The 56,615-nt window shown below is 61.9% G+C and carries 54 protein-coding genes and 1 tRNA gene (1 of these 55 running past the window's edge); 31 read left to right on the top strand and 24 right to left on the bottom strand.

Annotation, left to right across the window (positions count from 1 at the left end; genetic code table 11):
• The 5 genes from BN32_RS16040 to ptsN form a co-directional block, all read left to right on the top strand.
• A protein-coding gene (locus BN32_RS16040; RefSeq protein WP_244438187.1) for an LptA/OstA family protein crosses the window boundary here: on the top strand, positions 1 to 29 show its end. Its footprint begins 688 nt before the window's first position; only the last 29 of its 717 coding nucleotides appear in the window; the start codon falls outside the window, past its left edge; it ends in the stop codon at positions 27 to 29.
• A gap of 110 nt (positions 30 to 139) precedes the next feature.
• Positions 140 to 1,249, top strand: a complete 1,110-nt coding sequence (gene lptB, locus BN32_RS16035) for an LPS export ABC transporter ATP-binding protein (RefSeq protein ID WP_019199337.1) — start codon at positions 140 to 142, stop codon at positions 1,247 to 1,249.
• A gap of 130 nt (positions 1,250 to 1,379) precedes the next feature.
• Positions 1,380 to 3,017, top strand: coding sequence for an RNA polymerase factor sigma-54 (gene rpoN / locus BN32_RS16030; RefSeq protein ID WP_019199338.1), 1,638 nt, complete (start codon positions 1,380 to 1,382; stop codon positions 3,015 to 3,017).
• A gap of 67 nt (positions 3,018 to 3,084) precedes the next feature.
• Positions 3,085 to 3,696, top strand: coding sequence for a ribosome hibernation-promoting factor, HPF/YfiA family (gene hpf / locus BN32_RS16025; RefSeq protein WP_019199339.1), 612 nt, complete (start codon positions 3,085 to 3,087; stop codon positions 3,694 to 3,696).
• A 139-nt stretch (positions 3,697 to 3,835) separates the two neighbouring features.
• Positions 3,836 to 4,297, top strand: coding sequence for a PTS IIA-like nitrogen regulatory protein PtsN (ptsN, locus tag BN32_RS16020; protein WP_006023259.1), 462 nt, complete (start codon positions 3,836 to 3,838; stop codon positions 4,295 to 4,297).
• Positions 4,298 to 4,391: 94 nt separating this feature from the next.
• Here ptsN and BN32_RS16015 read toward each other — a convergent pair whose 3' ends face one another.
• From BN32_RS16015 to BN32_RS15975, 9 genes are all read right to left on the bottom strand, one after another.
• On the bottom strand, positions 4,392 to 4,652 hold the full coding sequence (locus tag BN32_RS16015; protein ID WP_019199340.1) for a BQ00720 family protein: 261 nt from the start codon (positions 4,650 to 4,652) through the stop codon (positions 4,392 to 4,394).
• A gap of 50 nt (positions 4,653 to 4,702) precedes the next feature.
• Complete coding sequence (locus BN32_RS16010; protein WP_006023255.1) at positions 4,703 to 5,128, bottom strand: Hsp20 family protein; 426 nt, start codon at positions 5,126 to 5,128, stop codon at positions 4,703 to 4,705.
• A gap of 158 nt (positions 5,129 to 5,286) precedes the next feature.
• Positions 5,287 to 6,384 carry a sn-glycerol-3-phosphate import ATP-binding protein UgpC gene (locus BN32_RS16005; protein WP_019199342.1) on the bottom strand — a complete coding sequence of 366 codons (1,098 nt, stop codon included), beginning with the start codon at positions 6,382 to 6,384 and terminating at the stop codon, positions 5,287 to 5,289.
• 24 nt (positions 6,385 to 6,408) lie between these two features.
• The gene (ugpE, locus tag BN32_RS16000; RefSeq protein WP_019199343.1) at positions 6,409 to 7,257 is read right to left on the bottom strand and encodes a sn-glycerol-3-phosphate ABC transporter permease UgpE; all 849 of its coding nucleotides are present in this window, start codon (positions 7,255 to 7,257) and stop codon (positions 6,409 to 6,411) included.
• Positions 7,257 to 8,138: a sn-glycerol-3-phosphate ABC transporter permease UgpA gene (gene ugpA / locus BN32_RS15995; protein ID WP_019199344.1), complete on the bottom strand. Its 882-nt coding sequence runs from the start codon at positions 8,136 to 8,138 to the stop codon at positions 7,257 to 7,259. The genes ugpE and ugpA overlap by 1 nt, the downstream gene beginning before the upstream one ends.
• A gap of 80 nt (positions 8,139 to 8,218) precedes the next feature.
• Positions 8,219 to 9,532, bottom strand: coding sequence for a sn-glycerol-3-phosphate ABC transporter substrate-binding protein UgpB (gene ugpB / locus BN32_RS15990; protein WP_019199345.1), 1,314 nt, complete (start codon positions 9,530 to 9,532; stop codon positions 8,219 to 8,221).
• 230 nt (positions 9,533 to 9,762) lie between these two features.
• Positions 9,763 to 10,968, bottom strand: coding sequence for a CaiB/BaiF CoA transferase family protein (locus BN32_RS15985; RefSeq protein WP_019199346.1), 1,206 nt, complete (start codon positions 10,966 to 10,968; stop codon positions 9,763 to 9,765).
• 202 nt (positions 10,969 to 11,170) lie between these two features.
• Positions 11,171 to 11,246: transfer RNA gene (locus BN32_RS15980), tRNA-Ala, on the bottom strand.
• A 90-nt stretch (positions 11,247 to 11,336) separates the two neighbouring features.
• Entirely contained in the window at positions 11,337 to 11,753 is a 417-nt protein-coding gene (locus BN32_RS15975; protein WP_019199348.1) for a TIGR02300 family protein, read from the bottom strand.
• Between the two features lie 153 nt (positions 11,754 to 11,906).
• Here BN32_RS15975 and aroA point away from each other — a divergent pair, with 153 nt between their 5' ends.
• From aroA to rpsA, 3 genes are all read left to right on the top strand, one after another.
• Complete coding sequence (aroA, locus tag BN32_RS15970) at positions 11,907 to 13,244, top strand: 3-phosphoshikimate 1-carboxyvinyltransferase (RefSeq protein WP_019199349.1); 1,338 nt, start codon at positions 11,907 to 11,909, stop codon at positions 13,242 to 13,244.
• Complete coding sequence (gene cmk, locus BN32_RS15965) at positions 13,241 to 13,879, top strand: (d)CMP kinase (RefSeq protein WP_019199350.1); 639 nt, start codon at positions 13,241 to 13,243, stop codon at positions 13,877 to 13,879. The genes aroA and cmk overlap by 4 nt, the downstream gene beginning before the upstream one ends.
• A 249-nt stretch (positions 13,880 to 14,128) precedes the next feature.
• Entirely contained in the window at positions 14,129 to 15,829 is a 1,701-nt protein-coding gene (gene rpsA, locus BN32_RS15960) for a 30S ribosomal protein S1 (RefSeq protein ID WP_019199351.1), read from the top strand.
• A gap of 118 nt (positions 15,830 to 15,947) precedes the next feature.
• On the opposite strand, the gene BN32_RS15955 is transcribed toward rpsA, so the two are convergent.
• The gene (locus BN32_RS15955; protein ID WP_019199352.1) at positions 15,948 to 16,697 is read right to left on the bottom strand and encodes an RluA family pseudouridine synthase; all 750 of its coding nucleotides are present in this window, start codon (positions 16,695 to 16,697) and stop codon (positions 15,948 to 15,950) included.
• Between the two features lie 52 nt (positions 16,698 to 16,749).
• Here BN32_RS15955 and ftsY point away from each other — a divergent pair, with 52 nt between their 5' ends.
• Both ftsY and BN32_RS15945 read left to right on the top strand, forming a co-directional pair.
• A complete protein-coding gene (gene ftsY, locus BN32_RS15950) occupies positions 16,750 to 17,694 on the top strand; it encodes a signal recognition particle-docking protein FtsY (RefSeq protein WP_019199353.1) in 945 nt (314 codons plus the stop codon).
• Positions 17,695 to 17,696: 2 nt separating this feature from the next.
• Positions 17,697 to 18,308, top strand: coding sequence for a septation protein A (locus BN32_RS15945; protein WP_019199354.1), 612 nt, complete (start codon positions 17,697 to 17,699; stop codon positions 18,306 to 18,308).
• 61 nt (positions 18,309 to 18,369) lie between these two features.
• Here the strand turns inward: BN32_RS15945 and BN32_RS15940 are convergent, their stop codons facing one another.
• The 7 genes from BN32_RS15940 to ccmA form a co-directional block, all read right to left on the bottom strand.
• Positions 18,370 to 18,747 (bottom strand): ComEA family DNA-binding protein, encoded by a 378-nt coding sequence (locus BN32_RS15940; RefSeq protein WP_019199355.1) that lies wholly within the window; start codon positions 18,745 to 18,747, stop codon positions 18,370 to 18,372.
• A 147-nt stretch (positions 18,748 to 18,894) separates the two neighbouring features.
• Positions 18,895 to 19,896 carry an MBL fold metallo-hydrolase gene (locus BN32_RS15935; RefSeq protein ID WP_019199356.1) on the bottom strand — a complete coding sequence of 334 codons (1,002 nt, stop codon included), beginning with the start codon at positions 19,894 to 19,896 and terminating at the stop codon, positions 18,895 to 18,897.
• A 29-nt stretch (positions 19,897 to 19,925) separates the two neighbouring features.
• On the bottom strand, positions 19,926 to 20,516 hold the full coding sequence (locus BN32_RS15930) for a DsbE family thiol:disulfide interchange protein (protein ID WP_019199357.1): 591 nt from the start codon (positions 20,514 to 20,516) through the stop codon (positions 19,926 to 19,928).
• A complete protein-coding gene (gene ccmD / locus BN32_RS15925; protein ID WP_040426806.1) occupies positions 20,513 to 20,704 on the bottom strand; it encodes a heme exporter protein CcmD in 192 nt (63 codons plus the stop codon). Before ccmD ends, BN32_RS15930 begins: the two co-directional genes overlap by 4 nt.
• Before the next feature lie 5 nt (positions 20,705 to 20,709).
• Positions 20,710 to 21,441: a heme ABC transporter permease gene (locus BN32_RS15920; protein WP_019199359.1), complete on the bottom strand. Its 732-nt coding sequence runs from the start codon at positions 21,439 to 21,441 to the stop codon at positions 20,710 to 20,712.
• Positions 21,442 to 21,535: 94 nt separating this feature from the next.
• On the bottom strand, positions 21,536 to 22,204 hold the full coding sequence (gene ccmB, locus BN32_RS15915) for a heme exporter protein CcmB (protein WP_019199360.1): 669 nt from the start codon (positions 22,202 to 22,204) through the stop codon (positions 21,536 to 21,538).
• Positions 22,201 to 22,803 carry a heme ABC exporter ATP-binding protein CcmA gene (ccmA, locus tag BN32_RS15910; RefSeq protein ID WP_019199361.1) on the bottom strand — a complete coding sequence of 201 codons (603 nt, stop codon included), beginning with the start codon at positions 22,801 to 22,803 and terminating at the stop codon, positions 22,201 to 22,203. Before ccmA ends, ccmB begins: the two co-directional genes overlap by 4 nt.
• A 239-nt stretch (positions 22,804 to 23,042) precedes the next feature.
• On the opposite strand from ccmA, the gene acnA reads away from it, so the two are divergent.
• The 3 genes from acnA to BN32_RS15890 all read left to right on the top strand — a co-directional run bounded on the left by acnA (position 23,043) and on the right by BN32_RS15890 (position 27,590).
• Positions 23,043 to 25,760, top strand: a complete 2,718-nt coding sequence (gene acnA / locus BN32_RS15905) for an aconitate hydratase AcnA (RefSeq protein ID WP_019199362.1) — start codon at positions 23,043 to 23,045, stop codon at positions 25,758 to 25,760.
• A 272-nt stretch (positions 25,761 to 26,032) separates the two neighbouring features.
• Positions 26,033 to 26,806 (top strand): DUF1223 domain-containing protein, encoded by a 774-nt coding sequence (locus BN32_RS15900; protein ID WP_019199363.1) that lies wholly within the window; start codon positions 26,033 to 26,035, stop codon positions 26,804 to 26,806.
• Between the two features lie 415 nt (positions 26,807 to 27,221).
• Positions 27,222 to 27,590, top strand: coding sequence for a DUF2794 domain-containing protein (locus BN32_RS15890; protein WP_019199365.1), 369 nt, complete (start codon positions 27,222 to 27,224; stop codon positions 27,588 to 27,590).
• 34 nt (positions 27,591 to 27,624) lie between these two features.
• On the opposite strand, the gene BN32_RS15885 is transcribed toward BN32_RS15890, so the two are convergent.
• The 4 genes from BN32_RS15885 to BN32_RS15870 form a co-directional block, all read right to left on the bottom strand.
• The gene (locus tag BN32_RS15885; RefSeq protein WP_040426597.1) at positions 27,625 to 28,155 is read right to left on the bottom strand and encodes a GNAT family N-acetyltransferase; all 531 of its coding nucleotides are present in this window, start codon (positions 28,153 to 28,155) and stop codon (positions 27,625 to 27,627) included.
• Positions 28,156 to 28,245: 90 nt separating this feature from the next.
• Positions 28,246 to 29,037, bottom strand: a complete 792-nt coding sequence (locus BN32_RS15880; protein ID WP_019199367.1) for a Bax inhibitor-1/YccA family protein — start codon at positions 29,035 to 29,037, stop codon at positions 28,246 to 28,248.
• A gap of 206 nt (positions 29,038 to 29,243) precedes the next feature.
• Positions 29,244 to 31,820 carry an ABC transporter permease gene (locus BN32_RS15875; protein WP_019199368.1) on the bottom strand — a complete coding sequence of 859 codons (2,577 nt, stop codon included), beginning with the start codon at positions 31,818 to 31,820 and terminating at the stop codon, positions 29,244 to 29,246.
• Positions 31,817 to 32,563, bottom strand: coding sequence for an ABC transporter ATP-binding protein (locus BN32_RS15870; protein WP_019199369.1), 747 nt, complete (start codon positions 32,561 to 32,563; stop codon positions 31,817 to 31,819). Before BN32_RS15870 ends, BN32_RS15875 begins: the two co-directional genes overlap by 4 nt.
• On the opposite strand from BN32_RS15870, the gene BN32_RS15865 reads away from it, so the two are divergent.
• The 11 genes from BN32_RS15865 (at position 32,562) to BN32_RS15815 (ending at position 45,690) form a co-directional block, all read left to right on the top strand.
• Positions 32,562 to 33,269, top strand: a complete 708-nt coding sequence (locus tag BN32_RS15865; protein WP_019199370.1) for an arylesterase — start codon at positions 32,562 to 32,564, stop codon at positions 33,267 to 33,269. The genes BN32_RS15870 and BN32_RS15865 overlap by 2 nt on opposite strands.
• Positions 33,270 to 33,376: 107 nt before the next feature.
• Positions 33,377 to 33,913: an RNA 2',3'-cyclic phosphodiesterase gene (gene thpR, locus BN32_RS15860; RefSeq protein WP_019199371.1), complete on the top strand. Its 537-nt coding sequence runs from the start codon at positions 33,377 to 33,379 to the stop codon at positions 33,911 to 33,913.
• A gap of 61 nt (positions 33,914 to 33,974) precedes the next feature.
• Entirely contained in the window at positions 33,975 to 35,156 is a 1,182-nt protein-coding gene (gene zapE / locus BN32_RS15855; RefSeq protein ID WP_019199372.1) for a cell division protein ZapE, read from the top strand.
• Positions 35,157 to 35,345: 189 nt separating this feature from the next.
• Entirely contained in the window at positions 35,346 to 36,314 is a 969-nt protein-coding gene (gene mdh, locus BN32_RS15850) for a malate dehydrogenase (RefSeq protein WP_019199373.1), read from the top strand.
• Between the two features lie 105 nt (positions 36,315 to 36,419).
• Entirely contained in the window at positions 36,420 to 37,616 is a 1,197-nt protein-coding gene (sucC, locus tag BN32_RS15845) for an ADP-forming succinate--CoA ligase subunit beta (RefSeq protein WP_019199374.1), read from the top strand.
• A 4-nt stretch (positions 37,617 to 37,620) separates the two neighbouring features.
• A complete protein-coding gene (gene sucD / locus BN32_RS15840) occupies positions 37,621 to 38,505 on the top strand; it encodes a succinate--CoA ligase subunit alpha (protein ID WP_019199375.1) in 885 nt (294 codons plus the stop codon).
• 136 nt (positions 38,506 to 38,641) lie between these two features.
• A complete protein-coding gene (locus tag BN32_RS15835; protein ID WP_040426804.1) occupies positions 38,642 to 41,593 on the top strand; it encodes a 2-oxoglutarate dehydrogenase E1 component in 2,952 nt (983 codons plus the stop codon).
• A gap of 100 nt (positions 41,594 to 41,693) precedes the next feature.
• On the top strand, positions 41,694 to 42,935 hold the full coding sequence (gene odhB / locus BN32_RS15830; protein WP_019199377.1) for a 2-oxoglutarate dehydrogenase complex dihydrolipoyllysine-residue succinyltransferase: 1,242 nt from the start codon (positions 41,694 to 41,696) through the stop codon (positions 42,933 to 42,935).
• Between the two features lie 13 nt (positions 42,936 to 42,948).
• The gene (locus tag BN32_RS15825) at positions 42,949 to 43,692 is read left to right on the top strand and encodes an SDR family oxidoreductase (RefSeq protein ID WP_019199378.1); all 744 of its coding nucleotides are present in this window, start codon (positions 42,949 to 42,951) and stop codon (positions 43,690 to 43,692) included.
• Positions 43,693 to 43,725: 33 nt separating this feature from the next.
• Complete coding sequence (lpdA, locus tag BN32_RS15820) at positions 43,726 to 45,129, top strand: dihydrolipoyl dehydrogenase (RefSeq protein WP_019199379.1); 1,404 nt, start codon at positions 43,726 to 43,728, stop codon at positions 45,127 to 45,129.
• A 42-nt stretch (positions 45,130 to 45,171) separates the two neighbouring features.
• Positions 45,172 to 45,690, top strand: a complete 519-nt coding sequence (locus BN32_RS15815; RefSeq protein ID WP_040426802.1) for a hypothetical protein — start codon at positions 45,172 to 45,174, stop codon at positions 45,688 to 45,690.
• Between the two features lie 15 nt (positions 45,691 to 45,705).
• Here BN32_RS15815 and BN32_RS15810 read toward each other — a convergent pair whose 3' ends face one another.
• Positions 45,706 to 46,296 carry a DUF4337 domain-containing protein gene (locus tag BN32_RS15810; RefSeq protein ID WP_019199381.1) on the bottom strand — a complete coding sequence of 197 codons (591 nt, stop codon included), beginning with the start codon at positions 46,294 to 46,296 and terminating at the stop codon, positions 45,706 to 45,708.
• Positions 46,297 to 46,424: 128 nt separating this feature from the next.
• Between BN32_RS15810 and BN32_RS15805 the strand changes: the two genes are divergently transcribed.
• Positions 46,425 to 46,979, top strand: coding sequence for a hypothetical protein (locus tag BN32_RS15805; RefSeq protein WP_019199382.1), 555 nt, complete (start codon positions 46,425 to 46,427; stop codon positions 46,977 to 46,979).
• Between the two features lie 21 nt (positions 46,980 to 47,000).
• On the opposite strand, the gene BN32_RS15800 is transcribed toward BN32_RS15805, so the two are convergent.
• A complete protein-coding gene (locus tag BN32_RS15800; RefSeq protein ID WP_019199383.1) occupies positions 47,001 to 47,987 on the bottom strand; it encodes a tyrosine recombinase XerC in 987 nt (328 codons plus the stop codon).
• Between the two features lie 86 nt (positions 47,988 to 48,073).
• Here BN32_RS15800 and BN32_RS15795 point away from each other — a divergent pair, with 86 nt between their 5' ends.
• On the top strand, positions 48,074 to 50,248 hold the full coding sequence (locus BN32_RS15795; RefSeq protein WP_040426595.1) for a primosomal protein N': 2,175 nt from the start codon (positions 48,074 to 48,076) through the stop codon (positions 50,246 to 50,248).
• 250 nt (positions 50,249 to 50,498) lie between these two features.
• On the opposite strand, the gene BN32_RS15790 is transcribed toward BN32_RS15795, so the two are convergent.
• Complete coding sequence (locus tag BN32_RS15790) at positions 50,499 to 50,936, bottom strand: septal ring lytic transglycosylase RlpA family protein (protein WP_019199385.1); 438 nt, start codon at positions 50,934 to 50,936, stop codon at positions 50,499 to 50,501.
• Positions 50,937 to 51,776: 840 nt separating this feature from the next.
• Here BN32_RS15790 and BN32_RS15785 point away from each other — a divergent pair.
• The 5 genes from BN32_RS15785 to BN32_RS15765 form a co-directional block, all read left to right on the top strand.
• Positions 51,777 to 52,337: a F0F1 ATP synthase subunit delta gene (locus BN32_RS15785; RefSeq protein ID WP_040426594.1), complete on the top strand. Its 561-nt coding sequence runs from the start codon at positions 51,777 to 51,779 to the stop codon at positions 52,335 to 52,337.
• Positions 52,337 to 53,869 (top strand): F0F1 ATP synthase subunit alpha, encoded by a 1,533-nt coding sequence (atpA, locus tag BN32_RS15780; protein ID WP_019199388.1) that lies wholly within the window; start codon positions 52,337 to 52,339, stop codon positions 53,867 to 53,869. Before BN32_RS15785 ends, atpA begins: the two co-directional genes overlap by 1 nt.
• A gap of 87 nt (positions 53,870 to 53,956) precedes the next feature.
• Complete coding sequence (locus BN32_RS15775) at positions 53,957 to 54,835, top strand: F0F1 ATP synthase subunit gamma (protein WP_040426593.1); 879 nt, start codon at positions 53,957 to 53,959, stop codon at positions 54,833 to 54,835.
• A 40-nt stretch (positions 54,836 to 54,875) separates the two neighbouring features.
• Positions 54,876 to 56,306 (top strand): F0F1 ATP synthase subunit beta, encoded by a 1,431-nt coding sequence (atpD, locus tag BN32_RS15770; RefSeq protein WP_019199390.1) that lies wholly within the window; start codon positions 54,876 to 54,878, stop codon positions 56,304 to 56,306.
• A 5-nt stretch (positions 56,307 to 56,311) separates the two neighbouring features.
• On the top strand, positions 56,312 to 56,615 hold a 304-nt coding region (locus BN32_RS15765; RefSeq protein WP_040426592.1), incomplete at its 3' end, for a F0F1 ATP synthase subunit epsilon.

Here is a 56,615-nt window from a genome sequence, read left to right as displayed (position 1 = left end):
TGTCCAACTCGCGCAAGCGCAACGGTTGAACCGGATGCGCCGAGCCTGTATCACCCAGCGCCTGAACATTTGGGGATGGGCAACGTGCCTTTGCTCCATCATGCTCAGGCAACACTCCAAGGGCTGATTTGAAGCGGGCATGGTTGATCTCCTGCGCATCTTTCGTCGTCGAGGCCCGGGGCGCGGACGGCAGGGCTTCGCGCGTTCGCGCCAGGATGACCTGCGCCGGGACATCACCTCGCTCGCGGCGCGGATGGGGGACATCTTCAAGCCGGCCGCGGGCGAGAAGCCGCTAGCTGCGCCTGAGGCGTCCCACAACAACGCGCCGGTCAGGCGCGAAGCGGTTACAGCGACTCCTCGCGAGCTACCACCGCTCGCGCCGCAGGACACATCTGCATTCACGCACAATGCGCCGCCCATCCCGCGCAACCTGCCGCGCGGGGATGCCGTGAAGGAGCAGCCGCGCGCGGGCGCGCCGCGCACCCGCGCCGCAACCAACAACGGGACAGCGCCCCGTGCGCGGCACTCGGGGTATCTCGCCGTTCACGGCGTCGAAAAGAGTTTCGGCACGCGCAAGATCGTGCACGGCGTCAGCATCTATGTCCGGCGCGGCGAGGCTGTCGGTATTCTCGGGCCGAATGGCGCTGGCAAGACCACCTGTTTCTACATGATCACCGGTCTCATCAAGCCGGATCGCGGCCGTGTCGAACTCGATGGTCACGACGTGACGCAACTGCCGATGTATCAGCGCGCTCGGCTTGGTATCGGTTATCTGCCGCAGGAAGCATCGATCTTTCGCGGGCTGTCTGTCGAGGACAACATTCGCGCGGTGCTGGAAGTGGTCGAGCCCGACAAGCGCAAGCGCGAACGCGAACTGGATTCGCTGCTCGATGAATTCAACATCACGCGTTTGCGGAAATCGCCATCCATCGCACTCTCCGGCGGCGAGCGTCGCCGCGTGGAAATCGCGCGCGCGCTGGCCTCGCGTCCCAACTACATGCTGCTCGACGAACCGTTCGCCGGCATCGATCCCATTGCGGTCGGCGATATTCAGCAACTGGTGCGCCATCTCACCGCGCGCGGCATCGGCGTTCTGATCACCGACCATAATGTCCGCGAGACGCTCGGCCTGACCGACCGCGCCTATATTGTTTATGCGGGTGAGGTGCTGACCGAGGGCAGCCCGGACGAAATCGTCAACGACCCGGATGTGCGCCGCCTCTATCTGGGTGAAGAATTCCGGCTCTGATTCACCTTGATCAGCGATCCGTGAGCGGCCGACGCAGCATCCCGAATTTTCGAAACGTCAAGCCGTGTACAAGTTTGCGAGAAACATATAAGCAAGAAACGGACCAACTTTTGGACCGGATCTGGTTTTTATGGCGCTGACGCAGAGATTAGAGTTCCGCCAGTCGCAGTCGCTGGTGATGACGCCGCAGCTGATGCAGGCGATCAAGCTGCTGCAGCTGTCGAATCTTGACCTCGTGGCGTTCGTCGAGGACGAGCTCGAGCGCAACCCGCTGCTTGAGCGGGCCAATCAGGATGGCGCCCCCGATCACGGCGAGCCCCCCGGCTCCCATGCCGAAGGCGATGGCGCGGATTTTTCCGACGGTGCGGAGTTCGCTTCCGGGGTTGACGGCGAGCGATCCGGCGACTTCGAGGCCGGCGCCGAGGAGTGGATGGCGCCCGATCTCGGGACCCGTACCGAGATCGAGCAGACCCTCGATACCGGCATGGAGAACGTGTTTCCGGAGGAGCCAGCGGACGCCGCCGCGCGGAACGCGCAGGATGCCGCGCCAACCGCCTACACCGAATGGGGCGGCGGCGCGTCGAACGACGACGACTACAATCTCGAAGCCTTTGTCGCGGCGGAAACAACGCTCGGCGGCCATCTCGCGGAGCAGTTGGCGGTCGCGTTTCCGGATCCGATGCGCCGCATGATCGGTCAGTATCTGATCGACCTCGTCGATGACGCCGGGTATGTGCCTGCCGATCTCGGTGATGCGCATGACAAACTCGGCACGTCGCATGACGAGGTCGAGGCCGTGCTTGCGGTTCTGCAGAAGTTCGATCCCCCGGGCGTCTGCGCGCGCAATCTGAGCGAATGCCTTGCGATCCAGTTGCGTGAGCGCGACCGCTACGATCCGGCGATGCAAGCGCTGATCGAAAATCTCGATTTGCTCGCGAAACGCGACATCGCTTCCTTAAGAAAAATCTGCGGCGTCGATGATGAAGACATCGCCGACATGATCGGCGAAATCCGTCACCTCAATCCAAAGCCCGGCCTGAAGTTCGGATCGGCCAAGACCCAGAGCGTGGTGCCGGATGTTTATGTCCGTCCCGGTCCCGACGGCGGCTGGCATGTCGAGCTCAACAGCGACACTTTGCCGAAAGTTTTGGTCAATCAGGTTTACTATTCGCAACTGTCCAAAACCATCCGCAAGGACGGCGACAAATCCTACTTCACCGACTGCCTGCAGAATGCGACGTGGCTGGTGCGGGCGCTCGATCAGCGGGCGCGGACGATCCTGAAGGTGGCGACCGAAATCGTTCGCCAGCAGGATGGCTTTTTCTCGCAGGGCGTAGCGCATTTGCGCCCGCTCAATCTGAAAGCCGTTGCCGACGCCATCCAGATGCATGAATCAACCGTCTCGCGGGTAACCGCGAACAAGTACATGGCGACCAATCGGGGCACGTTCGAACTCAAGTATTTCTTTACCGCTTCGATCGCCTCCGCGGACGGCGGGGACGCGCATTCCGCCGAAGCTGTGCGGCACCGCATCAAACAGCTGATCGACGCCGAAAGTCCCACGGCAATCCTCTCGGACGATACCATCGTGGAACGATTGCATGGCGACGGCATTGATATAGCCCGGCGCACGGTAGCGAAGTATCGTGAAGCCATGCGTATTCCTTCGTCCGTGCAACGTCGCCGCGACAAGCAGAGCATGCTCGGTACAGCCTTAACGTCGGCCGCTCCGGCCGTGGACAGGTCCCGCGACACAGCTACCGCTTGACTGCGACGCCAAGAAGCGGAACGCTCCCTCATCCGAACTGCAGTTGAAGAAGCAAGTGAGGAACGTCATGACACTCCGGGTCTCTGGAAAAAGCATCAGCGTCGGTGAAGCCCTTCGCGATCGCGTGAGCGAACGCACGAACGAAGTGCTGCGAAAATATTTTGATGGCAATTACTCGGGCCACATCACGCTCAGCAAGGACGGCATCGGCTTTCGCACCGATTGCTCGCTTCATCTGGATTCGGGAATCACGCTTGAAGCGGATTCGATAGCTGCCGACGCTTATGTCAGTGCGGACCAGGCATTGCTGCTGATCGAAAAACGCCTGCGCCGCTACAAGAGCCGCCTGAAGGATCGCTCCGCACGCAAGGCATATGCAGCGACCGCTGCGTTGTCCGATCTCAATGGCGCTGCGCTGGACGCGCCGAGCTATGTGATCGAAGCGCCGTCGCACGACGACGATGTCAACGAGTTCAATCCCGTCATCATCGCCGAGGCGACGACCTCGCTGAAGCGCTACTCGGTCAGCGAAGCAGTCATGGAACTCGATTTGACCGGTGCGCCGGTCATGGTGTTCCAGCACGGCGGCAGCGGGCGGGTGAACATCATCTACAGGCGGCCGGACGGGAACGTTGGCTGGGTCGATCCCCCTGTGATCAGCGAGCCGGCTCGCCATTGACGCCCTGAATAAGCCTAACTATGGTCCGCCGCCTTTCAGGGACGCGAGCCATAGTGGGCTCGAGGGCCCCTTGACGTCACCCGGTCAGAGACCGATTTAATAAGTACACCAACGGCTTAACTTATCCTCGGAACGCCCCATGACGATTACCGATCTGGTCGCACCGGAGGCGATTCTCCCTGCTTTGAAGGTCAACAGCAAGAAGCAGGCGCTTCAGGAGCTTGCGGCGCGTGCCGCTGTTCTCACCGGACAGAACGAGCGGTCGATCTTCGAAGTGCTTCTCCAGCGCGAAAAGCTGGGGACTACGGCCGTTGGTTATGGCGTGGCGATCCCTCACGGCAAGCTGCCGAAGCTCGACAAGCTGTCTGGCCTGTTCGCACGGCTGGATCGCCCGATCGACTTCGAGGCGATGGACGGTCAGCCGGTCGACCTGGTGTTTCTGCTGCTGGCCCCTGAAGGCGCGGGCGCAGACCATCTGAAGGCGCTGGCGCGCATTGCGCGGCTGCTGCGCGATCAGGACATCGCCAAGAAGCTGCGCGCCTCGAAGGACGCGCAGGCGCTGTATTCGGTGCTGGCGCTGCCGCCGGCGACTGCGGCGTAATCATCTTAGCGCTCTCATAAAACAAAAACGGCAGCGCTCGCCGCGCTGCCGCTTCGTTTCCGATCGTCGCATCACTGCGCGGCCTGTGGCCGGCTCAGTGAACGCTGACGGTCTCTAGCTCGTTGCTCCATGCATTCGCGATCGCCGCCTCGCGGCTGTCGGTCAGCATGATCGGGGTGCCGTCGGCAGCATGAAGCGCGAACAGCTTCAGGCCGGGCGCGATCTGCGGCGCCTGCGGGAAAAGTCCCGGCACGTCTTCCGAGCGAATCTGTTTCACGTAGGCGATGTGGCCTTCGCCCAGGGTTGCCAGCGCCTCAAGCGAGACGGCGGGTTCGAAGATGACATTACCAGTCATGGTCTCGACTCCTTGTAGGTGTTAAGCGGTCGAGTCCGCTACTCGTTCCATTATTCGTGTTCATTGATGGCTATCGTCTTAACGACCCGTTCAGGCTCGGGACGAGCCAGATCGATCGACAGCAGGCCGTTCTTCAGGTCTGCGCCGATGACATACATCCCGTCCGCCAGCACAAAGGTCCGCTGGAAGTGACGCGCGGCGATGCCGCGGTGGATGTACTGCCGGGTCTTGTCGTCCTGCTGGCGGCCCCGGATCACGAGCTGGTTTTCCTCAGTGGTTACATCGAGTTGGTCGCGGGTAAACCCGGCAACCGCCAGCGTGATCCGCAGGCGCTCGGGCTGGCCGTCATCACGGCCGCACCGCTCGATGTTGTAAGGAGGATAACCGTCTGCGCCTTTCACGACGCGATCGAGCGCACGCTCGATTTCGTCGAATCCCAAAAGGAACGGACTCGATAGCGAAGGAACACGAGACATTCACAAAGTCCTCTCGAAGCGACTTTGGGTCGGAGCCCTTGCGGCACTCCTTCCTGGGTTCCCGGCAGCCTAGCGGCCTGCCGGTTGAAACAAATATGGCGATGTCTCTTACGTTGTTCAAGAACCCCTAACTGCCAGTAAACAGGGGTGAATCCGGGCTAACCGGCCATCCGGCTGCGGCCGCCGGGGCTGAACAGGTGCAGCTTGTCGCGCGCGGCGGAAACCTTGATCCGCTCGCCGATGGCGGGAGCCGCCTCTCCGGGCAGCCGGACGATGATCTCGCCCGGCGGCAATTCGCCGGGCTTGGCGCTGACGGTTAGCCCGCCATCGGCACGCGGTCTGGTGCCGTAGACGTATGTTTCGGCGCCAACCCGCTCGATGGCATCGACCATGAGTTCAAGCGCGAGGCCTTGGGGGGCGGTGCCGGCCAGCACGAAGTCCTCCGGGCGGATGCCGAGGATGGCATCGCCAGGCACCTTGATCTGCAGGGTATCGAGCGGTTCGCCGAGTCCGTTTGCGGCCACCGACAGCAGGTTCATTGGCGGCGCGCCGATGAAGGAGGCGACGAAAGTCGTAGCGGGCTTCTTGTAGATGTCGAGCGGCTTGCCGATCTGCTCGACCTGTCCGCCGTTCATCACCACCAGAATGTCGGCGAGGGTCATCGCTTCCATCTGGTCGTGGGTGACGTAGATCGAGGTGGTCCTGAGGCGGCGCTGCAGCTTGCGGATTTCGACGCGCATGGCGACCCGCAACTTGGCATCGAGATTTGAAAGCGGCTCGTCGAACAGAAACACCTTCGGCTGGCGCACAATGGCGCGGCCCATGGCGACGCGCTGACGCTGGCCGCCGGATAGTTGCCGCGGCTTGCGATCCAGCAGCGGCGTGATTTCGAGAATCTGCGCGGCTTCCCGCACCCGCGTATCGATCTCTGGTTTCGGCGTGCCGCGATTGCGCAGACCGTAGGCCATGTTGTTGTAAACGCTCATGTGCGGATAGAGCGCGTAGTTCTGGAACACCATGGCGATGTCGCGATCAGCCGGTTCGATCTCATTGACCACGCGGCCGCCGATGTCGATCTCGCCGTCGGTGATGGTCTCAAGACCCGCGACCATGCGCAGCAAAGTGGATTTACCGCAGCCGCTTGGTCCGACCAGCACGCAGAACTGTCCGTCGCCGACCTCGAGGTTGATGCCTTTGATCGCATCGACCCCGCCGGGATAGGTCTTTTTCACATCGCGCAGGACGACATTCGACATGCTCGTTCCTTAAAGCTCCAGCTGCTACTTTTCAGTTTCAACGAGACCGCGCACGAACAGCCGTTGCATGAAAATGACAACCGCGACCGGGGGCAGCATCGCAAGAATCGCTGTCGCCATCGCCAACTGCCATTCCGCGAGTTCGTCGGTGGTGGTCAGCATTTTCTTGATGCCGGTCACAATGGTCTGCATCGAATCCTGTGTCGTGATCAGCAGCGGCCACAGATACTGATTCCAGCCGTAAATGAACTGGATCACGAACAATGCGGCGATGGTGGTGACGGACAGCGGCAGCAGCGTATCCTTGAAAAACCGGAATGGACCTGCGCCGTCGATCTTCGAGGCTTCCAGCAATTCTTCGGGAATGGTCATGAAGAATTGCCGGAACAGCAGTGTTCCGGTGGCCGAGGCGATCAGCGGCAGGATCAGCCCGGCATAGGTGTCGAGCATGTGCAGGTCCGCAACCACCTTGTAGGTGGGATAGATGCGGACCTCGACCGGCAGCATCAGCGTGACGAAAATGATCCAGAACGCGGTCTTCCGGAACGGAAAGCGGAAGTACACCACTGCAAACGCTGACAGGATGGAAATGAAGATCTTGCCTATTGCGATGCCGACGGCCGAGATGAACGAATTCATCAGCATGTGACCGACCGGCTCGCGGCTGGCGCGCGAGCCGCCGACGAAGATCGCCCGGTAATAGTTTTCCAGGGTGTGTCCGCCGGGCGAGAGCGGCATGTTTCCGTTGACCACTGTCGCCGCGTCGTGGGTCGACGCGATCAGTGCAAGGTAGACAGGAAACGCGACGATGAAGATGCCGAAGGTGAGGATGGCGTAGGCGACGAAATCGCGCAGGGGACGATGCTCGACCATCAGTACTGCACCTTGCGCTCGACATAGCGGAACTGGACGGCGGTTAGCGCGATGACGATGACCATCAACACCACGGATTGCGCCGCGGAGCCGCCGAGATCGCCGCCGAGCCGTCCATCTGCGTAAACCTTGTAGACCATGGTGGTTGTCGCGCCGGCCGGGCCGCCGCCGGTGACAGCGTCGATGATGCCGAACGTATCGAAGAAGACGTAGACCACGTTGACCACCAGCAGGAAGAACGTGGTGGGCGAGAGCAATGGAAAGACGATGGTCCAGAACCGGCGCAGCGGGCCCGCGCCGTCGATCGCGCTGGCTTCGAGTACACTCCTGGGGATCGATTGCAGGCCGGCGAGGAAGAACAGAAAGTTGTAGGAGATCTGCTTCCAGACGGCGGCCATCACCACCAGCGTCATGGCGTGATTGCCGTTCAGCAGGGGATTCCAGTCGAAGCCGAGAACGCGCAGCGGCCGCGCCAGCGTGCCGAGCGAGGGATGAAACATGAATATCCACAGCACACCGGCGATTGCGGGTGCGACGGCGTAAGGCCAGATCAGGAATGTCTTGAAGGCGGGCGCCGCCTTCAGGTTCTTGTCGGCCTGGGTCGCGAACAGCAGCGCGATGCTGAGCGACAGCAATGCGACCAGGGTGGAGAACACCACCGTCGTCCATATCGCCTTGTAGTATTCAGGCTGCGCGAACAGGGCCTGATAATTCTCCAGGCCGACGAATTCCGATGTGAGGCCGAAGGCGTCTTCGCGCTTGAACGACTGCAAAACCGCCTGACTGGCGGGCCAGTAGAAAAACACGAAAGTGATGACGAGCTGCGGCGCGAGCAGCAGGTACGGAAGCAGCCTGTTGTTAAAGGTGGCCGACTTTTCCATTCAACAATGCCTCCCCTCCCCGCCGCAAGGGCGGGGGGAGGGGGCAATCGCTGCTCTCAATTGCCTCAACCTTATCTCACTCACTTCGCGGTTTTTTCGAACGTCCGCAGCATGGCGTTGCCACGGCTCACAGCCGAATCGAGCGCGTCCTTGGCGGTCTTTTGGCCCGCGAGCGCGGCTTCCATTTCTTCCGCCCAGATATCGCGCATCTGCACCATGTTGCCGAAGCGCAGGCCACGTGAATTTTCCGTCGGCTCCTTGTTGGTGAGCTCCTTCAGCGGCGTTTGCAGCGTCGGGTTCTTGTCATAGAAGCCGTCGGTCTTGGTCTTTTCATACGCGGCCTTGGTGATCGGCAGGTAGCCGGATTCCTGATGCAGCCTGGCCTGGCGGTTGGTGTCGGACAGGAAGGCAAAAAACTTGGCGACGCCTTTGTATTCCTCAGGCTTTTTGCCGCCCATCACCCAGAGCGATGCGCCGCCGATGATTGAGTTCTGTGGCGCGCCGGCGGCGTCCGGATAGTACGGCATCGGCGCCGAGGTGAACTCGAACTTCGCAGTGCCCTTGGCTGTTGCGTAGTAACCTGACGAGGTCAGGAAGAGCGGGCATTCGCCGGAACTGAAGCGGCTCTCGCTCGCATTGGCGCGGCCGGAATAGTCGTAGGTCTTGTCTTTCTGCAGGTCCATCAGGTTCTGCAGGTGCTTGATGTGCAGCGGTGAGTTGAATTTCAGCACGGTGTCGAAACCGTCGAGGCCGTTCGCCTTGCTGCCGATCGCGACGTTATGCCAGGCGGAAAACTGCTCGATGTGGGCCCACGACGCCCACGCATTGGAAAAACCGCACGTGGTGTATCCGGCCGCCTTCAGCTTTTTCGCAGCATCGAAAACCTGAGGCCATGTTTTCGGGATTTCCGCGATGTTGGCCTTCTTGAGCGCATCAAGGTTGACCCACATCACCATCGACGAGGAGTTGAAGGGGAACGACAGCATGTCGCCCTTCGCCGTCGAATAATAACCGGTGATTGCAGGCAGATAGGCCTTCGGATCGAACGGCTCGTTCGCGTCCTTCATGAGCTGGTAGACCGGCTTGATCGCGCCCGTGGCGCTCATCATCGTCGCCGTGCCGACTTCGAATACCTGGATGATGTGCGGTGCGTTGCCGGCACGGAAGGCAGCGATGCCTGCGTTCATGGTGTCGGGGTAGCTGCCCTTGAAGGAGGGGACGACCTTGTAGTCGCCCTGCGAGGCGTTGAAATCCGCCGCCAGCTTGTTGACGATATCGTTGTTGCCGCCGGTCATGGCGTGCCACCACTGAATTTCGGTGACGGCCTGCGCGGGCGTTGCAAAAGCAAGAAGGGTCGAAGCAGCCAGGCCAAAGCCCATCTGGCGAATTGTCATCGATATTTTCTCCCTGAAGCCGTCATCATCGTTGCGCGGTAACAGCGCCGGATGACGTGCTGGTGACGCCGGATGGTAAGCGGGGAGGGTCGCCTGTGGGAAGCCTTAAATGGCTTCGACCTTGGGGGCATATGACCGGTCGTTGCGTCCGGAACGATTTGGCCACACACGAGCGGCGCAGGGCGACGGCATTGCCGTCGCCCTGTAGCGGAGTGCAGGAACGGCGGAGCCTAGCGCTTTCGCTCCGGCCCCGCGACAACGCCAGAGGCGCGCAGATCGGCGATCTCTTTCGCCGAGTAGCCGAACTCTGCCAGCACGGTATCGGTATGCTCGCTGAACTTCGGCGGCACGTGACGCAGCGAGGCCTTGGTGCGGTCGAAACGGATCGGGGAGGCGACGCCCTTGTACCAGTCCTTTTCGATGATATCGCCGCGATGCTTGACGTGTTCGCTCGCCAGCGCCTTGTCGATCGATTGCACCGGGCCAGCGGGCAGGCCTGCGGCCAGCAGACGCCGGCACAACGGCTCGCTGTCATGGTCTTTCAGGATATCGACGATCACGGCGCGCAGCTCGTCGCGATGCGCGATGCGATCACGATTACGCGCGAAGCGCGGATCGGTGCCCAGTTCGGGCTTGCCGAGCTCCTTCATCAGCTTGCGGAAGGTGCCGTCATTGCCCACGCCCATGAAGATGTCGCCGTCGCGCGCTGGAAACACCGCATACGGCACGAGGTTCGGATGCTCGTTGCCGGTCAGCGCCGGCGGCTTGCCGTGAAGGAAATAGTTGGCGGTGTGCGGATGCATGATCGCGAGACCGGTTTCATAGAGTGTAGTCTCGAGAAACTGTCCCTTGCCGGACCTGGCGCGTTCCGCCAGCGCCATCAAGATGCCGACTGTGGCATAAAGCCCCGTCGTCATGTCGACGAGCGCGACGCCGATTCGGGTCGGGCCGCTCTGCGGCGATCCGGTCGAGGCCATCAGGCCGACCATGGACTGAATGATCGCGTCGTAACCTGGATGTCCACCGTGGGGTCCGTCAGCGCCGAATCCGGAAATGCGGCAGTGGATCAATCGGGGAAATTTCTCGCGGAGGAAATCATTGCCGATGCCCCATTTGTCGAGTGTTCCCGGCTTGAAATTTTCGGTGAGAACGTCGGCGGTTTCGAGCATCTTCATCAGCACCGCGCGTCCGCCTTCCGACGCGAGGTCCAGGGCGATCGCGCGCTTGTTGCGATTGGTGCCGATGAAGTACGCCGCATCGTCGTCGTGGAACGGAGGGCCCCAATCGCGGGTCTCGTCACCGGCCGGCGGTTCGACCTTCACGACATCCGCGCCGTGGTCGGCGAGAATCTGTGTGCAGTAGGGACCGCCGAGCACGCGCGTCAAATCGACGACGCGCAGTCCGGCCATTGCACCGGTCGCGGTTTGAGATGTCATGGGGTCAACCTTCAATCAGCGAAAATTTTGAAGACGATGCTGCTGGAGTTGCAGCCTGCGGTCACATTGAAAGAATTCGGACAGTGCCGTCAATATCCGCGCCGGTTGGCATCCATGCGCGCGCGCATGCTGCGCTGCCGCTCTGTTCAGTGAGCGAACGCGGTTTGCAACAAAACACGAGTGCTAGTTTCGTTGAGAGGGTTGGTGGAGCCAGGCGGGATCGAACCGCCGACCTCTTGCATGCCATGCAAGCGCTCTCCCAGCTGAGCTATGGCCCCGAACACCTTGCCGCGCGATGGGACTGCGCGGGTTATCTGAATCGGCGCGCGTCGCGCGCCGGACCGAAAAATCACACTTGAGGATTTATCTCAAGTCTCTTCATCGCCCGAGACATCACCGATGATGTCAGTGACGTCTTCGTCGTCTTCCTCGTCCTCGGCGATGAAGGTCGAATCATCATCGTCGTCGTCGGTGAGGGTCTCATCGACTTCGATGTCGTCCTCGGATTCCGGCAGCACGGCCTTGACCTTGCCGCTGTTCTCTTCGGCGTCGGCCTCTTCCAGCGAGACCAATTCTTCCGCCTCGGCGGGCTCTGGCACGATGCTGGCGGCATTGGCTGCGGCAGCCCGTGCGGCAGCGTCGGCGCGTGTCCGTGGCGGCGGAACCGGTGCGATGGGCACGATCTCGCCAGTATACGGCGAAATCACCGGGTTCTTGTTGAGGTCATAGAACTTTTTGCCCGTGGTCGGGCAAATGCGCTTGGTTCCGAGATCGGCTTTGGCCACGGTTTATAGTCCTGAGGATGTCTTGAAAAAGCGGTGCTTCACTTGGCTAGTTGCGCCGCCGCTGTCAATAGCGGTTTGGGGGATAAATGACCGGCCCGTGACGTTCCGTAAAGCCCATGGTAGGAGCCCGCTCTACACAAGGAAAATGCCATCTTGACCCATTCCGACCACCCAACCCCGCTGGAATCGCGTGCGGCGGGCGCCCTCAGCGGCCGTGTTCGCGTTCCGGGCGACAAATCAATCTCCCACCGGGCCCTGATTCTGGGCGCGCTGGCGGTTGGCGAGACCCGGATTTCTGGCCTTCTGGAGGGCGAGGACGTTCTCAATACCGCCAAGGCCATGGCAGCGCTCGGTGCGCGGGTCGAGCGCACCGGTGAGGGAGCCTGGTCGGTGCGCGGCGTCGGCGTCGGCGGCTTCAAGGCGCCGGATGCCCCGCTCGATTTCGGCAACAGCGGCACTGGGTGCCGTCTTGCCATGGGTGCGGTCGCAGGATGTCCGATCGCGGCGACGTTCGATGGCGACGCCTCGCTTCGCGGTCGGCCGATGCGCCGGATTCTCGATCCATTGGAATTGATGGGCGCACGCGTCACGTTAAGCGGGGACGGCGGACGGTTGCCGATGACGCTGCAAGGCGCGCGCGATCCGCTGCCGGTGGTCTACCGCACGCCAGTGGCATCGGCGCAGATCAAGTCGGCGGTGCTATTGGCGGGATTGTCAGCGCCGGGCATCACAACGGTGATCGAGCAGGAAGCGAGCCGCGACCATACCGAACTGATGCTGATGCATTTCGGCGCGCACGTGGTCACCGTCAAAGAGGGCGCCCATGGCCGCAAGATTTCGCTGACGGGGCAACCCGAATTGCACGGCGCAAATGTCGTCGTGCCGGCAGATCCGTCGTCGGCTGCGTTTCCCATTGTCGCGGCGCTGATCGTGCCTGAATCGGATGTCACTCTCACCGACATCATGACAAACCCCTTGCGGACAGGGCTTTTCACGACATTGCGCGAAATGGGCGCCTCCATCGAGGAAAGCCATCAGCGCAATGATGCCGGCGAGCCGATGGCGCAATTCCGCGTGCGCGCGTCGCAACTGCGGGGCGTGACGGTGCCGCCGGAACGCGCGCCCTCGATGATCGACGAGTATCTTGTGCTCGCGGTGGCCGCGGCCTTCGCAGAAGGCGTCACGACGATGCGCGGCCTGCAGGAATTGCGCGTCAAGGAATCCGACCGGCTTGAAGCGACAGCTGACATGCTGCGCGTCAACGGCGTTGAGGTGCAGATTTCCGGCGATGACATGATCGTGGTGGGCAAGGGTCACGTGCCCGGCGGCGGTCTCGTCGCGACCCACATGGATCATCGCATCGCGATGTCGGCGCTGGTGATGGGCACGGCGTCGGACGCGCCGGTGAAAATCGACGACACCGGATTCATCGCAACCAGCTTCCCGGATTTCATTCCGATGATGCGTGGCCTGGGAGCGGATTTCTCATGATCATCGCCATCGACGGTCCGGCGGCTTCCGGAAAAGGTACGCTCGGCAAGCGCCTCGCCCATCATTACGGGTACCGCCATCTCGATACCGGCGTGATCTACCGTGCGGTCGCTCAGGCGCTTCTGGAAATGGGGGCCGATCTGACCAACGAGGCCCTCGCCGTCGCAGCGGCTATGGAACTCGACCCCGAAAAGTTCGGCAATCCGGTCCTGAAAACCCAGAAAGTGGGCGACGCGGCCTCGGTTGTCTCGGCAATTCCCAAGGTCAGGGAAGTACTTATCAACTTTCAGCGGCAGTTTGCAGCGGATCCGCCGGGAGCGGTTCTGGATGGCCGCGATATCGGAACCGTGATCTGCCCGGATGCCGATGTGAAGATCTTTGTCGTGGCGGACCCCCATGTCCGGGCTCGCCGCAGAACCCTGGAGGCCCGTGCCCGGGGCGAGGCGGCGGATGAGGCGGCGGTGCTGGCGGACATCCTGAAGCGCGACGAACGCGACCAGAACCGGGCTACAGCGCCTTTAAAAGCGGCTCCGGATGCATACTTGCTGGATAACTCTCAGTTGGATATAGAGAGCGGCGTCCGAGCTGCCATCGACATTGTCGAGGCCGTCCGAGCGGGCCGGCCGAGGGCATAGTCCCCGCCGTCATTGGAGGAATGCCCGCTCCCGGTTTTTGAGGTCGATTTTCGTCTCAGCTCCGGACAGCAGACCACGCGCTTCACGCGCGGCAATCCAATTTTGCACCGTATCGTTCGTGCAGGCACACGCCGGCCCGCTGTCGCAATTCCTCTTTGCGGAAGCGGTCGTCAAAGGTTGCGGACCTTTGGCACTGGATGCGCGATACGCCCTTAACCCCGCTGCCGGCATTCCGCATTTGGAGAACAAATGGCTTCGACTGCTACTTCATATAATCCTTCCCGCGACGATTTCGCCGCGATGCTCGACGAGTCCTTTGCAGGCGGCAATCTGCAGGAAAGCTCCGTCATCAAGGGCAAGGTTGTTGCAATTGAAAAAGACATGGCCGTCATCGACGTCGGCCTGAAGACCGAGGGCCGCGTGGCTCTCCGCGAATTCAACGGCCCGGGCCGTGAGAGCGACCTCAAGGTCGGCGACGAAGTCGAGGTGTTCCTCGACCGGATCGAGAACGCACTCGGCGAAGCCGTGCTGTCGCGCGACAAGGCGCGCCGCGAAGAAAGCTGGGGCAAGCTCGAGAAGGCCTTCAACAACAACGAGAAGGTTCACGGCGTTATCTTCAATCAGGTCAAGGGTGGCTTTACCGTCGATCTCGACGGCGCTGTCGCCTTCCTGCCGCGCTCGCAGGTCGACATTCGTCCGATCCGCGACGTCGCACCGCTGATGAACAACTCGCAGCCGTTCCAGATCCTCAAGATGGATCGCCGCCGGGGCAACATCGTGGTGTCGCGCCGCACGGTTCTCGAAGAGACCCGCGCCGAACAGCGTCAGGAGCTGGTGCAGAACCTCGAAGAGGGTCAGGTCATCGACGGCGTCGTCAAGAACATCACCGACTACGGTGCGTTCGTTGACCTCGGCGGCATCGACGGTCTGCTGCACGTCACCGATATCGCATGGCGCCGCGTCAACCATCCGACCGAGGTGCTTGCCATCGGCCAGACGGTCAAGGTGAAGATCATCAAGATCAATCACGAGACCCACCGTATTTCTCTCGGCATGAAGCAGCTGCTGGACGATCCATGGCAGGGCATCGAGGCGAAGTATCCGCTGAACTCGCGCTTCACCGGACGCGTCACCAACATCACCGACTACGGCGCATTCGTCGAACTGGAGCCGGGCATCGAAGGCCTGATCCACGTCTCGGAAATGTCGTGGACCAAGAAGAACATGCACCCCGGCAAGATCGTTTCGACCTCGCAGGAAGTCGAAGTGCAGGTTCTCGAAGTGGATTCGGCCAAGCGCCGCATTTCGCTCGGTCTCAAGCAGACCATGCGCAATCCTTGGGAAGTCTTTGTCGAGAAGTATCCGGTGGGTGCGGTCGTTGAAGGCGAAGTCAAGAACAAGACCGAGTTCGGTCTGTTCCTCGGCCTCGACGGCGAAGTGGACGGCATGGTCCATCTGTCCGACCTCGACTGGAAACAGCCGGGCGAACAGGTCATCGACAACTTCAAGAAGGGCGACATGGTCAAGGCCGTGGTGCTCGACGTCGATGTCGAGAAGGAACGCATCTCGCTCGGCGTGAAGCAGCTCGAGGGCGACCCGTTCGCAGAACCAGGCGACGTCAAGAAGGGCGCCGTCGTGACCTGCGAAATCATCGAGGTGAAGGAAGCCGGTATCGAAGTTCAGATCACCGGCACCGACTTCACCACCTTCATCAAGCGTTCTGAGCTTGCCCGCGATCGCGGCGACCAGCGCGCCGAGCGCTTCGCAGTTGGCGAAAAGGTTGACGCCCGCGTCATCCAGTTCGACAAGAAGGCGCGCAAGGTGCAGGTCTCGATCAAGGCGCTTGAAGTCGCTGAAGAGAAGGAAGCCATCGCACAGTACGGCTCGTCCGATTCGGGCGCGACACTGGGCGACATTCTCGGCAACGCTCTCAAGAAGCGCGACAAGTAAGCGCCTCATCGCTGAAACCAATCAGGGCTCCGGAGTTTCCGGAGCCCTTTTTGTTTGTGCGCACGGGGTTGCCACGAACTCAACTTGTCAAGCCCGGCAATGACGAATAGAAGCTGGCTCAGATCGCAGAGCTTATCGCGGGCTCATCCAAAATTTCCTCGCCGTTCCATCCGCACGCCCGGAGCCGTTGGTGGAGATGTGCGGGTGCGGGTGCGACAACACGCACCGGCGGCTTGTTCTTCGACAGCGGTATGACGATTTCGCGCGCATGCAGATGCAGCGATGGTTCGCCGAAGCGCGGCCCGTTGCCATAGATGTTATCGCCGACGATGGGCCAGCCGCTCGCCGCGCAATGCACGCGCAACTGGTGGGTGCGGCCGGTGATCGGCTCCATGGCGAGCCAGGTCAGGCGCGCTCCTCTTTCATCCTGGCCGCGTCCCAGCACGCGCCATGTCGTCTTTGACGGCAGGCCGTTCGGGTCCGGCTTCTGCCACCAACCCCGCTCAGCGTCCAAACGTCCCAGCGCAATATCGATCTCGCCTTCACTCGCATCGGGGCCGCCTTCGACCACGGCCCAGTAGGTCTTGTCGATCTTCCCGTGCTTGAACAGCAGGCCAAGCGAGGCGGTGGCCTTGCGATGACGTCCCAGCACGAGACAGCCCGAGGTGTCGCGGTCGAGCCGGTGGGCCAGCACTGGCGGCCGCGGCAGGCCGTAGCGTAGCGCGTCGAACGAGGCTTCGAGATTGGGGCCGCCTTTTGGCCCTTTATGCACGGCGATCCCGGCCGGCTTGTCGATCACCAGTATCAGCCCGTCGCGGTGAAGCACGCGGGCCTGCATTTCCTCAGGTGTCGGTTGCGGCGTATCCATGGGCCAATGTTGACTTTCGTTTCAGCGGCGAAACAGCTAACACACCCTCCGCATGAACGACAGCACGCAAGAACCCAAACAAAGCTGGTGGCGCAGGCTCTCTGCGGGCCTCAAGCGTACGTCGAGTTCGCTCGGCACGGCGGTGGCCGATCTCGTCACCAAGCGGAAGCTTGATCGCGCCATGCTCGACGATATCGAGGATGTGCTGTTGCGCGCCGACCTTGGAACCGAGGTTGCGGCGCGTATCGCGGAGGCCGTCGGTAAGGGCCGCTACGACAAGTCGGTATCGGCAGAGGATGTGACGACAATTGTTGCGACCGAAGTCGAGAAGGTGCTTGGCCCCGTGGCGAAGCCGCTGGAAATTGACGCCGCACAAAAGCCATTCGTCATTCTCGTGGTCGGCGTCAACGGCTCCGGCAAGACTACCACCATCGGCAAGCTCGCCGCGAAACTCTCCGCAGAAGGCCGTAAGGTCATGCTGGCCGCAGGCGATACGTTCCGCGCCGCCGCCATCGAGCAGTTGAAGGTATGGGGCGAGCGCAACAAGGTTCCGGTGGTGGCCCGCGCGCAGGGCTCGGATTCGGCAAGTCTCGCCTTCGAGGCGGTGGAAGCCGCAAGGGCGCAGGCCATGGATGTGCTGCTGATCGATACCGCGGGACGCCTGCAGAACAAGACTGAACTGATGGTTGAGCTCGAGAAAGTGCGGCGCGTGATCGGCAAGGTCGATTCAAGCGCGCCGCATGCCGTGCTGCTGGTGCTCGATGCAACGGTTGGCCAGAATGCGCTGTCGCAGGTCGACGCGTTTCACAAGACGGCGGGCGTCACGGGGTTGGTGATGACCAAGCTCGATGGCACGGCGCGTGGCGGCATCCTCGTAGCGCTGTCGGAAAAGTACAAGCTGCCGGTGCATTTCATTGGCGTCGGGGAAGGGATCGACGATCTCGCGCCGTTCACCGCGCGCGACTTCGCCCGCGCGATCGCAGGACAGGATAATTGAGCATGGCCGCTTCGGAAAAACCCGCGCCGCATCCGCTGTTCAAGCTTGCCACCGAACTGGGTCCGCTGATCATCTTCTTCGGGGCGAATGCGAAGTTCGGGCTGTTCGTCGCCACCGGCGCATTCATGGTCGCGATCGTGACCGCGATTATCGCGTCCTACGTGGTGACGCGGCATGTGCCGCTGATGGCCATCGTCACGGCGGTGATCGTGCTGGTGTTCGGCGGGCTGACACTGTTCTTTCACGACGAGATGTTCATCAAGCTCAAGCCGACGATCATCTACGCGCTGTTTGCAGCCGCGCTCGGCATTGGTCTGCTGCTCGGGCGTTCGTTCATCGCCATCATGTTCGACCAGATGTTCAACCTGACGCCGGAAGGCTGGCGGCTGCTGACCATCCGCTGGATGTTTTTCTTCGCGGGCATGGCGGTGCTTAATGAAATCATCTGGCGCACCCAGAGCACGGATTTCTGGGTGTCGTTCAAGGCGTTCGGCGTGCTCCCGATCACGGCGATCTTTGCGATGGCACAAGCCTCGCTAATCAAGCGCTATCAGATAGAACCCGCGACCGATGAAGCGAGCGACATCGAGCGCGGTGATATCACCAAGCGCTAGCAAAACAGGAAAACGCACCGGCATTGCTGCCGGTGCGTTGGATCAACTCGCGAAGGGCAGGTTACTTCTGCTTCGCGATAATCTTGTCCTTGATCTCGGCGTAGGTCTTTTCAGGCACGATCTTCTTCTGCACCAGCTCGTCCTTGCCCTTGTAGGGGCGACCCTTGATGATCGCGGCCGAGTAGGCGTCGCCGATGCCCTTGAGCGCCTTGAGCTGATCGGCAGACGCGGAGTTGATGTCGAGCAGTTCGGTCTTGGTGTCGGCCTTGGCCGCAGGCGCCATCTTCGAGTCGGCCTTCGGTGCCGTTGCCGCAGCGGGCGGGGGCGCCATCTTGCCGCCGGTTGCCGGCTGGGTCGCCTGAGAGAACGACGGCGACGACGCGAGCAGGCCGAGGGCAAGGGTCGCGGCAGTCAACGAAGCAAGTTTCAAATAACGCATGGGTGTCCCTCCAGGACAGTGATTGCAACACACATAGCGTATGTTCGAATTCGTGGCCGCGCCATGGCTGCAAAATGAACGGCAGATAAAAGCGCCAAATTATTTCTGAGCCGCTTTGCGGGCGCGGCCGCCGCCCCAGGCCATCGGTCAGTTCCTGGCCGCAGGCAATTTTTCAAAAGGATCAAAGGCGACAAAAGCTTCAGGCAGCTTGATGTCGATGCCGGAGGTTCGGCCCCGCTCGTTGAGGAATTTCATCGAGGCGGCAAAGTCATCCAGCAGGTTCGGCAAGGGGACCAGCGGCTGGTCCAGCGGACGGGTGAAGTCGTCCCAGTGAATCGGAATGACGCGCCGCGCTCCCGGTTTTTCCACGGTCTCCCGCCAGTAATCTTCCATATAGCTGGCGGGGTGCTTGCCGAGTTGCCCGGTGCCCAAAAACACCACGTCGGCCTTGCGTCCGTCCAGGGCCCCGGTGACGAAGCCGGCGCTGGCATTGATCAGCATGCGCCGGTCGCCGTGCTCGACGAGGACCATGAAACTGCCACCCTCGAGATAGGCGTTGGCACGCACCGGCGGCTTCAATGGCTCGGCGATGTCGCCTCCGGTGAAGGGCGACGGCACATGGCGGCCGGGAAGCAGCGTGATGCGAAAACGTCCGAAGGTCATCACGTCGCCGGCGCGGCGCACCGCGATCTGGCTGTCCGGCAGGCCCCAGCCTCGTCCGACGTTCGCGGTCGATTCCGATCCGACGAGAACTGCACCGGTTCGTGCGGCGACTTCCGGCGAATCCATCACATGGTCGTAATGGGAGTGATTGACGATGACCGCGGCCAGCCGCGAAATGCCGGCGCGCTGCAGCGATGTCTCGATGAGGGCTTTGTCCGGCGCGGTCTTCTCAAGAAGCAACTGCCGCGAGTTCGGCCGCGTGAAGAAGCCGTCGGTCAGGATTGCGGTCTCGCCGTCGTCGAGTAGCAATGTGGAGACGCCGAGGAACATTACGCGCAGCCCCGGGTCGCGGCTGGTCTTGGAGAAGGTCTTGAATGTGTTGAAGGCATCGATGTCCGGCCGGTTGCTCAGGCCGTGATAAATATAGACGGCGGCGGCAACGATGAGCAGCAACAGGACGGCGGCAATCCGGATCACATATTTCATGGGACCTCCCACATGCTGCCGTCGCCGTCTCAGGGTTTGCCGCGTAGCGCCTTCTCGATCTCGGCCTTCAGAACGACGTCGATATTCTGTGGCGTGATCGGGCCGATCAGTTTGTAGGCGATCGTCCCGTCGCGGCCGATAACGAATGTTTCCGGCACGCCGTAGACTCCCCACTCGATCGAGGCCCGGCCGTTGGCGTCGACACCGACTGCACTGAACGGATTGCCGTAGCGGCCGAGGAAGCGCCGGGCATTGTCCGGGCTGTCCTTGTAGTTGATTCCGATCAGTTGAATCCGTTTGTCCTGCGCGAGTTGCACCAGCAGCGGCGCTTCATCATGACACGGCACGCACCATGATGCCCAGACGTTGACGATGCTGACCTGGCCCTTGAACGCCGCCGGGTCGAGCCCCGGCACCTGCGTGCCGCCAGCGACGAGTCCTTCAAGCGGGGGCAATTTTGTCTGCGGCGCGGGACGGCCGATCAGGGCTGAAGGGATGCGCGCAGGATCGCCCGCGCCGAGCCGGAACCAGAACAGCCCGGCGAGCACGGCAAAGGCGATCAGTGGCAATGCCACCAGCCATGAACGGCGTTGCGGGCGCGTAGCGCCGTTGTCGCTCATGATGATTTACCTGGAGGTTGCGCCGAGCGCCGGGTCACGCCGCTGGCTTCGAGATCCCGCAAAATCTGTTTCTGGCGGCGGAAGTCGAGGCCGACCCACACGATAAGTGCCGCGACCACGAGGCCGACAAGCAGATACGACGTGACGATGAACGATGCGTAGGGACCGAGCGATGCGAGAAGCGGCATGGCGATCACGCCGCCTGCCGGCTGGCTTGCATCATCTGCAAGGTACGGACCCGCCGCCGCAGCACCTCGTTACGCATCGCGGCGAGATGCAACGTCAGGAACAGCAACGAGAAAGCCACCGCCATGATGAGCAGCGGAACAAGAAATGCGCGATCCATGCTCGGGCCGCCGGCGCGAATGACCGACGCGCCCTGATGCAGCGTATTCCACCAGTCGACCGAAAACTTGATGATCGGAATGTTGATCGCGCCGACCAGCGTCAGGATGGCTGCTGCACGTGCTGCGCGGGATGGATCTTCCACCGCGCGCCACAGCGCCATGATGCCGAGATACATCAGAAACAGAATCAGCACGGACGTCAGCCGTGCATCCCATTCCCAATAAGTGCCCCACATCGGGCGGCCCCAAAGGGATCCGGTGACGAGGGCGAGAAACGTGAACGCAGCGCCGAGCGGTGCGGCTGCTTTTGCCGCGACATCCGCCAGCGGATGCCGCCATACCAGCGTGCCGAGCGCCGCCACGCTCATGATGCCCCAGACGAACATCGACAACCACGCATTGGGAACGTGGATGAACATGATCTTCACGGTCGCGCCCTGCTGGTAATCGTCGGGCGCCATCGCCGCCTGATAAAGGCCGATCGCGAGTAGAACTGTTGTGATGGCGGCAAGCCACGGCAGCACGCGCGCAGTCAACGCGAGGAACCGGGTTGGATTGGCGAGGTCGATAAGGCTCATGATGGTCCTGATAATCGCCGCACGCGGTGGAGGCAATGCGCGTGGACTTTACGATGCCGCGTTTCTGCGAAAGTTGATCGGACGCAATGTCGCATCAGTCGAGCCCATGCCGGAGACTGGCGGCCGCCGCGAACGGGCCGACCACCAGGCTGACCAGTGACAACGCGCACAGGATCGAAAACGGCGTGCCGAACGGCATCGCCCCTTCGACGGCGGCGTTCGAGGCGGCGACACCGAAAATCAGCACGGGGATCGACAGCGGCAGCACCACCACCGCGAGCAGCAATCCGCCTCGCCGCAGTGTGACCGCCAGGGCCGCTCCGATCATTCCGGTGAATGTGAGAGCCGGTGTGCCGACCAGCAGCGTCAGCGCAACCGCGAATGTGGCTGTCGCATCGAGGTTGAGGAGGATGCCGATCAGCGGCGTCGCCACGATCAGCGGCACACCGGCTGCCAGCCAATGGGCCAGCGCCTTCGCCGCGCAGCTCAATTCCAGCGGCGTGCGGCTCATCACGATCAGATCGAGCGATCCGTCCTCCTGGTCGGCGGTGAACAGGCGGTCCAGCGTCAGCAGGCTCGCCAGCATGGCACCCAGCCACAGGATCGCCGGGCCAATGCGCTTCAGCAAAGCCAAATCGGGGCCGAGTGCGAATGGCATCACCACCACGACTGAGACGAAAAACAGGACGCCGATCATCGCGCCGCCGCCGGCGCGCAGCGCGACGACGATGTCGCGGCGGATAAGTGCTGCAAGTGAGGTCACGCATCACCGCCGATCCGAAGTTCCTGTGCGGGAACCCCGAGCGGTCCATGGGTCGCGGCGAGAATGATCCCGCCGCTGCGCAAATGCGCGCTCATTAAGGCGGCCACCATCGTCTGTCCGGATGAGTCGAGCGCCGAAGTTGGCTCGTCCAGTAGCCAGACCGGGCGATTGACGGCAATCAGCCGCGCAATCGACAGGCGGCGGCGCTGGCCGGCCGAGAGGAACGCGGCGGGCAGGTGGACCGCGTGGCCAAGGCCCACGGTCTTCAGGCTCGCGGGTCCATCGATCGCTTCGCCGCCAAGGAACTCGCGCCAGAAATCGAGGTTTTCCAGCACCGTCAGGGAGGGTTTCAGCGCGTCGCGGTGGCCGAGATAATGCGCCTGCTCCGCAAGCGTGAGTTCCGCTTCGCCGCCTTCAAGTGTGATCGCGCCACCGGCGGCCGGAAGCAGTCCTGCCATCAGCCGGAGCAGCGATGACTTCCCCGCCCCGTTGATGCCGGTCACAGCCAGCGCCTGACCTGCGGGGACCGCAAAATCGAGACCGGAAAAGATATCGCGCCCGCCCCTGACGCATTTCAGCCCCTGAGCCGTAAGCCTCATGATGGCTTGACCGATGGCCTGTGGCGGGGCGCTGTAGTTCCAGCCGTGACGTGCATGACAGGGAGACAATCCATAGCGGGTGTGGTGGACAGACTGGAAAGATTCTATAAAACCGGAACTTGGTGCAGCACACAATCAGCCGCCGGAAACAGCACGGTTCAACCCTGATTCCTTCGCTTTTGACGGTGCCTTGATACCTTTTGCCGGGTATCTTCAACTTCTGAACTGGGATCGTTCACATGCCCTCGCTCGACAGCTTTAAATGCCAGAAAACCCTCAAGGTCGGCACCAAGACTTACGTTTATTACAGCCTGCCCACGGCTGAAAAGAACGGCCTCAAGGGCATTTCGAAGCTGCCTTATTCGATGAAGGTGCTGCTCGAGAACATGCTGCGCAACGAAGACGATCGCACGGTCAAGAAGGCCGACATCGTTGCGTTCTCGCAGTGGGCGAGAAAGAAAACCCTCGAACACGAAATCGCATTCCGTCCCGCGCGCGTGCTGATGCAGGATTTCACCGGCGTGCCGGCAGTGGTCGATCTCGCCGCCATGCGTAACGCGATGAAGGCCCTCGGCGGCGACGCCGAAAAGATCAATCCGCTGGTGCCGGTCGATCTCGTCATCGATCACTCGGTGATCGTCAACTTCTTCGGTGACAACAAGGCCTTCGGTAAGAACGTCGCCGAAGAGTACAAGCAGAATCAGGAGCGCTACGAATTCCTGAAGTGGGGCCAAAAGGCGTTCACCAATTTCTCCGTGGTGCCGCCCGGCACCGGCATCTGCCATCAGGTCAATCTCGAGTATCTCGCGCAGACGGTTTGGACCAAGAGAGAGAAGCTCACCGTCGGCAAGAAGAAGGGCACCTTCGAAGTCGCCTATCCGGATTCGCTGGTCGGCACCGACTCGCACACCACCATGGTCAACGGACTTGCGGTGCTGGGCTGGGGCGTAGGTGGCATTGAGGCTGAAGCAGCGATGCTCGGTCAACCGCTGTCGATGCTGCTGCCGGACGTGGTCGGCTTCAAGCTCAAGGGTCAGCTCAAGGAAGGCGTCACCGCGACCGACCTTGTGCTGACCGTCACGCAGATGCTGCGCAAGCAGGGCGTTGTCGGCAAGTTCGTCGAATTCTTCGGCGCGGGTCTCGATTCGATGTCGGTCGCCGACAAGGCCACCATTGCCAACATGGCGCCAGAATATGGCGCGACCTGCGGCTTCTTTCCGGTCGACAAGTCGGCGCTCGACTATCTCAAGACCTCGGGCCGCAAGTCCGCGCGCGTCGCGCTGGTGGAAAAATACGCCAAGGCGCAGGGCCTGTTCCGCACCGCGGCTTCGCCCGATCCGGTGTTCACCGAATTGCTGACCCTCGACCTCGGCGACGTCGTCCCGTCGCTGGCTGGTCCGAAGCGCCCCGAGGGCCGCGTGGCGCTGCCGGCGGTCGCGGACGGCTTCGCCGCTGCCATGGAGTCGGATTACAAGAAGGCACTGGACGGTCACCGCTACGCGGTCGAAGGACGCAATTTTGATCTCGGCCACGGGGACGTGGTGATCGCAGCGATCACGTCGTGCACCAACACCTCGAACCCGAACGTGCTGATCGGTGCAGGCCTTCTGGCACGCAACGCTGCCGCCAAGGGCCTGACCGCGAAGCCGTGGGTGAAGACCTCGCTCGCGCCGGGCAGCCAGGTGGTCGCAGAGTATCTTGCCAATTCCGGATTGCAGAAGGATCTCGACAAGGTCGGCTTCAACCTCGTCGGCTTCGGTTGCACCACCTGCATCGGCAACTCCGGTCCGCTGCCGGAAGAGATTTCGAAGGCGATCAACGACAACGGTATCATCGGCGCGGCGGTGCTCTCGGGCAACCGCAACTTCGAGGGCCGCGTCTCGCCGGACGTGCAGGCGAACTATCTCGCGTCGCCGCCGCTGGTGGTTGCCTATGCGCTGGCCGGCAACGTCAACATCAACCTCGCCACGGAGCCGCTCGGCACCGGCCGCGACGGCAAGCCGGTTTATCTCAAGGACATCTGGCCGACCTCGAAAGAGATCAACGCCACGATCAAGAAGTATGTCACCTCGACGATCTTCAAGAAGAAGTATGCAGACGTGTTCAAGGGCGACACCAACTGGCGCAAGATCAAGACCGTGACCAGCGACACCTACGCCTGGAACATGAGTTCGACCTACGTGCAGAACCCGCCGTACTTCGAGGGCATGAAGATGGAGCCGGAGCCGATCGTCGATGTGCTCGACGCGCGCATTCTTGCGGTCTTCGGCGACAAGATCACCACCGACCATATTTCACCAGCCGGTGCGATCAAGCTGACCTCGCCAGCCGGAAAGTATCTGTCGGAGCATCAGGTGCGGCCCGCCGACTTCAATCAGTACGGCACGCGGCGTGGTAACCACGAAGTCATGATGCGCGGCACTTTCGCGAACATCCGCATCAAGAACCACATGCTGAAGGGCGCCGACGGCAACATTCCGGAGGGCGGCCTCACCAAGCACTGGCCGGACGGCGAGCAGATGTCGATCTACGACGCCGCGATGAAGTATCAGGCCGAACAGGTGCCGCTCGTGGTGTTCGCCGGCGCCGAATACGGCAACGGCTCGTCGCGCGACTGGGCTGCGAAGGGCACGCGCCTGCTCGGCGTGCGTGCGGTGATTACGCAGAGCTTCGAGCGCATCCACCGCTCCAACCTCGTCGGCATGGGTGTGCTGCCGCTGACATTCGAAGACGGCGAGTCCTGGCAGTCGATTGGCCTTAAGGGCGATGAGAAGGTCACGATTCGCGGGCTGCAGGGCGATCTGAAGCCGCGCCAAAAGTTAACGGCGGAGGTCGTGTCCTCGGACGGTTCACTGAAGCGTGTCTCGTTGCTTTGCCGCATCGATACGCTCGATGAGCTCGAATACTACCGAAACGGCGGTATTCTCCACTACGTGCTGCGCAATCTGGCTGCATAACGCGGGCGAGTGGTCCGATTCTAACATTCGCCTCCCGTTTTGGCAGGTCGCCTCGCGAATGTTAGAATCGAAGGACCACTCGCAATTATTGGCTTCGAGTGGAGTTCAGGATTTGACATTCGCGATGCAAACTTGCGGCCGGGTGGGCAGCAAATGTCAAATCCGCTCCACTAAAAACGCATCCGTGAACGGGCTCACCGCGAAGTGAGTAGCGAAACACCCGGGGGGCGGCCTATCAAGGGGCCGCCTTCTTGCTGATAGGGACAGACGGGATGTCTGATTCGCCAGAATCGAAAACGACGACAGTCGGCGCGTTCGCGTCGCGCCTGTCGCGTACGCTTGGCATCTGCGCGATCGTCACCGTGATCACGCCGGCATATGCCGATGATCCGCGCGCGGTGGTCGAGCTGTTCACATCGCAGGGCTGCTCATCGTGCCCGCCGGCAGACAAGGTTCTCGGTGAACTTGCGCAGGACAAGTCCGTCATCGCGCTCAGTCTGCCGATCGATTACTGGGATTATCTCGGCTGGAAGGACACGCTGGCGGATTCGCGTTTCAGCGCGCGACAGAAGGCCTATTCGCATATGCGCGGCAACCGCGGCGTCTACACGCCGCAAGTCATCGTCAACGGCACGACCGATGTTCTCGGCAGCGACCGCATCGCGATCGAGAACGCCGCGAAGGGCACCCAGAAGAACGACGGTGTGATGTCGGTGCCGATTACGATGACGACATCGGGCAGCCAGATCAATGTGTCAGTGGCGGAAGCCGGCGGCAGGAGCGGTGAAATCTGGATCTGCGCGGTGTCGAAGCAGGTTCCGATCACCATCTCGCGCGGCGAGAATCGCGGGCAGCAGATCACGTATCACAACGTGGTGCGCAATGTGCTGAAGGTCGGTGACTGGAATGGCAAGGCCGGCAGTTGGACCGTGCCGCTTGAAAACATCACGCGTGAAGGTGTCGATGCGGTGGCGGTCTATATTCAGGACGGCAATCGCGACAAGCCCGGTCCGATGCTGGGTGCAGCCTTTACCTCGCTGAACTGAATTCCCCAAACTTGAATCAAGGTAACGCCGCTGCAAGGTGGGCGATACGCGATTGCGTATCTGCCGCCTGCGCGAACCTTGCTGATTCAAGCAAAACCCGCCCCAAACAAAAAGGCCAGCTCGCGCTGGCCCGAAGGATGGGGATCTAATTTACTGCGAAGAATTAGACCCGATCCTGACGACCCCGGGGGGCTGGGGGCTGAGGAATCCGGTGCCGAAAGGACCGGGTCAACGCAGTTTCATCTTGGTCGCAGCCCAGCACGGCGGGGGATTGACCGAAATCGGGCGGCATTATGATTTACCTGACTTCCACGTGATGCTCTGCGCTTCGATGGGACGGCGTAAGTTCCTGAAATCATGCTTGCAGGCGTCGCCGGACGGGGCGATCATGTTCGGTATGTGACAGGAGGCGCCGATGAGTTCAGTGTCGGGCGATATCGATCCAAGCGAGAGCCGGGGGCTGGAGCGCAGCACCGGGTCGCTCCCGCCCCAAAGCGTTACGTTCAACCGTGTCGAACTCAATCGCATTCTCAACCTGTACGGGCGCATGGTCGCCGACGGCGAGTGGCGCGATTACGCCATCGATTTTCTGAAAGACCGCGCGGTGTTTTCGATCTTCCGCCGCGCCTCGGAAGTCCCGATCTACCGGATCGAGAAAGATCCGCGTCTTACCCGCAAGCAGGGTGCCTACAGCGTGATTGCCGCCAGCGGACAGATCCTGCGTCGCGGCCATGACCTTGAGCGCGTGCTGCTGGTGATCGACCGCAAGCTCGCGCTGGTTTAGGGCGCGGATCGCACTCGACAGGCGGCAAGTTTGTTCAGCCCTTGGGGAGCGTCGTGCCGCCATCGCCAAGTGGGCGCTGCATCAGCACCGTGTCGAGCCAGCGCCCGAATTTGAATCCGACATTTTTCATCGTGCCGGTCATCTCGAAGCCCGCGCGGGTGTGAACGCCCACCGAGGCGGCATTGGCGGAGTCGCCGATCACAGCAATCATCTGGCGAAAGCCGCGCGCTTCGCACTGGACAACCAATTCGGTCAGCAGCGCCAGACCGATGCCCTGCCGGTGGTTGGCGGGCGCCAGATACACCGAGTTCTCCACCGTGAAGCGATACGCCGGGCGCGCGCGATAGAGCGCTGCATAGGCGTAGCCGGCGATGCTGCCGTCGCAAATTGCCACGAGATAAGGGAAGCCGCCGCGGGACAATTCATCGAAGCGCCGCGTCATTTCCGCGGTGTCCGGCGGTGTCAGTTCGAAGGTTGCGGTGCCGTGCTTGACGGCCTCGGCATAGATGTCGGTGATGGCGGGAACATCCGCGCGCGTTGCGGAACGGATCATGGGGTCTGGCATAAGGGTGCAGTCTAGATTACCGCCCGCAAAACAAAAGCCCCGGCTTTTGGCCGGGGCTTTCGAGAGTTCACCGATCAGCCACGATCAGTCTCAGTCTCGTTGTCCAAGCAGCTGCAGCAGCAGCGTGAACAGGTTGATGAAGTTCAGGTAGAGCGAGAGTGCGCCGGTAATCGCCGCACGCTCTGCCACGTCGCCACCCTGGCTGGCGTAGCCGTAGATGTAATCGTTCTTCAGACGCTGGGTATCCCAGGCGGTGAGGCCAGCGAACACCAGAACGCCGATCACCGAGACGATGAACTGCAGCATCGTGCTAGCAATGAACAGGTTCACCAGGCTCGCGAGGATGATGCCGAACAGGCCCATCATCAGGAACGATCCCATCCCGGTCAGGTCACGCTTGGTGGTGTAGCCGTAAAGGCTCAGCGCACCGAACGAGGCAGCCGTGATGAAGAACACTCGCACGATGGAGGTGTGGGTGTAGACTAGGAAGATCGACGACAGCGAGATGCCCATCAGCGCCGCGAAAACCCAGAACAGCAACTGGGCGGTCGCCGGCTTCAGGCGATTGATGCCGAACGAGATGGCGAACACCATCACCAGCGGCGCGAGGATGAAGACCCACTTCAGCGGGCTTACGAACATCGCGACGCCGAACGACGTCAGGTACTGCTTGCCGATCCGCCCTGCGGCGGCGGAGGCGTCAGGCGTTACAGCGCCCATGTAGACGCCAAGCGCCGCAAGGCCGGTGATGGCCAGGCCGATCGCCATGTAGTTGTAGACCTTGAGCATGTACGAGCGCAGACCGGCATCGACGGTCGCGGCGTCCGCACGCCCGGCGGCCCGGCCGAAAGGAGACGTATAGTTGCGGTCCAAGTCCGACATAGTCGAAACCCCGTGGTTGACTGGCGAAAGCGAAGGGTCTGCGCCGCCAGCTATAAGCTTTTCCCAAAAACCGACTGTGGAGCCATCTCGGGACGGCATCAAGTCAGATTCTGAACCCGCTCGGTATGTGGGAAACTAACACACTCGACGCAAGCATGGGCGCGCGGCTGTTTGTCGCAAAACCCGTCATTTGCTGCTACAAATTGTCATAAGTTACGGAGCACGTTAGCCGGTTTTTGGTTAAGTGCGAGTAATGTTCCGGCCAGCCCCAGCCCGACCGTCACGGTGAGCGCGGCCAGGACCACGAGGGCGGCGCTGCCGGCCTGCCAGACGAAGCCCAGCGTCATGAGCCGGGTCACGATCTGCCAAGCGGCAATTGATCCAGCCGCCACCCCGAACACGGCCGTGGCCAACCCGATTAGCAGATACTCCAGCGCATAGGCGCCGAGCAGCCGCGCCCGGGTCGCGCCGAGGGTTTTGAGAATCACCGCATCATAGACCCGGTGCCGATGCCCCGCAGCCAGCGCGCCGCCCAGCACCAGAATGGCCGAGATCAGGGTCACCGAACTGGCGCCCCGGATCGCCAGCACGAGGTTGGTCACGACCTTTCCGATCGAATCGAGCGCCTCGCGCACCCGTACGCTGGTCACCATCGGGAAGGCGGCGGCGACGTCCTTGATGAGCTTGGCGTCGCTTGCAGCATTCGAAGAACCGGCTTCGGTGAGTGTCGCGATATCGGTATGAGGGGCGCCGGCGAAGGCCTTCGGCGAGTATACCAGGACGAAATTGATGCCGAGGCTCTGCCAATCCACCGTGCGCAGATTGCTGATCTTCGCGGTGATGTCGCGGCCCAGCACGTTTACGGTGATGTCGTCGCCGACCTTCACGCCGAGACCGTCGGCGATTTTCTTCTCCAGTGACACCAGCGGGGGCCCGCTGTAGCCGGCGTCCCACCAGGTGCCGTCGACGACTGTCGAACCGCGCGGAACTTCGCCGGTATAGGTCAGGCCGCGGTCGCTCTGCAGCACCCACGCGGAATCCGTCGAAGGCTTGAGGTCTTCGGCCCGGATGCCCTTCGCGGCGACGATGCGTCCGCGCAGCATGGGCACGGTTTCCACGTTGGCTGCCGGAGCGGCCTGCTTCAGGAATTCGCTGAATCGCGGAGCCTCGGCCGCCGGGATATCGATGAAATAGAACGACGGCGCGTGCTCGGGCAGCGCGGCCATGAACTGTCGCCGCAGGTTGCCGTCGATCTGCGTGATGGTCACCAGCACCGCGAGACCGAGGCCAAGCGACATCACGACCGACGGTGTCAGCGCGCCGGGCCGGTGGATGTTGGCGATAGCCAATCGCAGCATGGTGAAACGCGCGCGGGGCAGGCTTCTTGCCAGGGCCATCAGCATCGAGGCGACACCGCGCAGCACGGCGAACACGCCGACCGACGAGGCCACGAACACGGCGGCCACGCGTTTGTCATAGGCGAGTCCGACTGCGACCGCGACCAGCAGTGCGATCACCGACGCCATCAGGACGAGATAGCGGCGGCGCGGCCAGTGGAATTCGGACGTCACGCCTTCACGGAACAAGGCCGCCACGGGCACGTCGTGGACGCGGCCAAGCGGCCACAGTCCGAACGCCAGCGCTGTCAGCAGACCGTAGACGAACGACAGTGCCAGTTCGCCGGCGTGGAATGTCGCCTCGACGGGAAGCGGCAGGACTTTTCCGAACAGGCCGACAATGATGAAGGGCAATGCCGCGCCAATCGCGAGGCCGATCAATGATCCGAGAATCGCCAGCGCCATGACCTGTGTGAGGTAAATCGTGAACACCTCGCGGCCGGTTGCGCCGAGCGCCTTGAAGGTCGCGATCACGTCGCGGCGCTCATCAAGATGGCTCTTGATCGCATTGGCAACGCCGACACCGCCGACCAGCAGCGCCGCAAGCCCGACCAGCGAGAGAAATTGCGTGAAGCGCGTAATGTTGCGTTCGAGTTGTGGCGACGCGTTCCCGCGGGTGCGGACTTCCCATCCGGCTTCAGGGAGCGCCTGCTGTGCGGCTTCGATAACGGACTGCGTGGCGCGTTCATCTCCTGAGGCGGCGTCCGGTAACTGCAGGCGATAGATCCAGCGCACCAGTGTGCCGGGCTGCAGCAAGCCGGTCGCGCGCAGCGCAGCTTCGCTGACCAGCAAGCGTGGTCCGAGACCGACGCCGCCCGCAAGCTTGTCAGGCTCGGCTTCGACGGTGCTGCGGATCTCGAATGTCGCATTGCCCACAGTCACGCGATCTCCGGCTTTGAGGCCGAGACGCGCCAGCAACACCGCGTCGGCACCCGCGCCGAACGCGCCATCGCGCTGGATCAATAAATCCGGGACTGGCATTTTTGGCTCAAGCGACACTGCGCCGAGCATCGGATAATTGCCGTCGACGGCTTTCAGATCGACCAGCGCGAACTCTCCGCTAGGAGAGCGCGCCATGCCGCGCATGATCGCGGTAGCCGAGACCTTGCCATGAGCATCGAGAAAGCCGCGCTCCTCTTTTGAGGCTTCCCGCTGGATCAGTGCGAAGGACGCATCACCGCCAAGCAGCGTGCGCCCCTGATGGTCAAGTCCTGCGCTGAGGCTTCCGGCCACCGAGCCGACGCCAGCGATCGCCATGACGCCGAGTGCGATACAGGCGATGAAGACATAAAAGCCACGCAGACCGCCGCGCAACTCGCGCAATGCAAAGCGGATCGCAAGCGACAGTGTGCTGCCGCGCGGTGCAGTATCCGCGATCGTGCTCATCGGGATGCCGTCTCAACCCAGTGCCGGTCGGTCGCTGGTCCGTCGATCCGGCCCGACCGCAACCGCACCACTCGATCGCAGCGCTGCGCCAGCGCGGCATCGTGAGTAACCAGCACGAGAGTCATGCCGCGCTCAAGGTGCTTGGCGAACAGCAGATCGACGATCTGCTTGCCGGTGGTCTCGTCGAGATTTCCGGTCGGTTCGTCGGCCACGAGAATGGCGGGATCGGGCGCCATCGCGCGCGCCAGTGCGACGCGCTGCTGTTCGCCGCCCGAGAGCTGCGACGGATAGTGATGCAGCCGTTCGCCGAGTCCGACGCCGGCAAGTTCTTGCGCGGCGCGCGCGGTCGCATCGGTGCGTCCCGCCAGTTCTAGCGGAACCGCGACGTTCTCAAGTGCTGTCATGGTCGGGATCAGATGAAACGACTGGAACACGATACCGACATGGCGGCCACGGAACCGCGCGAGGGCGTCCTCATCGAGGGCATTGAACGCGGCGCCGTTGACCACCACCTCTCCGCTGTCAGGACGTTCAAGCCCCGCCATCACCATCAACAGTGTGGATTTGCCCGACCCTGACGGACCGATCAGGCCGACGGCTTCACCGGGCGCGACGCGCAGGCTGACATCCTTGAGGATGTGAACGCGTGCTGCTCCGCTGCCCAGCGAAAGATTGACGTTCGAAATGGAAATGGTGTCCGGTTCGAGGCCGGCGCGCGACGAGGGTGCAATGAGACTGTCCATGGATCTTTCATATGGGGGTTTCGGCCGCGCGGTCGAGAGGCTCTTGAGGGCGTTCATCGTCGCAGCAGCGGGGGCAATGATGGCGATGTCAGGGCCGGCCTTGGCTCAAACACCCGATGTCAAAGAAGTGAAGCCGATCAAACTCGCGGTTCTGGGCGATTCTCTGACTGCAGGTTACGGCTTGCCGGTCTCGGCGGCGTTTCCGGTGCGGTTGCAGAAGGCCCTGAGCGACAAGGGGATCGCGACCGATATTCATAACGCGGGCGTCTCCGGCGATACCACGACTGGCGGTCTGGCGCGGCTCGACTGGTCGATCCCGCCCGGCACCGAAGCCGTCATCGTCGAACTCGGTGCCAACGATGCGCTGCGTGGAGTCGATCCGAAGGTCGCGCGCGGCGCGCTCGACGAAATTCTCAACAAGCTGAAAGCACGCAACATCGCTATTTTATTGTGCGGGATGTATGCGCCGCCGAACTACGGATCGGACTACACGGCGAAATTCAACAGCATTTATCCCGACCTCGCCAAAAGCCATAAAGTTCCGCTTTATCCGTTCTTTCTTGATGGCGTGGCCACCGAGGCGAAGTTGACCCAACCGGACGGACTGCATCCGACGGCTGCAGGAGTCGATGTCGTGGTCGAGCGGATTCTGCCCACGGTAGAGGCGTTTCTGAAGGATCGTGCGTTGCAGTTAAGCAAGCCCTGAGGGGATTTGGCGCCGGTCGTAAGATGGCCGCTTCGCACTGTCATCGTGCTGCGGTAAAAAAGACCTCAGGTGATTCGTGATCCTCTTTTGCATCGAGGAGATTCGTGATGCCGCGCTTGTTTACCGGGCTGGAAATTCCCCCGGACATCGGCCAGACGCTCTCGAACTTGCGCGGGGGCCTGCCGGGCGCCCGCTGGATCGACCCCGAAAATTATCACGTCACATTGCGCTTCATCGGCGATATCGACGGCCCGGCAGCCAACGAGATCGCCTCGACACTGGAGCGGATCAATCGCAAACCGTTTGAAGTCGCCCTGCAGGGTCTGTCCAGCTTCGGCGGCAAGAAACCGCGCGCTGTCGTGGCATCGGTTGTACCAAGCCGCCCGCTAATGGAATTGCAGGCGGAGCTTGAGCGCCTGATGCAGCGGTTTGGTTTCGACCCCGAGGGCCGCAAATTCATCCCCCACGTGACGCTGGCGCGGCTGCGGGATGCATCAAATCGGGATGTGGCGGACTATCTGTCGGTGCGGGGCTATTTCCCGACCCGCAGCTTCATGGCTTCCCGGTTCGTGCTGTTCTCGTCACGCGCTTCGGTCGGCGGCGGACCTTATGTGGTTGAAGACGCCTATGCGCTGAGCGCATAGAGAGTCGTCCGTCACCTTTGTAGTCTTGCAATTTCCGCGTCGTTCTGGCGGGTAGCGAGCCATGAACGCTCCCACTCCCGCCTTCTTCCGTCGGCACTATCAGGCTCTCGTCGCCGCGGGCACCATTGAGGCCGATCCGGCCCAGGCCCGGGCCGTCGAGGCCTTCACGGCGCTGGAGGCGCGGCTGGCAGGATACCGGCCCGGCCGGGGCGGATTGCTGCAACGCCTGTTCGCCGACAAGGACGCGGCGCCGCTGCGCGGCCTCTACATCCATGGCGAGGTCGGTCGCGGCAAGACGATGCTGATGGATCTGTTCTTCAGCGAGAGCGCCGTCGCGCATAAGCGCCGCGCGCACTTCCACGAATTCATGGCTGACGTTCACGAGCGGATTCACGGCTTTAGGCAGAAGATTGCCCGCCAGGAAATCGCCGACACCGATCCCGTGCGACTGACGGCGGCGTCGATCTTCGAGGAAGCGTGGCTGTTGTGCTTCGACGAATTCCACGTCACCGACATCGCCGACGCGATGATCCTCGGGCGCCTGTTTGGCAGGCTGTTCGAACTGGGAACGGTGGTCGTTGCAACCTCGAATGTCGCGCCTGACGATCTCTACAAGGGTGGCCTCAATCGCGCGCTGTTCCTGCCATTTATCGTGCAGCTCAAGGAGCGGATGGAGGTGCTGCGGCTGGACGCGCGCACCGACTTCCGGATGGAAAAACTCGCAGGCATCAAGATGTGGCTGGTCCCGGCCGATGCGTCGGCGGATGCCGCGCTCGACAAAGCCTGGACCAAGCTCACCGGCGGCGCCACTGACCGCCCGCGCGACATCACGGTCAAGGGACGCGCACTTCACGTTCCGCATTCGGCGCATGGCGTCGCGCGCTTTTCGTTTGCGGATTTGTGCGAGAAGCCGCTCGGCGCGTCAGACTATTTGCGGCTCGCGCATGATTACCACACGCTGATCATCGACCGGATACCGGCGATGAAATACGAGCACCGCAACTACGCCAAACGTTTCATTACCCTGATCGACGCGCTTTACGACAATGCGGTGAAGCTGATGGCTTCGGCACAGACCGACCCGCTGTCGCTTTACAGCGCGACCGAAGGGGTTGAGGCCAACGAATTCAAGCGTACCTCTTCGCGGCTGATCGAGATGGGCTCGGAATCCTATCTGGCGCTACCCCACGGCCGCAGCGACTCGTCCGCGAGTGGTTCGACCACAGGTCTGGTCGAGACCTGACCGAGTTCGCTTTATGTTTCGTGTCCGGACCCCGCGAAAGCCCGATATGAAAACATCCAGCGGTGCCGCTGCGGCAGGCACTGCCGCTCCATTGAGCGAACGGCGACTTGAACGCTTGCCGCGAAAGGTCTAACCAGCCGTCCAGAGTTTTCCCATCCTCTCCCGTCGACATCAAAGGACAGATTTCCCATGGCGCGTGACAAGATTGCTTTGATTGGTTCAGGTCAGATTGGCGGCACGCTGGCGCACCTGGTCGGACTGAAAGAGTTGGGCGACGTGGTGATGTTCGACATCGCCGAAGGCATCCCTCAGGGCAAATCGCTCGACATCGCGCAGTCTTCGCCGGTTGACGGTTTCGACGCCAAGTTCACCGGCGCCAATTCCTACGAGGCGATCGAAGGCGCCAGCGTCGTGATCGTCACCGCCGGCGTGCCGCGCAAGCCGGGCATGAGCCGCGACGATCTGCTGAGCATCAATCTCAAGGTCATGGAGCAGGTCGGTGCGGGCATCAAGAAGTACGCGCCCGACGCGTTCGTGATCTGTATCACCAACCCGCTCGACGCGATGGTCTGGGCGTTGCAGAAGGCCTGCGGCCTGCCGCAGAAGAAGGTCGTCGGCATGGCCGGCGTGCTGGATTCGGCGCGCTTCCGTTATTTCCTCGCCGACGAGTTCAACGTCTCGGTGGAAGACGTCACCGCCTTCGTGCTCGGCGGGCACGGTGACACGATGGTGCCGCTGACCAAGTACTCCACCGTCGCCGGCATTCCGCTGCCTGATCTTGTGAAGATGGGCTGGACCTCGCAGGCTCGCATCGACGAGATTGTTGACCGCACCCGCAACGGCGGTGCCGAGATCGTTAACCTGCTCAAGACCGGCTCGGCTTTCTACGCGCCGGCGGCGTCCGCCATCGCGATGGCAGAGAGCTATCTGCGCGACAAGAAGCGCGTGCTGCCTTGCGCGGCCTATCTCAACGGCGAGTACGGCGTAAAGGACATGTATGTCGGCGTGCCGGTCGTCATCGGATCGAAGGGTGTCGAGCGGATTGTCGAGATCGAACTGGCCGGCAAGGATCGCGAAGGCTTCGACAAGTCGGTCGGCGCGGTGCAGGGCCTGGTCGACGCGTGCAAGAAGATCGCGCCGGACTTGCTCGGCAAGTAACGCCGCGACACCGTTATCTTCGCATGGGATTCGGGACTTTCGGTTTCCGGATCCCATGCTGAAATTTTCCTCCTTCGTTCTCTTCTCCGATCTCTGGGGCAATCCATGAATATCCACGAATATCAGGCCAAGGCGGTACTGAAGGAATTCGGCGTGCCGATTTCGCGCGGCGTGCCGATTCTCAAGGCATCCGACGCGGAAGCTGCCGCGAAAGAACTTGGCGGCCCGTTGTGGGTGGTGAAGAGCCAGATTCATGCCGGCGGACGCGGCAAGGGCAAGTTCAAGGAAGCCTCGGCCGGCGACAAGGGCGGTGTGCGTCTCGCCAAGTCGATCGATGAGGTGAAAGAATTCGCCAAGCAGATGCTCGGCGCAACGCTGGTGACGATCCAGACCGGCGCAGCCGGCAAGCAGGTCAATCGCCTCTATCTCGAAGACGGCTCCGATATCGAAAAAGAATTCTATCTCTCGCTGCTGGTCGATCGCGAAACGTCGTGGGTTTCCTTCGTGGTCTCCACCGAAGGCGGCATGGACATCGAGAAGGTTGCGCACGATACGCCCGAGAAGATCGTGACGTTCTCGGTCGACCCGGCCACCGGCATCATGGCTCATCACGGCCGTACCGTTGCGCAGGCGCTCGGCCTCAAGGGCAATCTCGCCAAGCAGGCGGAAAAGCTTGTGGCGCAGCTCTATACCGCGTTCCTCGCCAAGGACATGGAGATGCTGGAGATCAATCCGCTGATCATCTCCAAGCAGGGCGAGTTGAAGTGCCTCGACGCCAAGATGTCGTTCGATTCCAACTCGCTTTACCGCCATCCCGAAATCGTCGCGCTGCGCGATACCACGGAAGAAGACGCCAAGGAAATCGAAGCGTCCAAGTATGACCTCGCCTATATCGCACTCGACGGCACCATTGGCTGCATGGTGAACGGCGCCGGCCTGGCGATGGCCACGCTCGACATCATCAAGCTGTACGGCGAAAGCCCGGCCAACTTCCTCGATGTCGGCGGCGGCGCATCGGAAGAAAAAGTCACGGCGGCCTTCAAGATCATCACGGCCGACCCGAACGTGAAGGGCATTCTCGTCAACATCTTCGGCGGCATCATGAAGTGCGACGTCATCGCGCGCGGCGTCATCGCCGCGGTGAAGGCGGTCGGCCTCCAGGTGCCTCTCGTGGTGCGTCTCGAAGGCACCAATGTCGAAGAGGGCAAGAAGATCATCAACGAATCCGGCCTTAACGTGTTGTCGGCGAACGATCTCGACGACGCTGCGCAGAAGATCGTCAACGCCGTGAAGGGAAAGTAAGCCGATGTCCGTCCTGATCGACAAGAACACCAAGGTCATCTGCCAGGGCTTTACCGGCAAAAACGGCACCTTCCATTCCGAGGGCGCGATCGCTTACGGCACCAAGATGGTGGGCGGCACTTCGCCGGGCAAAGGCGGCACCACCCATCTCGGCCTGCCGGTGTTCGACACCGTCTCCGAGGCGCGCGAGAAGACCGGCGCCGACGCGTCGGTGATTTATGTTCCGCCGCCGGGCGCGGCAGACGCGATCTGCGAAGCGATCGATGCGGAAGTGCCACTGATCATCTGCATCACCGAAGGCATTCCGGTACTCGATATGGTGCGCGTGAAGCGCTCGCTGTCCGGCTCCAAGTCGCGTCTGATCGGGCCGAACTGCCCGGGCGTCGTGACCGCAGGCGAATCGAAAATCGGCATCATGCCGGCCAATATCTTCAAGCCAGGCAATGTCGGCATCGTCTCGCGTTCCGGCACGCTGACCTATGAGGCCGTGTTCCAGACGACTCAGGTCGGTCTTGGCCAGACTTCAGCGGTCGGCATTGGCGGCGACCCGGTCAAGGGCACCGAATTCATCGACGTGCTCGAACTGTTCCTGGCGGATGAGAAAACCAAATCGATCATCATGATCGGCGAAATCGGCGGATCGGCCGAGGAAGACGCGGCGCAGTTCCTGAAGGACGAAGCCAAGCGCGGTCGCAAGAAGCCGATGGTCGGATTTATCGCTGGTCGTACCGCGCCTCCGGGCCGCCGCATGGGTCATGCCGGCGCAATCGTGTCCGGCGGCAAGGGCGACGCCGAATCGAAGATTGCGGCGATGGAAGCGGCCGGGATCACGGTCTCCCCGTCGCCTGCACGGCTTGGAACGACGCTTCTCGAAAGATTGAAAGCTTAGTTCAGTCCTTGGTTCTTTTCAGCGCGAAGTTTTGCCCTAAATAGGGTAAAAGGTGCGGCCCAAACACGATGCCGATACCAAATCGGGCGATTTTCTCCCGATTTTTCCGCGCGATGCAATCAATCAGGACGTAACCATGTCTCGCCAGGACGCGAACGCCAACTTCGCCCTCACTTCCTTCCTCGACGGCGCCAACGCCACCTACATCGACCAGCTGTACGCTCGCTATGAGAACGACCCGTCATCGGTCGATCCGGACTGGGTTGATTTCTTCAAGACCCTGAAGGATCAGCCGGCGGACGTCGCGAAGAACGCGCAAGGCCCGTCCTGGGAAAAGGCCAACTGGCCGGCCACGCCAAATGACGATCTGACCTCCGCGCTCGACGGCAACTGGGCCCAGGTCGAAAAGGCCGTCGGGGGCAAGATCGCAGCCAAGGCGCAGGCCGCCGGCAGCAACCTCACCTCGGCGGACATACAGCAGGCCACGCGCGATTCGGTGCGCGCGCTGATGCTGATTCGCGCCTACCGCATGCGCGGTCACTTCCACGCCAATCTCGATCCGCTCGGCATCGAGGGCCAGAAGGATCACGAAGAACTCGATCCGCGCTCTTACGGCTTCACCGATGCCGATTTCGACCGCAAGATTTTTCTCGATCATGTGCTGGGTCTTGAGACCGGAACGCTGCGCGAGATCGTCGCGATCTGCCAGCGCACCTACTGCCAGACGCTCGGCGTCGAATTCATGCACATCTCCAATCCGGCGCAGAAGAGCTGGATTCAGGAGCGCATTGAAGGTCCTGACAAGGAAATCAGCTTCACCCGCGAAGGCCGCCGCGCCATCTTGATGAAGCTCGTGGAAGCCGAAGGCTTCGAGAAGTTCTGCGATATCAAATTCACCGGCACCAAGCGTTTCGGTCTCGATGGCGCTGAATCGCTGATCCCCGCGCTCGAACAGATCATCAAGCGCGGCGGCAATCTCGGCGTGCAGGATATCGTGCTCGGCATGCCGCATCGCGGACGCCTCAACGTGCTGACCCAGGTGATGGGCAAGCCTCATCGCGCGCTGTTCCATGAGTTCAAGGGCGGCTCGGCCAATCCCGACGAAGTCGAGGGTTCGGGCGACGTGAAATACCATCTCGGTGCCTCGTCGGATCGCGAGTTCGACGGCAACAAGATCCATCTGTCGCTGACGGCAAACCCGTCGCATCTGGAAATTGTCGATCCGATCGTGCTCGGCAAGGTGCGCGCGAAGCAGGACCAGAACGGCGATCCGCCGGACCAGCGTATTTCGGTGCTGCCGCTGATGATGCACGGCGACGCCGCGTTCGCCGGACAGGGCGTGGTGGCGGAATGTTTCGCGCTGTCGGACCTGAAGGGCTACCGCACCGGCGGTTCGCTGCACTTCATCGTCAACAACCAGATCGGCTTTACGACCTATCCGCGTTACTCGCGCTCGTCGCCGTATCCGTCGGACGTCGCCAAAATGATCGACGCGCCGATTTTCCACGTCAACGGTGACGATCCGGAGGCGGTGGTTTTCGCGGCAAAGGTGGCGATCGAATACCGGCAGAAATTCCACAAGCCGGTCGTCATCGACATGTTCTGCTATCGCCGCCACGGCCACAACGAGGGCGACGAACCGTCATTCACCAACCCGGTGATGTACAAGAAGATCGCGACCCATCCGACCACGCTCGACCTCTATGCCAGACGGCTGATCGCCGACGGGATCATGACTGAGGGCGAAATCGACAAGGCGAAGGCCGACTGGCGCGCGCGACTCGATGCCGAGCTCGAGGCCGGTTCGGGCTACAAGCCGAACAAGGCCGACTGGCTCGACGGCAAGTGGGCCGGATTCAAGTCGGCCGACCTCGGTGAGGATCCGCGCCGCGGCAATACCGGCATCGCCATCGACGGGCTGAAGGATATTGGCCGCAAGATCACCAAAGTGCCGGACGGTTTCCGCATTCACCGCACCGTGCAGCGGTTCCTCGACAGCCGCATGAAGGCGATCGAGAACGGCGAAGGCATCGACTGGGCGACCGGTGAAGCGCTGGCGTTCTGCACGCTGATGAAGGAAGGCCATCACGTTCGCCTGTCCGGACAGGACAGCGAGCGCGGCACCTTCTCGCAGCGGCATTCGGTGCTGTTCGATCAGGAAGATGAAAGCCGCTACACGCCGTTCAATCATATCGGCGACAATCAGGGCCACTACGAAGTCATCAACTCGTTGCTGTCGGAAGAGGCTGTGCTGGGCTTCGAGTACGGCTACTCGCTGGCGGAACCGAAGGCGCTGGCGATCTGGGAAGCGCAATTCGGCGACTTCGCCAACGGCGCGCAGGTTCTGTTCGACCAGTTCATCTCGTCGGGTGAACGCAAGTGGCTGCGCATGTCGGGTCTCGTCTGTCTGCTGCCGCACGGTTACGAAGGGCAGGGACCGGAGCATTCCTCTGCGCGTCTCGAGCGCTTCCTGCAAATGTGCGCCGAAGACAACATGCAGGTCGCCAACCTGACAACGCCTGCGAACTACTTCCATGTGCTGCGCCGTCAGTTGAAGCGCGAAATCCGCAAGCCGCTGATCCTGATGACGCCCAAGTCGCTGCTGCGTCACAAGCGTGCGGTGTCCAAGCTCGAGGAGTTCGGTCCCGACACGTCCTTCCATCGCGTCCTGCTGGACGATGCGGAAACCGGCGGCGAGATCAAGCTTGTTGCGGATTCGAAAATCCGCCGCGTCGTGCTCTGCTCGGGCAAGGTCTATTACGATCTTTACGAGGATCGCGAAAAGCGCGGTGTCGACGACATCTATCTGCTGCGCGTGGAGCAGCTTTATCCGGTACCGCTCAAGACGCTGGTGCAGGTACTCGAGCGCTTCAAGAAGGCCGAAGTCGTCTGGTGCCAGGAAGAACCGCGCAACATGGGCGGCTGGCACTTCATCGAGCCCTATCTCGAGTGGGTCCTCAACCAGGTCGGCTCGGCGCACAAGCGTCCGCGTTATGCGGGGCGTGCTGCTGCTGCTGCGACCGCGACCGGCTTGATGTCGAAGCATCTCCAGCAATTGAAAGCATTGCTCGACGAAGCTCTTGGCTGATCAATGGATGCCCGCAGGTCGCGGGCATTTCCATCCAGTTCTAATTTTGATTGAGGCGCTGACGGCAGAATGTGCCGCTCATGACGCAAGGGGAAAGAAAATGGCTGAAATTCGCGTTCCGACATTGGGCGAGTCCGTCACCGAGGCCACCATCGGCCGCTGGTTCAAGAAGGCCGGCGATGCCGTAGCCGTCGACGAGCCCTTGGTTGAACTCGAAACCGACAAGGTGACTATCGAAGTGCCGGCGCCCTTCGCGGGAACCCTGGGCGAGATCGTCGCCAAGGACGGCGAGACGGTCGCTGTCGGCGCGCTGCTCGGCCAGATCACGGAAGGCGCTGGCGGCGCCAAGCCCGCTGCGGCTCCGGCCAAGGCGGCTGAACCCGCTCCAGCCAAGGCCGCGCCTGCCGCCGCGGCACCAGCGTCCGCGCAAAAATCGCCGCCGGTCGATGCGCCGCAGGCACCGTCGGTCCGCAAGCTCTCCGCCGAATCGGGCGTCGATGCGTCGACCGTTCCCGGCTCCGGCAAGGACGGCCGCGTCACCAAGGGTGACATGCTGGCCGCGATCGAGAAGGCTGCCTCGGCACCGACACCGGTCAGTCAGGCCGCTGTTCAGGTGCGTGCGCCGTCGCCTGCCGATGACGCCGCGCGCGAAGAGCGCGTGAAGATGACGCGGTTGCGCCAGACCATCGCGCGCCGTCTCAAGGACGTGCAGAACACCGCTGCGATGCTGACGACTTTCAATGAAGTCGACATGAGTCACGTGATGGCGCTGCGCGCTCAGTACAAAGATGCGTTCGAAAAGAAGCACGGCGCCAAACTCGGCTTCATGGGCTTTTTCACCAAGGCCTGCGTGCAGGCACTGAAGGATATCCCGGCGGTGAACGCCGAGATCGACGGCACCGACCTGATCTACAAGAACTACTACCACGTCGGCGTCGCTGTCGGCACCGACAAGGGTCTCGTCGTGCCGGTGGTGCGCGACTGCGATCAGAAGTCGATCGCCGACATTGAGAAGAGCATCGCCGATTACGGCAGGCGGGCACGCGACGGCCAGCTGAAGATTGAAGAAATGCAGGGCGGCACGTTCACCATCACCAATGGCGGCATTTACGGCTCGCTGATGTCTACGCCGATCCTCAATGCGCCCCAGTCCGCGATCCTCGGCATGCACAAGATCCAGGAGCGGCCGGTGGTTATCGGCGGCAAGATCGAGGTTCGCCCGATGATGTATCTGGCGGTGTCCTACGATCACCGCGTCATCGACGGCAAGGAGGCGGTCACCTTCCTCGTTCGCATCAAGGAAAGCCTTGAGGATCCGGCACGGCTGGTTCTCGACCTCTGATCGCGAGGCGGGCATGGACAGCGTCGCCATTGTCACCGGAGGCAGCCGCGGCATCGGCCGCGCCACGGCGCTGGCCGCTGCATCGCGCGGCTACAAGGTCGTCGTCGGCTACGCCAGCAACAAGGCGGCGGCCGACGAAGTCGTGGCGAAGATCGAAGGCAGCAACGGCAAGGCCATCGCGGTGAAGTGCGATGTCGGCGTTGAGGCCGACATTCTCGCGCTGTTCAAGCAGGCGGATGCCTTCGGCAAGCTCAGTGCCCTTGTTAACAACGCCGGCGTGGTCGATGCGACCGCGCGCGTCGATGAAATGTCCGCCGCGCGACTCACCCGCATGATGAACGTCAATATCGTCGGCAGCATTTTGTGTGCGCGCGAGGCGGTGAAGCGTATGTCCAGCAAGCATGGCGGCTCCGGCGGCGTCATCGTCAATCTGTCGTCGGTGGCAGCGACGCTGGGATCGCCCGCGCAGTATGTTGATTACGCTGCCTCAAAAGGCGCGATCGATACCTTTACGGTGGGGCTTGCGCGCGAGATCAGCGCCGAAGGCATCCGGGTCAACGGCGTTCGCCCAGGTCTGATCGACACTGAAATTCACGCCAGCGGCGGCGAGCCGGATCGCGCGCACCGGCTGGCGCATTCGGTCCCGATGAAGCGGGTCGGCACCGCGGATGAAATCGCCAACGCCGTCGTCTGGCTGATGTCGGACGAGGCGTCATATGTCACGGGCACGATCGTCGACGTTTCGGGCGGCCGCTAACTTCCATTTCTCTGTGAGTACAGGATAATCCTCATGGCTTCTTACGATCTCATCATCATCGGCACCGGTCCCGGGGGGTATGTCTGCGCGATCCGCGCGGCGCAGCTCGGCATGAAGGTTGCCGTGGTCGAAAAATGGCCGACCTTCGGCGGCACCTGTCTCAACGTGGGCTGTATCCCCTCCAAGGCGCTGCTGCAGGCGTCCGAGCGGTATGAGGAAGTCACCCACATGCTGCCAAAGATGGGTATCGGCGTCGGCAAGCCGAAACTCGATCTGCCGACCATGATGAAGTTCAAGACCGATGGCGTCGATGGCAACGTCAAGGGCGTCGGCTTTCTGTTCAAGAAAAACAAGATCGAGCCTTACGAAGGCACCGGCCGCATCCTCGCGGGCGGCAAGGTCGAGGTGAAGGGCAACGACGGAAAGACGCAGGTTCTCGAAACCAAGAACATCGTGATCGCCACCGGCTCGGACGTGACCAAGCTCAAGGGCGTCGAAATCGACGAGAAGCGCATTGTCTCGTCCACTGGCGCGCTGACGCTCGACAAGGTGCCCGAGAAGATGCTGGTGATTGGTGCGGGCGTGATCGGCCTCGAGCTCGGCTCGGTGTGGCGCCGTCTCGGCGCGCAGGTCACGGTCGTCGAATTCCTCGACCGGATTTTGCCCGGCATGGACGGCGAGGTCGCGAAGTCGTTCCAGCGCATTCAGGAAAAGCAGGGCGTTGAATTCAAGCTTGGCGCGAAGGTCACGGGTGTCGATACGTCCGGCAAGAAGCTGAAGGCCAGCATTGAACCGGCTGCAGGCGGTGCGGCTGAAACCATCGAAGCGGACGTGGTGCTGGTGGCGATCGGACGCGTTCCTTACACCGAAGGGCTTGGCCTCAAGGAAGCTGGGGTCGAACTCGATCCGCGCGGCCGTGTGCAGACCGACGGACACTTCCAGACCAATGTGAAGGGCATCTATGCCATCGGCGACGTGATCGACGGGCCGATGCTGGCGCACAAGGCGGAAGACGAGGGCATCGCTGTCGCCGAGATCCTCGCTGGCCAGGCCGGTCACACCAACTACGATGTCATCCCCGGCGTGGTTTACACGTTCCCCGAAGTCGCTTCCGTCGGCAAGACCGAGGAAGAGTTGAAGCAGGCGGGTGTGGCTTACACGTCAGGCAAGTTTCCGTTCACCGCGAACGCGCGCACCAAGGTCAATCAGACCACCGATGGTTTCGTGAAAATCCTTGCCGATGCGAAGACCGACCGCGTGCTTGGTGTTCACATCATCGGCGCGGAAGCCGGCGAAATGATCCATGAGGCCGCGGTGCTGATGGAATTCGGCGGTTCCGCCGAAGATCTTGCGCGGACATGCCATGCGCACCCGACCCGCTCGGAAGCGGTCAAGGAAGCCGCGCTTGCGGTCGGCAAGCGAGCTATCCATATGTGAACGTGGCCCGGCGCTCGGCCGGCCACGATGGATGGCTTGGCCATGCGCCGGTTGCTTCGACCGCTTTGGGTTCTGCTCGCGCTGATCTTTCTGCTCGAAGCGTGGCTGTGGGACCGCGTCGAGCCGATCATTGCGCGCATCGTCGCCCTGATCCCGCTACCCCGGCTCAAGGCGTGGTTTGCTGACCGTGTCGAGCACCTGTCGCCGGGTCTGACGCTGATTGTGTTCGCGGTGCCAGTCGTCGTTCTGTTTCCGCTCAACCTGATCGTGGCGGGGCTCCTGGCGCACAAGTATTTCGTGGGCGCCACGGCCTTGATTGTTCTTCACAAGGTTCTTGGCGTCGGCATCGTCGCGTTCGTGTTCGACGTGACGCGCGACAAGCTGCTGCAGATGGACTGGTTCCGAAGGCTCTATGAATTCGTTCTTGACCTTCGCGCGCGCGCCATGGCGCTTGTCGCGCCGTTCAAGCTCGCCATCCAGCACTGGATCAAGCGCTTTCGCCGCCGGGGATCGCCCGGATTCATCCAGCGCTTGCGCCGGCGGATGCAGGCGTCGCGCTAGGCGACGCCGCAACCCCTACATCAGATGCACGGCGTGCGGGGCGAACAGCCCGATCGCGGTGAACGCCAGTCCTGTCAGCGCCAGCGCTCCCGCTACCCACGCCAACGCCAACATGCCGGTGATGATGGTCGCCGAGGCGAGCACGATGCCGATCTGGAAAGCGGCGGAAGCCACTTCGTAGTGGTGGTAGCGCGCCATGGCGAGATCGCGCGCCTCCTCGGCCTTCTTGGCGCGCGCCGCCAGTTGCTCGGAGCCTTCGCCGGTCTCGGGTTCGGAGCGATAGCGGGCCGCAGCCTTGTTCCAGTCATCGATCTGCTTGGCCAGCGCCGCCTTCTGCGCGTCGTCACCCGACAGGCCAAGGCTGAGCTTCGCATGCTCGGCCACCGCCTGCACCGTGGTGCGCCGGATGCTCTTGGCCTGGAAGAAGGCCCACAGGTTCGAGGCCTCGACGTTCTTGCTGATAGATTCAGTCTGGGCGCCCTTGCCGAGTGTCTCGGAGAACGCAAGAAACAGCGCGATCACCGCGATCAGCAATGCGATCTTCTTGTTGGAGCCGGATGCATGTTCAGCATGCTCGGCGTGCTCCATGCTTTCATGTGCGCCCATATTCAGTATCCCTCCCGGTCAAAATCGGATGTCACGATTGACCAAACTGCGGTTCGCGCGCAAGAACCAAAGCTAACGCAAAAGCCGCCTTTAAGAGATTTTTATACAGAGCCTTTCAGGCTACCAACATGACAACCGCCGATTTTGTTGCCGCCTGCTTCTGGCCAATCGCGATCGCCTTCACCTTCCTGCTGAGGAAGGTACGGGAGCCGGATTTGCGTCGGTGGCTGGGGCGCTGTGCCTTAGGCGTTGGGCTTCTCTATCTGGCGCTGTGGTTCTTCTTCAGGCGGGAATCGCTGGTTGCAATCGTCGACCAGTTCATTCTCATGGCGGTTGTTGGCGTGGCGCTTATTTGGTTCGGGGCGAAGAGCAAGCTTTTATCGTCTGATTCAAGGCCAAGACTGAAGCGCTACGGTTTTGTTGCTGCCGGGGTCGTCCTGATATTGTTTTCAGGTACGATCCTTTTCCTGGATTTTGCCAGACCGCGCCTCGTGCTGGAGGGCCGGGTGCAGAATGTTCGCACGCAAGGCGCAAAAGGTGCGGAGTATGTCGCGGGCATTGCTGGACGGACGGTCAAGGCGACAACGCCGGTCTATGAACGGCTGAAGCTATTGCCCTATGTCCGTGTGGAAGTTGGCCGGGGCTCTGATTACATTTTCAAGATCGAGTACGTTGCGAACTGAGCGTTCGCGGCGGCTAACGGTTCACGCCCTCGGATGGGCCGTCTTGTAAACGTCGAGCAGCCGGTCGGCATCGACGCCGGTATAAATCTGCGTGGTCGAGAGAGAGGAGTGACCGAGCAATTCCTGGATGGCGCGAAGGTCGCCGCCGCGCGTCAGCAAGTGCGTGGCGAACGAATGGCGCAGCGCGTGCGGCGTCGCACTGTCCGGCAGGCCGAGTGCGCCGCGCAGCCGCTCCATCGTCAACTGGATGATGCGCGGCGAGAGCGGGCCACCGCGTGCGCCGACGAAGATCGGGCCGTCTGGCGCGATGGTGTGCGGACACATCGCGACATAGTCTTGCACCAAAGCCAGCACGTTCTGCAGCACCGGCACCATCCGTGTCTTGTTGCCCTTTCCGGTCACGACGATCACGTCGCCCTTGCTGGGCAGCGGCACGTCGCGCTGCTTGAGGCCGAGCGCTTCGGAGATGCGCAGCCCTGATCCGTAGAGCAATGCCATCACGGCAGCGTCGCGCGCCCAGATCCATGGTTCGCGGTTTTCGCCGGCGCGGATGTCCGCATTGGCCATTTGCCGTGCGGAGGTCATTTGAATTGGTTTTGGCAGGCTCCTTCCGATCTTGGGGGCGCGGATCGCGGATAATGCGCCGACCTTGCCCTTGCCCTCGCGTTCGAGAAAACGTCCGAACGAACGCAGTCCCGCCAGGGCCCGCATCAGGGAACGCCCGCCCACGTCATCTGCGCGCCTTGACGACATGAAGGCGCGCACGTCTGTGGCTTCGATGGCGGCAAATTGCTTCAAGGTGACGAGGCCGCCCCAATGCTCGCTCAGGAACATCAGGCACTGGCGCAGGTCGCGCGCATAGGCTTCCAGGGTCTTGGGCGACAGCCGGCGTTCCGAGCGCAAATGGGACAGCCAGTGCGTGATCTCGGCCAGCAGGTCGGGCGCGGCGCTGGTCAGCGGCGCGGCCTCTGTCTCGGCTTCGGTTGCAGCGGCGGCTTTGACCATCATATGTCTCGCGGGGCGCCTGCGCTTGACAGGAATCGGTTTATCGCACCCTTTTCGTTATATCCTCCTTAATCCGGGCCCCTCTCACCATGGCAAGACGAGTCGTCGACGTTCTTGTCCCGGTGGCCCTGAACCAGACCTATTCCTATCGCGTTCCCGATGGCGTGGAGCTCAACCCGGGAGACGTGGTCAGCGTTCCGCTCGGGCCGCGTGATGTCACCGCCGTGGTCTGGGCTGACAATCCCAACCCCGATCCCCGCCTGCATAATCGCCTGAAAGACACTGGCGACAAGCTCGACGTGCCGCCGCTGAAACCGGAGCTGCGCAGCTTCGTCGACTGGGTCGCCAATTACACGCTGTCGGCGCGCGGCATGGTGCTGCGGATGACGCTGCGCATGGGCGAGCATCTTGGACCCGAGCGCGTGCGCATGGGGGTGCGGCTGGTCGGTACGCCGCCTCAACGCATGACGAGTGCGCGTCGTCGTCTGATCGAGATCGTGTCAGACGGATTGCTGCACGGGAAATCTGAAGCTTTGAGGGAGGCTGGCGTTAGTGCAGGCGTGATCGACGGCCTCGTCGATGAAGGCACGCTCGCCATCGAGCCGCTGCCGCGCGACCTCGCCCCACCGTCGCCCGATCCGTCGTTCTCGGAACCGGATTTTTCTCCGGAGCAGCGGATCGCGGCCGACGCGATGAAAGACCTCGTCTCGAAGGACGAATTTCAGGTCGCGCTGCTCGACGGCGTTACCGGTTCCGGGAAAACCGAAGTCTATTTCGAAGCGGTGGCGGAGAACATTCGCCGCCGCCGGCAGACGATGATTCTGATGCCCGAGATCGCGCTGACCGGCCAGTTTCTCGACCGCTTTGCCGCACGCTTTGGCGTGCGGCCGATCGAATGGCACTCGGAGCTGACGCCGCGCACGCGCGCGCGCAACTGGGCTGCGGTTGCAGCGGGCGATGCGCCGGTGGTGGTCGGCGCGCGCTCGGCGCTGTTTCTGCCTTACGCCAATCTCGGTCTCATCATCGTCGATGAGGAACACGATCAGGCCTACAAGCAGGATGAGGGCGCGCATTATCATGCGCGCGACATGGCGGTGGTGCGCGGGTCGATCGCGAAAATTCCGGTCGTGCTGTGTTCGGCGACGCCCTCGGTCGAGTCGGAAGTCAACGCACGCAAGGGGCGCTATCGCCGCGTCGCCCTGCCGTCGCGGTTCGGTGGCCAGCATATGCCGCAGATCGAGGCCATCGATCTCAAGCGTGAAGGCCCCGCGCGCGGCCGCTTCATTTCTCCGCGTCTCGCAGAAGAGATCAAGATTGCAATCGAGCGCAAGGAACAGGCGCTGCTGTTCTTGAATCGTCGTGGCTATGCGCCGCTGACCTTGTGCCGCGCCTGCGGTCATCGGTTTGCCTGTACCATCTGCGATGCATGGTTAGTCGATCATCGCTTTCGCCAGCGCCTTGTTTGTCATCACTGCGGTTTCTCGATGCCGCGGCCGCATCAGTGTCCGCATTGCGGTGCGGAGGAATCGCTGGCGGCCATCGGCCCCGGCGTGGAGCGCCTGCAGGAAGAAGCGGCAAATTTGTTTCCCGATGCGCGCACCATGGTGCTGTCGAGTGATCTGATCACCGACATCGAGACAATGCGATCGGAACTGAACGAGATCGCCGAGGGTCGCGTTGACATCATCATCGGCACGCAGCTGGTGGCGAAGGGGCACAATTTTCCGCGCCTCAATCTGGTCGGCGTGGTGGATGCGGATCTGGGACTGGGCAACGGCGATCCGCGTGCCGCCGAGCGCACATTTCAGTTGCTCAATCAGGTGATTGGCCGCGCGGGACGCGAGCAGGGGCACGGCGTCGGTTATCTCCAGACGCATCAGCCGGAGCATCCGGTGATGAAGGCGCTGGTCGCTTCGGATCGGGAAGCGTTTTACGCCAGCGAGATCGAGGCGCGCGAACGCGCGCTGTACCCGCCGTTCGGGCGGCTGGCGTCGCTGATTATTTCAGCGGGTGATCGTCCGACCGCGGAAGGTTTCGCGCGCAAGCTTGCAGCCACCGCTCCGCTTGACGAACGGGTTCAGGTGCTTGGCCCTGCGGAAGCACCGCTCGCGGTCATCAAGGGTCGCTACCGGTTTCGTATTCTTGTGAAGTCGGTGCGCAGCATCGACCTGTCGGTCTATATGCGGAACTGGCTCGCGGCCGGTCCGAAGACCAAGGGCAACCTCAAGCTTGAGATCGATATCGATCCGCAGAGTTTTCTGTAGAATCCGTCATCGCGAGGAGCGAAGCGACGAAGCAATCCAGTCTTTGCTCTGTTGCTTCTGGATTGCTTCGCTTGCGCTCGCAATGATGAAAACTGCATATCCAGTGGGCTCATGAAAAAGACCGGTGCAACTGGCGCCGGCCTTTTCAACGCAACCTACGCAACGCAACTGTACGCTTACTAACGCTTCAGAAGCTTGACGCATGACGTGTCCGAAAACTGCTTCGCACTTTTCGGCGTCATGCGTGTGCTTACTGAACTTCTGCAACCACGTGACCGACGCCGCGGCTGGTGAGTCCGACCGCCCGGGCGGCGCCCTTTGACAGATCGAGCACGCGACCCTTGATGAACGGGCCACGGTCATTGACGGTGACGACGACGCTGCGGCTGCCATGGGTGACCTTGAGCCGGGTACCGAACGGCAGGGTCCGGTGTGCGGCAGTCATAGCTTCCTGATTGAAGCGCTGGCCCGAGGCGGTCTTGCTGCCCGACTCGTTGCCGTAGAACGAGGCCTTGCCCGAAAAGCTGCGGCCGGAGCCGACAGAGGCATTGGCGTCGCGCCAGGATTTGCGCTGGCCGGCTTCGCTCGCAGTAGCGCCAAGCGCCAAAATTCCGACTGCAACCAACGCGATCGAGGTATTCCGATTCGCAACGGGTCGCCCCGGCACGCGCTTGATAGCGGCGATCATATAGTTGTCCTCTAAATTGGTATATCCATCCGACGGCTGGCTAAATCGAGCCAGCGCTTACGTAGTTGGACGGTTCATCCAATAATGAGGCATAAACGCGGCGAGATATTTTGTTCCAAAGTCGCTGGAATTTTTTGAAGGCAGTACAAACTAGCCTCAGATTTTTGCTAAATATTTCGATAGGAATATTATCTACTATACTATACATATCTATACTTAATAGTTTTTATGAGTATAGATTTCGCCTAGTAAAAGCGAAGCCGCCGAATTCGTTACGGGGATGCGATAATTGCAATGCTGCATGCGTAAGGCGGGCAGCTCTTTGCCAGATTTGGCGGGTTTTCAGCCGGATAACGGCCCGAGGGGCCCAGTCGGCCGAATCGGGGCTGCGCGCGGTGGACTGTGTGCCAACCGGTTCCCCAATATGGGCCGTCGTTTCGGTGGCGTAGAAGGCGAGGTGGTTGCGCGGGAGCGGGCATGGGATTGGCGGCAGGTTGCGGCTCCGCTGCCGCTCCCCGCTTGCGAAGTTATTTCCACCAAGCCCCTGCACTGGCCTGCCGCAAGCGCTAAGGAATTGGTCCCTCGCACCGCGTCAAATTGCGACGGCGCGCATGCGACAAACCGGCGCCGCCAAAAATGCGTTCGCAATCGCCGTCATGTTGCACCTGCGCGCGCCCTATGTTAGCAAAACCGCGATTTTGGGCTGCCGGGCATGTCGCTCCGGCCAGAAATCGAAGTCCCGCTTGAATTCCAAGGACTTGGATCGCTTGGTGTCGCACTGACACCAGACTGGCAGCGATGGTCTTATCCTTGAGTATTCGACAGCTAGAAGAGATATTTGTGGCAGCTGAAAGTCCCTCCGTATCTGGTGTGTCCGGCCGCTATGCGACGGCCCTTTTTGAGCTGGCGCGCGACCAGAAATCCGTCGATGCCGTCAAGGCGGACCTCGACAAGTTCTCCGCCATGCTGGCCGACAGCTCTGATCTCCAGAGGCTGGTGCGCAGCCCGGTGTTTACCGCCGATGCCCAGGCCAAGGCGCTCAGTGCTGTGCTGGCCAAGGCCGGCATCAGCGGTATCGCCGCGAATTTCCTGAAAGTCCTGACCGCCAATCGCCGGCTGTTTGCCGTGGCCGATGTCATCAGGGCGTTCCGTGCGCTGGTTGCCAGGTTCAAGGGCGAAGCCACCGCGGAAGTCACTGTCGCCGAGCCTCTCAGCGACGCCAATCTCGACGCTCTCAAGGCCGCGCTGAAATCAGTGTCGGGCAAGGACGTCGATCTCAACGTGAAGATCGATCCGTCGATCATCGGCGGGCTTGTCGTCAAGCTCGGCAGCCGCATGGTCGACAGCTCGCTTCGCACCAAACTCAATTCGATCAAGCACGCGATGAAAGAGGCAGGCTGATGGACATCCGCGCCGCGGAAATTTCCGCAATCCTCAAGGACCAGATCAAGAATTTCGGCCAGGAAGCCGAGGTCTCTGAAGTCGGTCAGGTTCTCTCGGTCGGCGACGGCATCGCCCGCGTCTATGGTCTGGACAACGTCCAGGCCGGCGAAATGGTCGAGTTCGAGAACGGCACGCGCGGCATGGCGCTCAACCTTGAAAGCGACAACGTCGGCATCGTTATTTTCGGCGCCGACCGCGAGATCAAGGAAGGCCAGACCGTCAAGCGCACCCGCGCCATCGTGGACACGCCGGTCGGCAAGGGACTTCTGGGCCGCGTCGTCGACGCGCTCGGCAATCCGATCGACGGCAAGGGCCCGATCCAGGCGACCGAACGCAAGCGCGTCGACGTCAAGGCGCCCGGCATCATTCCACGCAAGTCGGTGCATGAGCCGATGGCAACCGGCCTCAAGGCGATCGACGCCCTGATCCCGGTCGGCCGTGGCCAGCGCGAGCTGATCATCGGCGACCGTCAGACCGGCAAGACCGCGATCGCGCTCGACACCATTCTGAACCAGAAGCCGCTCAACGCCGCCGGCGCGCCGGAAGGCCAGAAGCTGTATTGCGTCTACGTCGCGATCGGCCAGAAGCGTTCCACCGTCGCTCAGTTCGTGAAGGTTCTCGAAGAGCAGGGCGCGCTGGAATATTCCATCGTTGTTGCCGCGACCGCCTCCGATCCTGCGCCGATGCAGTATCTCGCGCCGTTCACCGGCTGCACCATGGGCGAGTACTTCCGCGACAGCGGCATGCACGCCGTCATCATCTATGACGACTTGTCCAAGCAGGCCGTCGCCTATCGCCAGATGTCGCTGCTGCTGCGCCGCCCGCCGGGCCGTGAAGCTTATCCTGGCGACGTGTTCTATCTGCATTCGCGCCTGCTCGAGCGCGCCGCAAAGCTCAACGACGACCAGGGCAACGGCTCGCTGACCGCTCTCCCGGTCATCGAAACGCAGGCCAACGACGTGTCGGCCTACATTCCAACCAACGTGATTTCGATCACCGACGGCCAGATCTTCCTTGAAACTGACCTGTTCTTCCAGGGCATCCGTCCTGCCGTGAACGTCGGTCTCTCGGTGTCGCGCGTCGGATCGTCGGCACAGACCAAGGCGATGAAGAAGGTCGCCGGCAAGATCAAGGGTGAGCTCGCGCAGTACCGCGAAATGGCTGCGTTCGCGCAGTTCGGCTCGGACCTCGACGCGTCGACCCAGCGCCTTCTCGCGCGTGGTTCGCGCCTGACCGAACTCCTGAAGCAGCCGCAGTTCTCGCCGCTGAAGATGGAAGAGCAGGTCGTGGTGATTTACGCCGGCGTCAACGGCTACCTCGACGGCATTCCGGTCAGCAAGGTTCGCTCCTTCGAGGACGGCCTGCTGTCGCTGCTGCGCGGCAAGCATGTCGATATTCTCAACACCATCCGCGACTCGCGTGACCTGTCGGACGACGTTGCCGGCAAGCTCAAGAGCGCGGTCGAAGGCTACGCCAAGACGTTCGCTTAAATATCGTCGCCGCGCCGATCCGTTCGCGCGCGGCGAAACTGGGGTTGCGATCCGGCGTGAAGCAGGATCGTCAGGGTGAGATAAAGAATGGCGTCTCTTAAGGACATGCGTGTCCGCATCGCCTCGACCAAGGCGACGCAGAAGATCACCAAGGCCATGCAGATGGTTGCGGCGTCGAAGTTGCGCCGTGCCCAGACCGCGGCCGAAGCGGCGCGTCCCTATGCCGAGCGCATGGACGCCGTGATCAGCAATATCGCGGGTGCGGCGGCCGGATCCGGTTCTGCACCGGCGCTGCTCGCCGGCACCGGCAACGACAAGGTTCACCTGCTGCTGGTCTGCACCGGCGAGCGTGGTCTGTCGGGCGCGTTTAACTCGTCCATCGTGCGCCTCGCCCGTGAACGGGCTTTGTCGCTGATGAACCAGGGCAAAGAAGTCAAATTCTTCTGCGTCGGCCGTAAGGGTTATGAGCAGCTCCGCCGCCAGTTCGACAAGCAGATCGTCGAGCACGTCGAATTGCGCTCGGTGAAGGTGCTCGGCTTCAAGAATGCCGAAGAAATCGCCAATCAGGTCGTCGCGATGTTTGAAGCGGGCGACTTCGACGTCTGCACGCTCTTCTACTCACGTTTCAAGTCGGTGATCGCGCAGGTTCCGACCGCGCAGCAGATTATCCCGCTCTTGATCGAGGAAAAGGAACCCACCAACAGCGCGGCCGCGATTTACGACTATGAACCGGCCGAGGACGAAATTCTCTCCAGCCTGCTGCCGCGCAATCTTGCGGTGCAGATTTTCCGTGCGCTGCTTGAAAACAATGCGTCGTTCTACGGCGCGCAGATGAGCGCGATGGACAACGCGACCCGCAACGCCGGCGACATGATCCGCAAGCAGACGCTGATCTACAACCGTACCCGCCAGGCGATGATTACCAAGGAACTGATCGAAATCATCTCCGGCGCCGAGGCCATCTAGGCCGACCGCCGCATAGACCGAGTTTTAAGGAGACTATCCCATGGCATCACCCGCCAACCAGACCGGACGCATTGCACAGGTTATCGGCGCCGTCGTCGACGTGAAGTTCGACGGCTATCTGCCGGCCATTCTCAACGCGATCGAGACCACCAACCAGGGCAACCGCCTTGTGCTGGAAGTCGCGCAGCATCTCGGTGAATCCACCGTGCGCGCCATCGCGATGGACACCACCGAAGGCCTGGTGCGCGGTCAGGAAGTGAAGGACACCGGCGCGCCGATCAAGGTGCCGGTGGGTGCCGGAACCCTCGGCCGCATCATGAACGTTATCGGCGAACCGGTAGACGAACAGGGCCCGGTCAAGGCTGAAGATACCCGCGCGATCCATCAGGAAGCGCCGCTCTACACCGACCAGTCCACCGAAGCTGAAATTCTCGTCACCGGCATCAAGGTCGTCGATCTGCTCGCGCCGTACGCCAAGGGCGGCAAGATCGGCCTGTTCGGCGGCGCCGGCGTCGGCAAGACCGTGCTCATTCAGGAACTGATCAACAACGTCGCGAAGGCGCACGGCGGTTATTCGGTGTTCGCCGGTGTCGGCGAGCGTACCCGCGAAGGCAACGACCTCTATCACGAGTTCATCGAATCCGGCGTGAACAAGAAGGGCGGCGGCGAAGGCTCGAAGTGCGCCCTCGTGTACGGCCAGATGAACGAGCCTCCGGGCGCGCGCGCCCGCGTCGGCCTCACCGGTCTGACCGTCGCGGAACATTTCCGCGATCAGGGCCAGGACGTGCTGTTCTTCGTCGACAACATCTTCCGCTTCACCCAGGCAGGATCGGAAGTGTCCGCTCTGCTCGGCCGTATTCCTTCGGCGGTGGGTTATCAGCCGACGCTCGCGACCGACATGGGCGCACTGCAGGAGCGCATCACCACCACCAACAAGGGTTCGATCACTTCGGTGCAGGCGATTTACGTGCCGGCCGACGACTTGACCGACCCGGCGCCGGCCACCTCGTTCGCCCACTTGGATGCGACGACCGTGCTCAACCGCGCGATTTCCGAAAAGGGCATCTATCCTGCGGTGGACCCGCTCGACTCGACCTCGCGCATGCTGTCGCCGCTGGTTGTCGGCGAGGAGCACTATCAGACCGCGCGTATGGTTCAGCAGGTGTTGCAGCGCTACAAGTCGCTGCAGGACATCATCGCTATTCTCGGCATGGACGAACTGTCGGAAGAGGACAAGATCACCGTGGCACGCGCCCGCAAGATCGAGCGCTTCCTGTCGCAGCCGTTCTTCGTCGCTGAAATCTTCACCGGCTCGCCGGGCAAGTTCGTCGATCTCGCCGACACCATCAAGGGCTTCAAGGGCCTCTGTGAAGGCAAGTACGATCATCTGCCGGAAGCGGCGTTCTACATGGTCGGCACCATCGAAGAAGCCGTCGAGAAGGGCAAGAAGCTCGCAGCAGAAGCGGCGTAATCACGATGGCAACCTTCCACTTCAATCTCGTGTCACCTGAAAGAATCGCCTTCTCGGGCGAAGTCGAGCAAGTTGATATCCCGGGCGTTGAGGGTGATCTCGGCGTGATGGCCGGACATGCTCCGTTGGTGGCGACGATCCGTCCCGGCGTCATGACCGTTACCATTGGCGGCAAGCACGAGAAGGTTATTGTGCTTGGCGGCCTTGCGGAAATCTCCGACAAGGGTCTCACGGTCCTTGCGGACACCGCGACGGCGGTGGCCGAACTGGACCTCGCGGCTTTCGCCGACAAGATCGCTCAGATGGAAG

The sequence above is a fragment of the Afipia birgiae 34632 genome, assembly GCF_000308295.2.
Classification (GTDB): Bacteria; Pseudomonadota; Alphaproteobacteria; order Rhizobiales; family Xanthobacteraceae; genus Afipia; species Afipia birgiae.
This window is presented reverse-complemented; position numbering and strand designations above follow the sequence as displayed.

Excerpts from the sequence above, each read along its gene's own strand:
- cmk (WP_019199350.1), top strand. The coding sequence starts at position 13,241 with ATGATCATCGCCATCGACGGTCCGGCGGCTTCCGGAAAAGGTACGCTC.
- BN32_RS15885 (WP_040426597.1), bottom strand. The coding sequence starts at position 28,155 with ATGCCAGACCCCATGATCCGTTCCGCAACGCGCGCGGATGTTCCCGCC.
- BN32_RS15945 (WP_019199354.1), top strand. The coding sequence starts at position 17,697 with ATGGCCGCTTCGGAAAAACCCGCGCCGCATCCGCTGTTCAAGCTTGCC.
- ccmA (WP_019199361.1), bottom strand. The coding sequence starts at position 22,803 with ATGAGGCTTACGGCTCAGGGGCTGAAATGCGTCAGGGGCGGGCGCGAT.
- BN32_RS16010 (WP_006023255.1), bottom strand. The coding sequence starts at position 5,128 with ATGTCTCGTGTTCCTTCGCTATCGAGTCCGTTCCTTTTGGGATTCGAC.
- BN32_RS15810 (WP_019199381.1), bottom strand. The coding sequence starts at position 46,296 with ATGGGCGCACATGAAAGCATGGAGCACGCCGAGCATGCTGAACATGCA.
- ugpA (WP_019199344.1), bottom strand. The coding sequence starts at position 8,138 with ATGGAAAAGTCGGCCACCTTTAACAACAGGCTGCTTCCGTACCTGCTG.
- BN32_RS15835 (WP_040426804.1), top strand. The coding sequence starts at position 38,642 with ATGTCTCGCCAGGACGCGAACGCCAACTTCGCCCTCACTTCCTTCCTC.
- rpsA (WP_019199351.1), top strand. The coding sequence starts at position 14,129 with ATGGCTTCGACTGCTACTTCATATAATCCTTCCCGCGACGATTTCGCC.
- lpdA (WP_019199379.1), top strand. The coding sequence starts at position 43,726 with ATGGCTTCTTACGATCTCATCATCATCGGCACCGGTCCCGGGGGGTAT.
- acnA (WP_019199362.1), top strand. The coding sequence starts at position 23,043 with ATGCCCTCGCTCGACAGCTTTAAATGCCAGAAAACCCTCAAGGTCGGC.
- ccmD (WP_040426806.1), bottom strand. The coding sequence starts at position 20,704 with ATGCCGCTTCTCGCATCGCTCGGTCCCTACGCATCGTTCATCGTCACG.
- ptsN (WP_006023259.1), top strand. The coding sequence starts at position 3,836 with ATGACGATTACCGATCTGGTCGCACCGGAGGCGATTCTCCCTGCTTTG.
- BN32_RS15920 (WP_019199359.1), bottom strand. The coding sequence starts at position 21,441 with ATGAGCCTTATCGACCTCGCCAATCCAACCCGGTTCCTCGCGTTGACT.
- BN32_RS15865 (WP_019199370.1), top strand. The coding sequence starts at position 32,562 with ATGGATCTTTCATATGGGGGTTTCGGCCGCGCGGTCGAGAGGCTCTTG.
- BN32_RS15875 (WP_019199368.1), bottom strand. The coding sequence starts at position 31,820 with ATGAGCACGATCGCGGATACTGCACCGCGCGGCAGCACACTGTCGCTT.
- BN32_RS15775 (WP_040426593.1), top strand. The coding sequence starts at position 53,957 with ATGGCGTCTCTTAAGGACATGCGTGTCCGCATCGCCTCGACCAAGGCG.
- BN32_RS15795 (WP_040426595.1), top strand. The coding sequence starts at position 48,074 with ATGGCAAGACGAGTCGTCGACGTTCTTGTCCCGGTGGCCCTGAACCAG.
- thpR (WP_019199371.1), top strand. The coding sequence starts at position 33,377 with ATGCCGCGCTTGTTTACCGGGCTGGAAATTCCCCCGGACATCGGCCAG.
- BN32_RS15985 (WP_019199346.1), bottom strand. The coding sequence starts at position 10,968 with ATGACATCTCAAACCGCGACCGGTGCAATGGCCGGACTGCGCGTCGTC.
- BN32_RS15800 (WP_019199383.1), bottom strand. The coding sequence starts at position 47,987 with ATGATGGTCAAAGCCGCCGCTGCAACCGAAGCCGAGACAGAGGCCGCG.
- sucD (WP_019199375.1), top strand. The coding sequence starts at position 37,621 with ATGTCCGTCCTGATCGACAAGAACACCAAGGTCATCTGCCAGGGCTTT.
- hpf (WP_019199339.1), top strand. The coding sequence starts at position 3,085 with ATGACACTCCGGGTCTCTGGAAAAAGCATCAGCGTCGGTGAAGCCCTT.
- BN32_RS15930 (WP_019199357.1), bottom strand. The coding sequence starts at position 20,516 with ATGAGCGACAACGGCGCTACGCGCCCGCAACGCCGTTCATGGCTGGTG.
- ugpB (WP_019199345.1), bottom strand. The coding sequence starts at position 9,532 with ATGACAATTCGCCAGATGGGCTTTGGCCTGGCTGCTTCGACCCTTCTT.
- atpD (WP_019199390.1), top strand. The coding sequence starts at position 54,876 with ATGGCATCACCCGCCAACCAGACCGGACGCATTGCACAGGTTATCGGC.
- BN32_RS15825 (WP_019199378.1), top strand. The coding sequence starts at position 42,949 with ATGGACAGCGTCGCCATTGTCACCGGAGGCAGCCGCGGCATCGGCCGC.
- BN32_RS16015 (WP_019199340.1), bottom strand. The coding sequence starts at position 4,652 with ATGACTGGTAATGTCATCTTCGAACCCGCCGTCTCGCTTGAGGCGCTG.
- BN32_RS15815 (WP_040426802.1), top strand. The coding sequence starts at position 45,172 with ATGCGCCGGTTGCTTCGACCGCTTTGGGTTCTGCTCGCGCTGATCTTT.
- BN32_RS16005 (WP_019199342.1), bottom strand. The coding sequence starts at position 6,384 with ATGTCGAATGTCGTCCTGCGCGATGTGAAAAAGACCTATCCCGGCGGG.
- BN32_RS15935 (WP_019199356.1), bottom strand. The coding sequence starts at position 19,896 with ATGAAATATGTGATCCGGATTGCCGCCGTCCTGTTGCTGCTCATCGTT.
- BN32_RS15880 (WP_019199367.1), bottom strand. The coding sequence starts at position 29,037 with ATGTCGGACTTGGACCGCAACTATACGTCTCCTTTCGGCCGGGCCGCC.
- atpA (WP_019199388.1), top strand. The coding sequence starts at position 52,337 with ATGGACATCCGCGCCGCGGAAATTTCCGCAATCCTCAAGGACCAGATC.
- lptB (WP_019199337.1), top strand. The coding sequence starts at position 140 with ATGGTTGATCTCCTGCGCATCTTTCGTCGTCGAGGCCCGGGGCGCGGA.
- BN32_RS15805 (WP_019199382.1), top strand. The coding sequence starts at position 46,425 with ATGACAACCGCCGATTTTGTTGCCGCCTGCTTCTGGCCAATCGCGATC.
- BN32_RS15900 (WP_019199363.1), top strand. The coding sequence starts at position 26,033 with ATGTCTGATTCGCCAGAATCGAAAACGACGACAGTCGGCGCGTTCGCG.
- sucC (WP_019199374.1), top strand. The coding sequence starts at position 36,420 with ATGAATATCCACGAATATCAGGCCAAGGCGGTACTGAAGGAATTCGGC.
- zapE (WP_019199372.1), top strand. The coding sequence starts at position 33,975 with ATGAACGCTCCCACTCCCGCCTTCTTCCGTCGGCACTATCAGGCTCTC.
- odhB (WP_019199377.1), top strand. The coding sequence starts at position 41,694 with ATGGCTGAAATTCGCGTTCCGACATTGGGCGAGTCCGTCACCGAGGCC.
- BN32_RS15940 (WP_019199355.1), bottom strand. The coding sequence starts at position 18,747 with ATGCGTTATTTGAAACTTGCTTCGTTGACTGCCGCGACCCTTGCCCTC.
- rpoN (WP_019199338.1), top strand. The coding sequence starts at position 1,380 with ATGGCGCTGACGCAGAGATTAGAGTTCCGCCAGTCGCAGTCGCTGGTG.
- mdh (WP_019199373.1), top strand. The coding sequence starts at position 35,346 with ATGGCGCGTGACAAGATTGCTTTGATTGGTTCAGGTCAGATTGGCGGC.
- BN32_RS15870 (WP_019199369.1), bottom strand. The coding sequence starts at position 32,563 with ATGGACAGTCTCATTGCACCCTCGTCGCGCGCCGGCCTCGAACCGGAC.
- ftsY (WP_019199353.1), top strand. The coding sequence starts at position 16,750 with ATGAACGACAGCACGCAAGAACCCAAACAAAGCTGGTGGCGCAGGCTC.
- BN32_RS15890 (WP_019199365.1), top strand. The coding sequence starts at position 27,222 with ATGAGTTCAGTGTCGGGCGATATCGATCCAAGCGAGAGCCGGGGGCTG.
- BN32_RS15955 (WP_019199352.1), bottom strand. The coding sequence starts at position 16,697 with ATGGATACGCCGCAACCGACACCTGAGGAAATGCAGGCCCGCGTGCTT.
- BN32_RS15790 (WP_019199385.1), bottom strand. The coding sequence starts at position 50,936 with ATGATCGCCGCTATCAAGCGCGTGCCGGGGCGACCCGTTGCGAATCGG.
- ugpE (WP_019199343.1), bottom strand. The coding sequence starts at position 7,257 with ATGGTCGAGCATCGTCCCCTGCGCGATTTCGTCGCCTACGCCATCCTC.